Here is a 57,671-nt window from a genome sequence, read left to right on the forward strand (position 1 = left end):
CACAATATGTCACAGATCTCCAAGATGTCTACCAGTTCAATGATGAAATGGAAAATTACCTTGTACTCTCACTTACATCTAAATATAGTGATATGAAGCGGATTGTAGATCAATTCAAAAACATTCCGATTAAAAAATATATTTTCACAAAGAGAGATGAAACCGAAACCTTCGGAGACGTTCTTAATCTTATTTACGAGACAGCACATGGCGTGGCATATTTGACGATTGGTCAAAATGTCCCGGACGATATCATTGAAACCACACCTGAACGGATTGTAGATCTTGTATTAGGAGATGATCAAGGTGCATGATCAGGCAGAACTCCTTCGTCAAAGGCTGGAATCCGTGACAAAACCCGCAAAGGTTTGTGCCGTGGTCAGTGGGAAGGGAGGAGTTGGAAAATCGAACCTCACGATCAATCTTGCACTATCCTTGATCAAAAACGGTTCTAAAGTGTTGATCATGGATTTGGATATCGGTATGGCAAACTTAGACATTTTATTGGGTGTACACTCTCGATATAACATCGTAGATTTAGTTGAACAACGGCTTCCAATCTTGGAACTGATCGAATCAGGCCCTGGACATGTCGATTATCTTGCCGGTGGTAATGGATTGAATAAACTGTTCGAACTGTCCAGTCCTCAATTTGGTCATTTCTGTAAGCAGATGGAAGTGGTCCAGGATCGGTATGATCATATCTTTCTTGATATGGGTGCAGGTGCTTCAAAAGACAGCTTGCAATTCATTGCCGCAGCTGATGAAGTGATGCTTGTAACGACTCCAGAACCTACCGCTATAACCGATGCTTATGCCATGCTGAAGTACATTCAGCAACAAGGACCCTCCACAGACGTATCCCTCATCGTCAATAGGGTGGAGAGTAAACGTGAAGGGGATGATATAGGAAATCGGATTGTACAGGCGGCCCGTCACTTTTTACAAAAAGAGGTCAGGTTTCTCGGGATGCTGCCAGAAGACCGAACGGTTTTCAAAGCAGTGAAAGAACAAAAACCCTACCGTTTATATGCACCATCTTCCAATGTGGCCAAATCGGTTCAAAAGCTGGCGGACACTTACCGAGGCGGATCAATTGAAAATCATAAGACCGAAGGATTCGTACAACGATTGACCCGTTATTTTACAAGAAAGCAGGGGGCTACATGAACCAGATAAAAGTATTGGTTGTCGACGACTCTGCTTTCATGCGGAAAGTCATCTCAGATCTGTTGTCGGGCGATCCATCAATTTTGGTTGTTGGTTCTGCTCGTAATGGAGAAGACGCTTTAAGGAAAATTCCTCAACTTACTCCTGACGTCGTGACCCTTGATGTGGATATGCCTGTTATGGATGGTTTGACCACACTGAAGAAAATCATGGAGCACTTCGCCATTCCAGTCATCATGCTGAGCAGTGTGACAAAGGCCGGGGCTGCTCAGACAATCGAGTCCATCCAAGCAGGAGCAGTTGACTTCATACCAAAACCTTCTGGCGCCATATCATTGGACATCCATAAAGTCCAAGAAGAACTTTTAAGAAAAGTGAAAGTCGCCAGTGAGGTGAAAATCAAGGATCATTTGGCAGAAAAAAAACCGATTGCTCGTTATACGAAAGAGCCCATGGAAAAAGGGTTGACGAAAAAGCACAAAATTATTGCAATCGGTACATCTACCGGTGGACCAAAAGCATTAGTGGAAGTCATCTCAAACCTTCCAGACTCGATCAATGTACCGGTTCTGATAGTCCAACATATGCCTGTTGGATTCACGAAATCTCTGGCCGAACGTTTGAATAAACTATCTTCATTATCTGTAATGGAAGCAGTATCTGGTGAGCCATTGATGAACAATACGGTCTACATAGCACCAGGGGGATATCATCTAAAAGCGGTACATGGGAAGAATGGAGTAGTCATTGAATTGGATGACGACACTCCTCCAAACAGAGGACATCGTCCATCTGTAGATGAAATGTTCTATAGTCTATCCCGCCTTAAGGACTATCAGAAAATAGCTGTCATCATGACAGGGATGGGTTCGGACGGAACGGAAGGTCTTTTAGCTCTGAAAAAGGAAGCGGATACAATTGCGATTGCCGAATCGGAGGAATCGTGTGTCGTTTATGGTATGCCTCGATCGGCAATTGCCACGCAAAAAGTTGATGAAATCGTTCACGTCACCGAAATATCGGAACGAATTGTGCGCTATTTATAGTAGGGAGTTGTACAAAATGGATATGAATCAATATTTAGATGTGTTTGTCGAAGAAAGCCGGGAACATCTGCAGGCGATCAATGAACATATGCTCAAACTTGAGAACGATCCCGCGGAAATCTCGATCGTAAATGATATTTTCCGGTCTGCACATACCTTAAAGGGGATGTCTGCCACCATGGGGTTTGAAGATTTAGCGAGCCTTACCCACCAGATGGAAAATGTCTTAGATGCGATCCGTCAAAGAAAAGTCCAGGTTACCGATGAGGTAATAGATGCACTCTTTGAATCGGTGGATCATCTGGAAGCCATGGTGGAATCCATCATTGCTGGAGGAGATGGGAAACGGGATGTAAAGGATATTGTTGACAAACTGAATGCCATTGAAAAAGGAAAAAAGCAAACACCCAGAACCATAGATTCTAAGAATGGCATTTCTGGGGATGGGCTTGATGAGTTCCAACGATCGATCTTGGACCAATCGGTAGAACAAGGCCTCAATCCTTTTACTGTCAAAGTGACATTGGAAAAATCGTGTATTCTAAAAGCCGCACGGGTATATATGATTTTCAATGTGATCGAACAACTCGCTGAAGTCATCCATTCCGCCCCTGAAGTCAGTGACTTGGAGGAAGAAAAGTTTGATCATGAATTTACAGTGACTTTGATTTCAGAAAAAGAGGCAATTGAGATCAAAGAAAAAATCAGCAAGGTGTCAGAGGTAGAAGATGTTCAAGTTGAATCTTATCATACAAAATCTTCTCCTAAAGAATCGGTAGAGGTAGCAGCAACAATGGAATTGGAAAAATCCCAAGAGAAGAAAGCGGAAAACAAAGGACAGAATGAACCCTCTGTAAAAAGTGCGCAGAATAATAAGACGATCAGGGTCAATATCAATCGTCTAGATCATCTGATGAACTTATTTGAAGAACTTGTCGTAGACCGTGGACGGCTAGAAGCACTGGCAAGGCAATTGAACAATGGTGATCTGACGGATACGGTTGAACATATGACGAGACTGTCAAGTGACTTGCAGGACGCTCTACTTACGATGAGGATGGTTCCGATTGATCAAGTTTTCAACCGCTTTCCAAGGATGATACGCAGCCTGGCAAAGGATCTTGGGAAGAAGATCAACCTCGAAATCAGTGGAGGAGAGACTGAGCTTGACCGGACGGTAATCGATGAAATTGGCGATCCACTCGTCCACTTATTGCGTAATTCTGTCGACCATGGGATCGAACTTCCAGAAAGGCGAAGCCAAGCTGGTAAGACGGAAGAAGGGACGATATCACTCGTTTCTTTTCATAGTGGAAATCATATTTTCATCGAAATTGAGGATGATGGTGGAGGGATCAACCGGGAGAAAGTGATCCAAAAAGCGATTGAGAACAATATCATTGACGAAGTGTATGCGAAGACGATGGAAGATCATGAGGTCTTTCAACTTTTATTCGCTTCGGGATTCAGTACTGCAGACACTGTTTCGGATATATCAGGCAGAGGTGTAGGACTGGATGTTGTTAAAAACAAGATTGAGTCACTCGGCGGTCAGATAACGGTAACCTCAGTACGAGGCAGGGGAACTAAATTTGCCATTGAGTTACCACTGACCTTATCGATTTTATCAGCGATGCTGATTACAACTGGTCCGGAAACATATGCCATTCCGTTATCCAATATCGTGGAAAGTATCGTCATTCCAAAAAGCGAGGTCATGAAAGCACACAACCAATTGGTGATCGACTTCAGAGGAAAAGTCGTTCCGCTTTTATCTTTGAGAGAAGTACTGGAGGTAGAGGGAGAACCGGAAGAAAAAGATACGTATTCAATCGTCGTAGTCCGTAAAGGCGATCAATATGCAGCTCTGATCGTTGACCGTTTTATCGGCCAGCAGGAAATCGTCCTGAAGCCTTTAGGAGAATATTTATCGAATATCTTTGCAATATCCGGTGCAACAATTCTCGGTGATGGGAAAGTTTCCTTAATACTCGATTGTAATGACTTGATCAAATAAGGGAGGAAGATTTGAATGTCTGAAATGAAAACCGTAGAAACAGAAATGAAAGCGATTGTATTTCAACTTTTGGATGAAGAATATGGGGTTGATGTCCATCAAGTCCGTTCAATTGAGCGGATCCAGGAGATTACGAGGGTTCCTAGGACCCCATCCTTTGTTAAGGGTGTCATCAATCTACGTGGGATTGTTACACCTATCATCGATCTTAGAAGCAGATTTGATTTAGTAGAGACCACTTACACGGACGAGACCAGGATTGTCATAGTTAATGTGAACGACTTGGAGGTAGGCATGATTGTCGATTCAGCGAATGACGTGATCGATGTACCGGCTGATTCTGTTGAGCCGCCACCGAAAGTGGTTGGAGGTATTGAGGCGGAATATCTTGATGGAGTTGCCAAGCTTGAGAAAAGGCTGCTTATCCTGCTCAATCTAGAAAGGGTGTTGAATCCAGAAGAGATCATTACCCTCCGGCAATTCAAGGAGAAGAGTGAATGATCGCACCGGAAAATCTGACCGAGTATCACAAGGATATTCTTAAAGAAATAGGCAATATTGGCGCTGGAAATGCTGCCACTGCATTATCAGAGCTTGTAAACAAATCAGTGGATATGACGCTTCCAACTGTTAAGCTCGTCCCCTTCCATGAAGTCGTACAAATTGTCGGAGGGGAAGAGACGGTCGTTGCGGCAACATTTTTCCGGGTGGCAGGTGATGCACCTGGAAACATGTTTCTGATTTTCACCTTAAGAGAAGCTATTACATTATTAAGACAACTTACCGGTGATCCCAATATAGATGAAGAGAGCATCTTTCATTCAGAGATTGCTAGATCGGCTCTTCAAGAAACAGGGAATATACTTGCTGGATCTTATCTCTCATCATTTTCTGATTTCACCGGATTGAATTTATCGCCTTCTGTCCCCTTCTTGACTGTTGATATGGCTGCTGCCGTTTTGTCCTATGGATTGATGGAAATGTCCCAAGTCAGTGATTATGCAATCATAATAGATACCCAACTTAGAGAAACTGAACATTCCAGTATAGATAGCCACTTTCTTCTACTTCCGGACCCAGATTCTTTTCAAAGGATTTTCAAATCACTTGGGGTTCAGGTAAATGAATAAAATAATGCACACCATAAATGTGAAAATTTCAGATTATCAGGTTACGAAAGCACCGATCAAGTTGAAAACGACTGGTCTTGGCTCGTGTGTCGGGGTTGTCGTTTTTGAACCGAGTAGACATGTTGCAGCAATGGCACATGTGATGCTGCCAAGTTCAGAGCTTTCGAGGGATCTGACTTTCAATTTAGCGAAGTATGCTGATACTGCACTTCCTGTAATGGTTACAGAGCTTATTCAAAGCTTTGGTGTCCAACGACAACATTTGAAAGCTAAAATTGCTGGAGGCGCCCAGATGTTCCAATTTACCGGAAAAAGTGAAGCGTTAAGAATAGGCCCACGTAATATCGAAGCAGTCAAAGACACATTGAAATCATTGGAAATTCCCGTTATTGCTGAAGATGTAGGTGGACAGAACGGCAGGACGATTGAATTCGATATTGAAAAGTGTCAATTGATGATACGGACGATACATAAAGGGATAACGGCCATTTAATGACTTGGATTAATAGTTTGTGAGGAGGGATTGGATGCGAAGAGGGGCAACTTCAGAATCGAGTGTACATTGGGACAATTGGTCGAAATTTCGGGATAAAGACTCTTGCGAAGCCTTATTGGAAATGCATTTACCCTTAGTCCAATATCATGTTCAACGTATTGCAGTTGGTTTGCCTAAAAACATCAATAAAGATGAATTGAGAAGCAATGGACTTCTAGGATTATATGACGCCTTGAAGAAGTTCGATCCGACGAGGGATCTTAAATTCGATACCTATGCTTCTTTCAGGATCAGAGGTGCAATCCTAGATGGTTTGCGCCGTGAAGATTGGCTGCCTCGGTCTATGCGTGAAAAGACGAAAAAGATCGAGCTGACGATCGAACGTATGGAACAGGAACAGATGCGTTCAGTATCCGCGGCAGAAGTGGCTGTGGAAGTAGGGATGTCAGAAGAAGAAGTATTGACGATCATGTCCGAAAGTTTTTTGGCTAATGTTTTATCTATTGATGAAGAGAATAAAGACAGTGATTCGAATGAGAAAGTCGGCTATACAATTGAAGATAAAAAGGTCGACACACCAGAAACCCTGATGTTGACCAATGAACTTCATAAACACTTAGCCAGTATTATTGAGGAGTTGAATGAAAAGGAGCAGTTGGTTGTCAGTTTATTTTATTATGAAGAGCTTACATTGACTGAAATCGGCCAAGTATTGAACTTGTCTACTTCCCGTATCTCTCAAATTCATTCTAAAGCATTATACAAGCTTAAAAATGTCTTGACGAAATATACTAATTGATTCAGGGGGGAGCATGGGTGGACATTGAGCGATTGTCAAAATGTGTAAAACTGAAGCTGGAACAAAGTTACATGAAAGCCACTCTTGTTCCTTTGCATGCATTCGAAGAATCCGTATCGGTTGAGGATTTCCTGGACTTTCTCGAGAATAATGGAATTGTTCACGGGATCCTTGAAGAAACGATCGGAAAAATCGTAGAGGACATAGGGCATTGGATAGAGCCGGTCATAATTGCAATGGGGTCAGAGCCAATTTCCGGGGATGACGGGTATATCAAACCCATCTCTACAAATGATGGCACCCCGATCGATAAAGACTCAGATTTCGTTGATCTTCGTTCCTTCACTCAGATTCCCTCCGTCAAGAAGGGAGACCGTATCGCTGACATCATCCATCATACAGAGGGGGTACCTGGGATGAATGTCAAAGGGGAACCAGTTCCTACTAAGCCAGGAAAGCCGATAAAACTCAAAAAATGTAAAAATGCGATCATCGATCATCCTTCTGACGGGCTCTATGCGACAGCAGATGGACAAATCAGTTACCAGAAACGTGCTGTACACGTCCTCCCTATTTATGAAGTAAAAGGCGATTTGGATTTAAAGACAGGAAATCTTTCATTTATAGGGAACATACATATACATGGAGATGTACCATCAGGTTATACGATCTCAGCAGAAGGTGACATCCGGATCAATGGGATTGTTGAAGCATCGACATTGAAAGCTGGAGGTTCTGTTTTTATCCGTAATGGGATTGCTGGGCAAGGGAAAGCGGTCATTGAAGCTGGATCCGATCTCCATACTGGTTACATCAATCAAGGTACTGTGAAAGTTGGTGGTGACTTGCATGTCAGGCTTATCAACTACAGTGACATAGTGGTCGATGGGTCGATTTTTTGCCAAAAAGGGAAAGGAATCATCTTTGGCGGACATATAAGCGCTGGAAAAGATATTTTTGTCAACCAAACAGGAACAAACCTTATGACGAAAACCTATCTTTACCTGGGAACCCCGGGTCACATTCTTGATCAATGCAACCATCTATCGAGACAGATTTCAATAGAAGAGGATAATTTGAAAAAGCTCAAAACCCTTCAAGAAACACTCGAATCAAAATATGAACCTAACCGTGATGAAAAAGAAATGCTCCTCTTACTTAAAGTGAAAAATACATATGGACAAACTGAATGTTTATTGGATGGTTTGAAAAAGGAATTAGACGAATTGACGGAAGATCTGGTACCGGATAATGACCAGGTACTTGTCGTCAATGGTGTAATTTATCCAGGTGTAGAAGTGACATTCGGTAAATACAAAAGGGTAATGCCACACGAATATAAAGCAATTGAGCTCAAATTGGCATCAAGTGAGGTTGTCATCCAATCTTTAAGATAGGGGGATGAGTGATGAGTTTAAAATTGATTGAACTTCAGGTTGCGATACCGAGAACCCTGGATACAGGGAAAATGCAAGAGAAATTTCAACAACAGTCCCAGATCAATCAGTCTCAGGCTGCATCAACTGAAAAAGAAAAAGCCGAACGGAACCGCACTTCTGTGGAAAAGCAGGAACATATAGAAAAACAACATTTCAATGGCCGACAAGACTCTCACCCTCACCACCAACAACAAAAGCGAGATAAGAATAATCAGGAATAAGAAAAGGTAAAGCATCCCTATAAAGGACGGCGTGTCGACTTTTCCGGGTAGGAGGAACGAATGACAGGATTGTTACTTGGTATAAGTTTTATCATCCACATCATCACTCTTTTATCTATTATCATTGTATGGAAACGATCAGGAGCTGCAGAGCAGGAGGATTTCAGAGCTATGAAATCGGAAATGGAAGATATCCTGATAGCATATACGGCTGAAATGAAAGAAGAGAACGAGGTCTTTTTGAAGGAACTTGCTTCTCTGCAAAAGGAAAAGCCGGTTGGAGATCGTGACAATAAGGAAAATGCTGCAACTGAAAAACCTGAGAAAAAGGGAATAACCGAACCAACTGCGGCTGAACAGAGGGAAATCTCCTATTCACCTCCTGTGAGTGAAGAAAAAGAAACATTCGGAGCTTCTGTTTCATCACAAATCCTATCGATGCAAAAACAAGGGTATTCTTTAGATGAAATTGCCAAGAAAGTAAATAAAGGCAAAGGCGAAGTAGAACTTATGTTAAAATTTTATCGAGATGGACAATAGGTACTTGCTAGTTCCATCAGGTTTATGTTATATTTAATCTCGGTGTTTATGTAGTATATATAACACATCACACACGTTCGTGGATTCACCCACTGGTGCTGTAAGGCAGCTGAATTGTTCCGGATAACATTACTGGCGAATTTCTGTTGATCCTCAATTCAACTGATATCCTGCAGTTGTGGTTGGTCAGAAGCGGGCGGAGGAAAAAACCATAGGAGGTGCCATTCATGGCAGTAATTTCAATGAAACAATTGTTAGAAGCTGGTGTTCACTTCGGTCACCAAACACGCCGTTGGAACCCAAAGATGGCACGTTACATCTTCACGGAGCGTAACGGCATCTACATCATCGACCTTCAAAAGACGGTCAAGAAAGTAGAAGAAGCGTATAACTACGTACGCGACATTGCTGCTGACGGAGGAAAAATCCTTTTTGTCGGTACAAAGAAACAAGCACAGGAGTCTGTTAAAGTTGAAGCTCAACGTGCTGGACAATACTACATCAACCAACGTTGGTTGGGTGGTACATTAACAAACTTTGACACGATCCGCAAGCGTATCAGACGTTTGAAAGACCTTGAAAAGATGCAAGAAGACGGAACGTTCGATGTACTTCCTAAGAAAGAAGTCATCCTTCTTAAAAAGGAAATGGATCGTCTTGAGAAATTCCTAGGTGGAATCAAGGACATGAACAGTCTTCCAGACGTTCTTTTCGTCATCGATCCTCGCAAAGAGCGCATTGCGATTGCAGAAGCTCGTAAGCTTAACATTCCGATCGTTGCTATCGTCGACACAAACTGTGATCCTGACGAAGTGGATGTTATCATCCCTGGTAACGACGATGCAATCCGTGCGGTGAAACTTCTTACTTCTAAAATGGCTGATGCGGTTGTAGAAGCTAACCAAGGAAGTGCTGAAGAAGCTGCATCTAATGAAGAAGAGGCAGAAATTAACGCGTAAATGAATGCTCATTTAAGGGTGATAGAGGGGAACTGACCCTTTATCACCTTTTTTAAAGAGAGAAGTTCAAAAAGTCATCGACTAGTGAAACCGTATACTGGCGTCTAATATGTTATCTTTTTGAACGTATTAAAGAAAGCTGACTTATACGAAATTTACGACACTCCTGCGGGAAAAGCGATCCGAGCGAGACCCCGGAGCGACCTGCAATTTAAGGATCTTCGACTAAGAACCACCACGTCCTGAAGTGAATGTCGAAGCCAGCACATCCTGTGCAAGTGGGAAGGCTTGTGGATCGCCCGCGGAAAGGGTTGGATTTCGTAAATGAAATCAGTTTTTAAAGGCTACATATTCAAAAGGAGGAATTCACTCATGGCAGTAACTGCACAAATGGTAAAAGAGTTGCGCGAAAAGACTGGCGCAGGAATGATGGATTGTAAGAAAGCTCTTACAGAAAATGATGGAGATATGGACAAAGCGATCGACTGGCTTCGTGAAAAAGGAATCTCAAAAGCAGCTAAGAAAGCTGACCGTATCGCTGCTGAAGGATTGACTCATATCGCTACAAAGGGTAATGAAGCTGTAATGGTCGAAGTCAACTCTGAAACAGACTTCGTTGCTAAAAACGATTCTTTTAAAAACTTGATCCAGGAAATTTCCACACACCTGCTTGAGGAAAAGCCTGCTTCTGTTGAAGATGCTCTTAAGCAGACGTTGACTGGACAAAGCGTTTCTCTTGAAGAATATATCAACAACGCTATTGCAAAAATCGGTGAGAAAATTTCGCTACGTCGTTTTACGATCCTTCAAAAAGAAGACAACGACGCATTTGGTGCATACCTTCATATGGGTGGACGTATCGGAGTTCTGACTGTAATTGGCGGAACTACTGACGAAGACCTTGCTAAGGATATCTCAATGCACATAGCGGCTGTAAATCCTCGCTATGTAAACCGTGAGCAAGTATCTGAAGAAGAAGTAGCACGTGAGAAAGAAGTTCTTACTCAGCAAGCACTTAACGAAGGGAAGCCGGAAAAAATCGTTGAAAAGATGGTCGCTGGCCGTATCAACAAGTTCTTCGAAGAAATTTGCCTTGTAGATCAAGGTTTTGTTAAAGATCCGGATCAAAAAGTCGGAAAATATGTAGAGAGTAAAGGCGGTACCATTAAAGGATTTGTACGTTACGAAGTTGGCGAAGGTATGGAAAAGCGTGAAGAAAACTTCGCTGACGAAGTAATGTCACAAGTGAAGAAATAATTTCAATCGAAGGTATTCTTGGACCTTGGACAAGAATGCAAATGGAAAGGAATTATTTCGGAAACATCCACAGGAAAAGGGGACACTGGTGTGTTCCCTCTTTTTCAAGCAACCCAATATTATAATGTAGGAAATGCTGATGGAGGGAAAAAATGAGTACGCCTAAATACAACAGAGTAGTCTTAAAATTAAGCGGAGAAGCGTTATCTGGCCAGGAAGGGTATGGAATCGACCCGCATATCATCAATTCGATTGCAAAACAGGTGAAAGAACTTGTTGAAATGAATGTTGAAGTTGCTGTTGTGGTAGGCGGCGGTAACATCTGGAGAGGTAAGGCCGGCAGTGAAATGGGCATGGATCGTGCAACAGCTGATTACATGGGCATGTTAGCGACAGTCATGAATTCCCTTGCACTGCAAGACAGCCTTGAAAATATCGACGTTGAAACAAGGGTCCAAACATCAATCGAAATGCGCCAGGTAGCCGAGCCTTATATCCGAAGAAAAGCAATCCGGCACCTTGAGAAAAAGCGTGTAGTCATTTTTGCAGCCGGGACTGGTAATCCATACTTTTCAACTGATACAACTGCAGCCCTTCGTGCGGCTGAAATCGAGGCAGAAGTCATCCTGATGGCGAAAAACAATGTTGATGGAGTATACACAGCCGATCCGAAAACTGATGAAACAGCAACCAAGTATAAGAGCCTGTCTTATTTAGAAGTTCTAAAAGAAGGTTTAGCTGTAATGGATTCAACCGCATCTTCTTTATGTATGGACAATGATATCCCGCTTATCGTTTTCTCCATCATGGAAGAAGGAAATATTAAGCGTGTTATCGAAGGAGAAAATATAGGAACCGTTGTAAGGGGGAAATAACATGTCGGGTACAATCATCAAACAAGCAGATGAAAAAATGCAAAAAGCAGTAGCTGCCTTTCGTAGAGAACTTGCCACACTACGGGCGGGCAGAGCTAATCCATCACTTTTAGACCGTGTCTCTGTTGAATACTATGGTGCACTCACGCCTTTGAACCAAATGGCGAACATTTCAGTCCCGGAAGCACGACTTCTCGTTATCCAGCCTTATGATAAATCGATTATCGGCGAAATTGAGAAAGCAATCCAGAAGGCTGAGCTGGGTCTATCACCATCAAATGATGGGGATGTGATCCGCATTGCTATACCTGCTTTGACTGAAGAACGTCGTAAGGAACTAGTCAAATTGGTCAAAAAGTATACAGAAGAAGGTAAAGTCGCAGTTCGTAATATCCGCCGTGATGCTAATGATGAGCTTAAGAAATTAGAAAAGGGCGGAGACATGACCGAAGACGACCTTCGTCACTACAGTGATGAAGTACAAAAGGTGACGGACCGTTTCGTTGTCGAAATCGACTCCATCGCGGCAGAAAAAGAAAAAGAAATCATGGAAGTATGACATAATTCAAGTCAAAATAAGATAGAAAAAAGGGGCTGTCCCATAAGTGTCTTCTCTTACCGTTCCGAACAACATTTTGAGAAAAAGCGTGGTATTGATACAAAATGTTGTGTTGGTGGTGTCTGGCACTATTGCTTTGGGACAGCCTTTTTTGATACATAATGGCCTATTTTTCGTCTATAATGGAACATGACCATAAGAGGGCAATCCCTTTTGGTTGTTTGATTTATTCTCTCTGGGGGAGACTATATGTTAAATAAGCTTACGAACTTAACGAAAACTAAAAAAGTAACGACTGAAAACTTCGAACTCGATTTATCTCGTGTACCAAGCCACATTGCGGTCATCATGGATGGTAATGGACGTTGGGCCAGAAAACGAGGTTTGCCTAGAATCGCTGGTCATCGTGAAGGTATGAAAGTAGTCCGAAAGGTTGTTAAACGTGCAAACGAACTGGGCGTCAAAGCTTTGACCATGTATGCTTTTTCAACAGAAAATTGGAAGCGGCCGAAACCAGAAGTGGAATTCATCATGAAACTTCCTGAACAGTTTCTTATGGCCTACCTTCCAGAGCTGATTGAAGAAAACGTACGTGTCCGGATCATGGGAGAAAAAGAAGGCATTCCTTCCTATACACTTAAAGCTGTAAATGAAGCGATGGACAGGACGAAGGATAATGATGGACTTATCCTCAATTTCGCATTGAATTATGGGAGCCGCTATGAAATCACTTCGGGGGTTCGACAGCTTGCAAAGGAGATTGAGCAAGGAAAGATCAAATCTGATGATGTAACTGAGGAAGTGATCGGTTCTTACATGATGTCGAAAGAAGTTGGAGATCCAGAATTGTTGATCCGGACAAGCGGTGAAATGCGGTTGAGCAATTTCATGCTTTGGCAACTAGCATATACTGAGCTCTGGTTCACCGACGTGTATTGGCCAGACTTTTCGGCATCGGATTTAGACAAAGCCATTTATGATTTCCAAAATCGAGGCAGAAGGTTTGGTGGGGTATAACCCTAGGAGGCTTTTATGAAGGAACGTATTATCACAGGAGTTATTGCAGCGCTCGTTTTCTTACCTATCGTCTTTATTGGAGGGGTATTGTTCTATAGTGTAATGGCTTTGTTAGCTATTATCGGATTGAGAGAATTATTAAGGATGAGAGGGTTCAAGCTTCAACAGGTGCCAGGAATTATTTCTTTGTTCATGGTATTGATTCTTGTCATTCCTGATGGATTGTTGGATGTATCTTATGATCTTAACACATTAAAAATATTCGGGATCATAATCGTCCTTTATTCGTTGTTGACGTGGACAGTCATTACGAAGAATCAATTCACATTTCAAGATGTCAGCTTTGTCTTGACGGCTACCTTATATATAGGGGTTGGATTCCTTTATTTTAATGAAACGAGAGCGCTTGAAAATGGAATCAGGACGATTTTCTTTGTATTGTTTATCGTATGGGCGACAGACTCTGGTGCATACTTTTTCGGTAAATCAATCGGAAAACGCAAGCTCTGGCCGGTAATCAGTCCTAATAAGACGATCGAAGGTTCATTAGGGGGATTGTTATGCGCAGTCATTGTTGCAGTCGTATTCCAAATGGTCCTCCCAATCTATTCAACGATTATCTTAGCTGTAGTAGCAGCTGTTGTCATTGGTACCTTCGGACAAATCGGTGACCTGGTGGAGTCAGCATTCAAAAGACATTACGAAGTGAAGGATTCAGGTACATTACTACCTGGCCACGGTGGCATATTGGATCGATTCGACAGTATCTTGTTCGTTCTGCCGATTTTACATATCGTCCAGTTATTGTCGTAGTTGGTTTGGAATGGGGGAAAGTATGAAATATATAAGCATTTTAGGTGCTACTGGATCGATTGGTACACAGACATTCGAGGTCGTCAGGGCGCACCCGGAACAATTTAAGATAACATCATTTTCATTTGGAATGAACATTAAACTCGGGGTAGAATTGATTAAAGAATTCCAGCCTGACCATGTTTCTGTGGCGACAAAAGAATTAGCCGAAGAATTAAAAAGGACTATCAACCCTACTTGTCTCGTATATTATGGGGAAGAAGGTTTATTGGAAATTGCAACCGATCCCGCTTCAGATATTCTTGTGAATGCAGTGATGGGGAGCGTCGGGCTCGAACCGACGTTAGCAGCGATTGAAGAAGGAAAGACGATCGCGATTGCGAATAAAGAAACGCTTGTTACTGCCGGTCATATCGTGATGGATCGTGCGAGAAAGAAAAATGTAGATATCCTTCCGGTTGATAGTGAACATTCTGCTATCTATCAATGCTTGAAAGGTGAAGAGAAAAGAGAGATGTCGAGGTTGATTCTTACGGCTTCAGGGGGCAGCTTCAGGGATAGGTCCCGAGCTGACCTTCAGGGGGTGACGGTTGAAGAAGCACTCAATCATCCGAATTGGGCAATGGGGTCGAAAATCACCATCGATTCCGCGACGATGATGAATAAAGGTCTAGAAGTGATCGAAGCTCACTGGCTGTTTGATACGAAATATGAGGATATCGAAGTCGTCCTCCATCGTGAAAGTGTCATCCATTCTATGGTAGAATTTATAGACGGCAGTGTAATCGCCCATCTAGGAACACCTGATATGAAGGTTCCGATCCAATATGCGCTTTCTCATCCTTCAAGACTTGAATTACCTAGCGGAAAAAGGTTAAACTTAGTTGATATTGGAACCTTGCATTTTGAAAAAATGGATTTCGAACGGTTTCCATGTCTGAAATTCGCTTTTGCAGCAGGTAAGGCGGGTGGGACCACGCCGACTGTTTTAAATGCGTCCAATGAAACTGCAGTCGAAGCATTTTTGAAAGGTCGTATTGAGTTTCTAGAGATCGAAACCCTGATAGATAAGGCGCTGAACCAACACGAATCCATAAAAGAACCCTCTTTGGAAGAGATTCGTGAGGTGGACAATTCTTCGCGACGATTTGTACAATCCCTTATAGTGTAAAGGTGGTCACGTAAATGAGTACATTTATTTCGATTGTCATTATCTTTGGTGCTCTCGTATTTTTTCATGAACTAGGGCATCTGTTATTAGCAAAAAGGGCTGGAATATTATGCCGGGAATTTGCAATCGGTTTTGGTCCTAAGATTTTTTCGTCTAAAAAAGGTGAGACCTTGTATACGATCCGCCTTCTTCCACTTGGCGGGTTTGTACGCATGGCAGGGGAAGATCCGGAAGGAATCGAAATCAAACCAGGCAAACAGGTCGGATTGATTTTCGATCAAGAGGGAAAAGTCAAACAGATTATTGCCAATCAGCTTTCTCGCTATCCTGATGCCAAGGTGGTGACTGTCGAAAAGGCGGATATTGAGCATGACCTGGTTTTAAGAGGACATGTTAACGATGAACTTACCGAATCCTATCCGGTTCACCCTGAGGCAGAATTCATACAGGATGGTTTGCCAGTGCAAATCGCACCTTACAATCGCCAATTCGGTTCTAAATCTCTGATTGATCGTTTTCTAGCAATTTTCGCAGGGCCGTTGATGAATTTCTTGCTCGCATTCGTTTTATTAGCCGTCTATGCAATGACACAAGGGATCCCGGTGGATGAAGCACAATTAGGAAAACTTGATAAAGACGGAGCAGCCTATGAAGCAGGACTCCATGAGGGGGACCGTGTTCTCTCTGTTGATGGGGAGGCTGTCAATACTTGGGAAGAACTGGTCAAAGTCATCCAACAAAACCCGAATGAAGAAATGCAATTCACTATCCAGAGAGATGGGCAAACAGAAAAAGTGACAGTCACTCCTGATGAGAGGGAAACACAAGATGGAGAATCGAGTGAAGGCTACATCGGTGTCTATATGCCGACAGAAACTTCATTCCTCGGGTCATTACAATATGGAGTCCAGAAAACAGGCGAACTCACGGTATTGATCATACAGGCTTTAGGACAGCTTGTTACAGGTCAAATTTCTTTTGACAACCTGTCAGGTCCTGTAGGGATTTATAACTACACTGATCAAGCTGCAGAGGGAGGAGTCTTTGTTTTATTACAATGGGCTGCTTTCTTGAGTGTCAACCTTGGTATCTTCAACCTTTTGCCACTACCGGCACTTGACGGTGGAAGATTGACTTTTCTGGCAATCGAAGCTGTCCGAGGAAAGCCTTTGGACCCACAAAAAGAAGGTTTAGTCCACTTCATAGGATTTGCATTGTTGATGTTATTGATGATCGTAGTGACATGGAACGACATCCATAAGTTCTTCATCAATTAGAATGAACCGTAAAATACAAAACCTGGCTCATCCACATCACAGATGAGCCAGGTTTTTTCTTTCATTCTACCTTGAACTCTCTTGATTTTCAGCTCATTCGTGTGAAAAATCCTTTCACACGAATGAGCTGAAAATCAGTTACATTAATCCTTGTTTACTTATTTAACTTAAAACGGTTGATTTTTTAAGCATGTACCTTTTAAATGATAGTAGGTATGTATATGAAATCAACAAATAATCAGACGTAATTTATGAATGAAGAAGGTGCAGTGATGAGACAAAGCAATCTATATATCCCTACATTAAGGGAAGTCCCTTCAGATGCTGAAGCAATAAGTCACCAGTTGTTGGTTCGGGCTGGCTTTATCCGCCAAAGTGTTTCTGGAGTCTATTCCTTTTTGCCATTAGGCCGTAAAGTCCTTAGGAAGGTGGAAACCATCATCCGTGAAGAAATGGATCGTATCGGTTCACAAGAAGTATTGATGCCGGCTTTACAACCATCTGAGCTCTGGGAGGAATCCGGGAGATGGGAGACATATGGACCAGAATTGATGAGATTGAACGATCGCCATGACCGCAAGTTCGCATTAGGTGCTACACATGAAGAATTGATCACAAGCTTACTCCGAGATGAAGTGAAATCCTACAAACGCTTACCGATGGTCCTTTATCAAATTCAAGCGAAGTTCCGTGATGAAAAAAGGCCACGGTTCGGTCTTTTACGAGGCAGGGAGTTCATCATGAAGGATGCCTATTCCTTCGATGTCGGCCCAGATGGCCTGGACCGTAATTATGAAGCGATCTACAATGCCTATATGAATGTTTTCAACAGATGCGGTTTGAATTTCAGAGCAGTCATCGCTGATTCGGGTGCCATGGGAGGGAAGGATACCCATGAGTTCATGGTCCTTGCAGATATCGGGGAGGATACGATCGCTTATTCAGATCAATCCGAATTTGCAGCGAACATTGAAATGGCGCCTGTTAAAGAAACTTATACGAAAGACACTTCTCCTGTAAAGGAACGTATCAAAGTGGATACGGGAAACAAACGTACGATTTCTGAAGTTGCCGAATATCTCGATGTGGAACCACAAAAATGCATCAAATCACTGTTGTGGATGGTAGATGAAAAACCTGTTCTCGTCCTCTCCCGTGGTGATCATGAGATTAATGACATCAAGATCAAAAATGTCCTTGAAGCTGAAGTGGTCGAGTTGGCAACTGAAGTACGGACGAAAGAAATCATCGGCTGTGAAGTCGGATATATCGGACCAGTTGGTGTTCCGGAAGAAGTAAAAGTAATTGCCGATCATGCAGTAGCCTCTATCACCAATGGAGTATGCGGGGCTAATGAACCGGGTAAACATTATCAACACGTCAATCCTGATGCTGATTTTAATGTAGACCTATATGAAGACTTACGATTCATAAAGGAAGGTGATCCTTCTCCGGATGGAAAAGGAAAGATCGTCTTCGCAAAAGGAATCGAAGTTGGACATGTGTTCAAGTTGGGGACAAGATACAGTGAATCGATGAATGCCAGCATCCTTGATGAAAATGGTAAAGCGAAACCAATAACGATGGGGTCATATGGAATCGGAGTTTCCCGTATATTAGCAGCTGTTGTTGAACAAATGCACGACGAGGACGGGATGATTTGGCCTAAGTCACTATCTCCGTTCGACGTCCACCTCATTTGTGTCAATCCGAAAAATGAATCGCAATTTCAGCTTGGAGAAGACCTTTATGCTAAACTGAAGAATGATCGATTGGATATCCTTTATGATGACCGTAAAGAACGTGCTGGTGTCAAATTCACTGATGCTGATTTGATCGGGATATCAGTACAGGTCATTGTCGGGAAGCGTGCAGAAGAGGGGGTTGTCGAAGTGAAGAACCGACAGACTGGTGAAAAAGTAGAAAAGCATATTTCTGAACTTGAAAGGTATATTTCAAAGCTATAGAGATGTTCGACGGCCGGAAGGGACTGACGAGTATTCACAGTCAGTCCCTCCCTTTTTAACCTTACATATTCCGAAGGGTACATTACGAGCGTTGTGCCCTATCAATCGTTGAAAGGAGTCAAGATGAAATGGAGGACCTGGAAATTCGGAAACAACGATTATCCTTGTTACTTGAACAAATCGGCTTTCCTAAGGAGAAGCTCCCCTTTTTTGAAGAAGGGTATTTGAAAAAGCTCTCTATCCAAAAGGAACAGAAAAAATGGACCTTCCATATTTTCATTCCATCACTCTTACCCTATGATGCTTACCAATTATTTGAGACACTTTTGCAAAAAGCGTTCCATGCAATCGCAAACATAAATTGTGTCATCCATTGTGAACAAAAAGAAATCACCAATGAGCTTTTTGAAGGCTATTGGAGCCCATGTATTGAACAATTACAAGCCCAAAACCTTCCTGTGCTCGATATGCTTTCTGGGGAGCAGCCTGCTCTTGAAGGGAATAAAGTGATCGTAAGGGTCTCGAATGATGCCCAAGCTATGCTGTTTCAAAGAAAACTCGGTCCATCCCTGGGAACTGCATTCAAAAGATACGGTTTCCCCTCGCTAACATTTGAAACGAAAGTGGAACAGAATCAGGAAGATTATCAAAGATTCGTAGAGCAAAGGGAACAGGAAGATAAGACAAAAGTGATGGCTGCCTTGATGGAGAAAGAAAAAGCCGAGAAGAAACTTGAGAATGGCATCCGCGAAGAAAGATTGAAGATCGGATATGGGATAAAGGATGAACCAGTCCAGATCCAGTCCATTGTAGATGAGGAAAGGAAAATCACCGTTCAAGGGTATGTGTTTGACGCAGAGACACGAGAGTTGAGAAGCGGTCGTATGTTACTGACATTCAAAATAACGGATTATACTGATTCTCTCCTTATCAAAATGTTCTCCCGCGACAAGGAAGATATCCCCAAACTACAATCCCTGAAGAAGGGGATGTGGGTGAAAGCTCGTGGAGGTATACAAAATGATACGTTTGTAAGAGACCTTGTGATGATCGCAAATGATATCGAAGAGCTCCCACCGGTGGTCAAGAAGGATGAAGCACCAGATAATGAAAAACGGGTTGAGCTCCACCTTCATACACCGATGAGCCAGATGGATGCGATAAGCTCTACGTCTTCACTCGTCGAACAAGCAGCAAAATGGGGGCATCCTGCAGTAGCTATTACGGACCATGCAGTCGTCCAATCATACCCAGAAGCTTATTCGGCAGGAAAGAAGCATGGAATCAAAATTTTATATGGTCTCGAAGCGAATCTAGTAGACGATGGTGTTCCAATCGCTTATAATGACCAGCACCGACTCTTGCAAGATGAAACGTATACCGTTTTTGATGTGGAGACGACAGGTCTATCAGCCGTCTATAATAAAATCATTGAACTTGCAGCAGTGAAAATAAGAAACGGAGAAATCGTCGACCGTTTTGAATCGTTTGCCAATCCACACCACCCACTATCAGCAACAACGATTGAACTGACTGGGATTACTGATGATATGGTCAACAATGCTCCTGAGATCGAGGATGTGCTGAAGGATTTCCATACTTTCATTGAAGACTCGATTTTAGTTGCCCATAATGCCAGCTTTGATATGGGATTCCTGAATGTCGGCTTCCGGAATGTCGGTATCGGTAATGCAAACAATCCAGTCATCGATACACTCGAACTTGGCAGATTCCTATATCCAGAATTTAAAAACCATAGATTGAACACACTTTGTAAAAAGTTTGACATTGAATTGACTCAGCACCACCGGGCGATATATGATGCTGAAGCTACTGGATATCTGTTACTGAAAATGATCAAGGATAGCATCGAAAAGGGGATCACCTATCACGATGAATTCAATGATCATATGGGGGAGACCGGATTCGAACGGACTCGTCCCTCACATTGTATACTCCTGGCCAAAAACCAGGATGGCCTGAAAAATATCTACAGACTTGTGACCGAGTCCCATATCAACTATTTCTTTCGTACACCGCGGATTCCAAGGTCGAAGTTGAAGAAATACCGTGAAGGAATCCTTATCGGGTCGGGGTGTGACAAAGGTGAAGTCTTTGAAGGCATGATGCAGAAGTCGCCTGAAGAAGTGGAAGAAATCGCTAAATTTTATGATTATCTTGAAGTTCAGCCGATAGGAAACTATGAATATCTCATTGAAAAAGAACTTGTACAGAATGAACTAGCCCTAAAAGAAATCATAAAGAATATCGTCAAACTTGGAGACAAGCTAGACAAGCCGGTTGTAGCGACTGGAAATGTCCATTACCTCAATGAATCAGATAAAATATACCGTAAAATCCTCATCGGCAGCCAGGGGAATGCCAATCCGCTCAACCGCCAGAAGCTTCCTGATGTGCATTTCCGAACGACGGATGAAATGCTCGAAGAATTCGACTTCCTAGGGGAAGACGTTGCAAAGAAAATTGTCGTGGAAGCAACACGTGCAGTAGCCAGCAAAATCGAGGAAGTGAAGCCGATCCCAGATGATCTTTATACACCTAAAATCGAAGGAGCAGATGATGAAATCCGTAATATGAGTTATGGACGTGCTCGAGGCATCTATGGAGAAGAGCTTCCGAAATTGGTTGAAGACCGCCTGGAAAAAGAGCTTAAAAGTATTATCGGGCACGGATTTGCCGTCATATATCTGATATCTCAAAAACTTGTAAAGAAATCATTGAATGATGGCTATCTTGTCGGGTCACGTGGGTCGGTAGGTTCCTCATTCGTCGCGACGATGACGGAAATTACTGAGGTGAACCCCCTACCGCCGCATTATGTTTGTCCATCTTGTAAGCATTCTGTGTTTTTTGATGACGGGTCAATAGGATCTGGATTCGACCTGCCGGACAAACAATGTGAAAAATGCGGGGCTGACTATAGGAAAGATGGTCATGATATACCATTTGAAACATTCTTAGGATTTAAAGGCGATAAGGTTCCTGATATCGACCTCAATTTCTCAGGGGAGTATCAGCCACGGGCACACAATTACACGAAAGAGCTGTTCGGTGAGGGTTATGTATATCGTGCAGGGACGATCGGTACAGTTGCAGAGAAAACAGCATACGGTTATGTCAAAGGGTATGCATCGGATAATAATATCCATTATCGTTCAGCGGAGATCGATCGGCTTGTCGGTGGATGTACAGGTGTTAAAAGGACGACTGGACAGCATCCCGGTGGAATCATCGTCGTGCCGGATTACATGGATATTTTCGATTTTTGTCCGATCCAATTCCCTGCTGACGATAAAAACTCAGATTGGAAAACGACACACTTCGATTTCCACTCGATACATGACAACTTGCTGAAGCTCGATATTCTGGGGCACGATGATCCGACTGTCATCCGGATGCTCCAGGATTTGAGCGGGATCGATCCGAAGACGATTCCGACAGATGACGCAGATGTCATGAAACTGTTCAGCGGTACAGAGTCATTAGGGGTAACAGAGGACCAAATCATGTGTAAGACTGGAACATACGGAATCCCTGAGTTCGGTACACGTTTCGTAAGGCAAATGCTCGAAGAGACGAAACCGAGCACCTTCTCGGAACTGGTTCAAATTTCAGGGCTTTCCCACGGGACGGATGTATGGTTGAACAATGCGAATGAGTTGATTGCAAATGGAACATGTGAACTTAAAGATGTAATTGGCTGCCGTGACGATATCATGGTTTATCTCATTTATAAAGGGCTAGAACCTTCGCTTGCCTTCAAAATCATGGAATTCGTCCGTAAGGGTAAAGGCTTGCAGGATGAATGGATTGAAGAAATGAAGAAGAACGGTGTACCGGATTGGTATATTGAGTCTTGTAAAAAAATCAAGTACATGTTCCCGAAAGCCCATGCAGCCGCTTACGTCTTGATGGCTGTCCGGATCGCCTACTTCAAAGTGCATCATCCAATCCTCTTCTATGCTGCATATTTCACTGTACGTGCAGACGACTTTGATTTGGAAGTGATGGTGAGAGGGTCTGCCGCAATCCGTCATCGAATCGATGAAATCAACCAAAAGGGTCTGGATGCATCCCCTAAAGAAAAGAACTTGTTGACTGTCTTGGAGTTAGCCCTTGAAATGTGTGAACGAGGGCACAGCTTCCAAAAGGTTGACCTGTATCGGTCATCAGCCTCTGAATTCATCGTTGATGGCGATACATTGATACCACCGTTCAATGCAATTCCAGGACTTGGGACCAATGCTGCGATAAACATCGTAAAGGCTAGAGAGAACGGAGAATTCCTTTCAAAGGAAGATTTACAGCAACGAAGCAAGATTTCGAAAACCGTACTTCAATACTTGGAGGATCAAGGGTGCCTGGAAGGGCTCCCTGATGCAAACCAACTTTCATTGTTCTAGATTTTCGCATTGAGTGATCTTAAGCTTCCAGCGGGACAATCGTAAAGTCTTGTACTAAGTTGCAATGCTGATCACGTTTATGGTATATTGGAATTGGAAATACTAGTGAATAGGTCGTCGGAAGGAGTGGGTGCCAACCCACTCTTTCCTTTATGTATGATATCTTTTTTTCTAGATTATTCGGAAGTTATAAAGTTGAAGCCGAAAATGTCCCATGATAAAGGAGGGCCACTTATGAGTAAAAAGGTGAGTGAGATAACGGAAGACCTCGTCACACCTATCTTAGAATCCATGGACCTTGAACTGGTAGACGTGGAGTTTGTTAAAGAGGGGAAGAATTGGTTTTTAAGAGTATACATCGATAGTGAAGATGGTGTAGACATCGAAGAATGCGGCAAAGTAAGTGAACAATTGAGCGAGAAATTAGACGAAGTCGACCCGATCTCCCAGGCTTATTTCCTAGAGGTATCATCACCAGGTGTAGAAAGACCTTTGAAAAAGGATGCAGACCTTCATAAAGCAGTTGGGAAGCATGTGCATGTCAAGACTTACGAGCAGATTGACGGCCAAAAAGAATTCGAAGGTACGCTCACCGCATTTGATGGGGAAGAGCTGACTGTCGAAATTCGAATCAAGACAAGATTGAAGGAAATCAAGATTCCGTATGACAAAGTGGCAAACGCCCGGTTAGCGGTATCATTCTAATCCTAAGGGGGAGAGTCCAATGAGCGATTTAATGGATGCGTTGACAGTACTTGAGAAAGAAAAGGGAATCAGTAAAGACGTCATTGTAGAAGCGATTGAAGCCGCTCTGATTTCGGCATATAAACGGAATTTCCATCAAGCACAGAATGTCCGTGTTGATTTTAATCAGGACACGGGCAGTGTTAAAGTATTCGCAAGAAAAAATGTCGTGGAAACAGTCGAAGACAGCCGCTTGGAAATGTCAATCGACCAAGCAAAAGAAATCAGCCCACAATATGAAGAAGGGGACGTCGTCGAAATTGAAGTGACACCGAAAGATTTCGGGCGTATAGCAGCCCAGACAGCAAAGCAAGTCGTCACCCAAAGAGTTCGTGAAGCAGAACGCGGAATCATTTATTCTGAATTCATCGATCGTGAAGAAGATATTATCACAGGAGTCGTACAACGCCAGGATCACCGTTTCATGTATGTGGATCTAGGAAGGGTTGAAGCATTGTTGCCGACTACGGAACAAATTCAATCCGAGGCCTATAAGACGAATGACCGGATTAAAGTGTTCATAACGAAAGTCGAGAAAACGACTAAGGGACCTCAGATCATGGTTTCCAGAACACATCCAGGGCTATTGAAAAGACTATTTGAGCTAGAGGTACCTGAGATTTATGATGGAACAGTCGAAATAAAATCAATATCCCGTGAAGCCGGTGATCGTTCCAAAATTTCTGTACATGCAGAGGATCCTGAAGTAGATCCGGTGGGTTCTTGTGTAGGACCAAGAGGGCAGCGTGTCCAAACAATTGTGAATGAGCTTCATGGTGAAAAGATCGATATTGTAAGATGGTCAAAGGATCCGGTTGAATATGTGGCCAATGCACTCAGCCCTTCAAAGGTCCTTGAAGTCCAAGTGAAAGAAGAAGAGAAAATGACTCGTGTCATCGTTCCTGACTATCAACTTTCACTTGCAATCGGGAAGCGTGGTCAAAATGCTAGATTAGCTGCCAAGCTGACGGGTTGGAAAATCGATATCAAAAGTGAGACTGAAGCAATTGAAAAGGGCTTATACGATCCGAATAAACAACCTGAAGAGCCGGATTATGATGAATATGACGAAGAGCTGGAAGATTAAAAGGAGAGAGAAACGATGAAAAAGCGGAAAATACCGATGCGAAAATGTATAGCTTGCCAAGAAAACAAGCCGAAGAAAGAATTGATTCGCATTGTCCGTACTCCTGAAGGAGAAGTTTCGATAGATCTTACCGGTAAGAAGTCAGGCAGAGGAGCTTATATTTGCAACAAGATCTCCTGTTTTGAATTGGCACAAAAAAAGAAAGCATTCCAGAACCAACTATCTGTCCAAGTTTCTGATTCTGTATACGAAGAATTGAAAAATCAGGTCAGTCAACCGGGGAACTAGATGAAATCATCATGGAAATCATTGTTGGGCTTAGCGAATAGAGCCGGGAAATGTGTATCTGGTGAAGAGTTGGTAGTTAAAGAAATACGTCAACAACGTGCCAAAATGATCTTGCTTGCTGAAGATGCATCCGCCAATACAAGGAAAAAGCTGATAGATAAGTGTACTTACTATCAAGTTCCTTATTATATAGTTCCTGACAGAATCGAGTTAGGTAACGCAATTGGGAAAGAACAACGGGTAACCGTTGCCGTGATCGATAATGGCTTTGCGAAGAAATTGAAGAAATTGATCGATCAATAATTTCGGGGGTGACCAAATGAGTAAGATGCGCGTGTATGAATATGCGAAGAAACACAACATTCAAAGTAAAGATGTCATTCAAAAGTTGAAGACTATGAATATAGAAGTAACGAATCATATGTCGACAATCGAGGATGCTACGGTAAGTAAATTGGACGAAACGTTCAGTTCTAATCCGGGGCAAAAGAAAGGATCAAAACCGAATAACCCATCCAATAAACCTACGAAACAATCGGATAGTAAACCAAAAGGCAATAATTCGGACAACCGCAACCAGCAAAAGCCTGGAGATCGTCCAAACAACCGCGTTGGCAATAAAACAAACAATGATCCGAATAAACCAAATCGTAACAACAGCCCTAACAGCAATCGTAGCCAGAATCGTCCAGGAGGGCAAAACAGTCCAGGAGGGCAAAACAGTCCAGGAGGGCAGAACCGTCCAGGAGGGCAAAACAGTCCAGGAGGGCAGAACCGTCCAGGAGGGCAGAACCGTCCAGGAGGGCAGAACCGGCCAGGAGGGCAGAATCGCTCAGGAGGCCAAAACCGCCCAGGTGGCCAGAACCGCCCAGGAGGCCAGAACCGTCCAAAAGGAAAGAACAACCGTCCGGCTGGAAATCAACCACAGCAGCCGAAAAGGGAGCAACAGAAACCGAAGATGCCTGAAAAAATTACTTTTGAAGGTTCTTTGACGGTCGGTGAATTGGCGAAGAAACTGCACCTTGAATCCTCTGAAATCATCAAAAAGTTGATGGGGTTAGGTGTAATGGCAACAATCAACCAGGAACTTGACAAAGAAACGATCGAGCTGGTTGCAGCAGATTTCGAGGTTGAAGTTGAAGAGGAAATCATTATCGACGAAACGAACTTCGAACAAATTGAAATCGAAGAAGATGAAAATCTGCTCACGATCAGGCCGCCTGTCGTTACAATCATGGGGCACGTCGACCACGGAAAGACAACGTTGCTTGATTCCATCCGTAAAACGAAAGTGGCTGCAGGAGAAGCAGGTGGGATTACACAGCATATTGGTGCTTACCAAATTGAAGAGAACGGGAAGCCGATCACATTCCTTGATACACCAGGACACGCTGCATTCACGACGATGCGTGCTAGAGGTGCACAAGTAACGGATATCACCATTCTTGTAGTAGCTGCGGATGATGGTGTCATGCCTCAGACAGTTGAAGCGATCAACCATGCGAAAGCAGCAGAGGTGCCGATCATTGTTGCTGTGAACAAGATGGATAAAGAAGGTGCTAACCCTGATCGTGTCATGCAGGAATTGACAGAACATGAATTGATTCCTGAGGATTGGGGCGGCGATACGATTTTTGTTAAGCTCTCGGCTATCAGTGGAGAAGGAATCGATGAGCTTCTGGAAATGGTTCTTCTCGTAGCAGAAGTTGAAGAGCATAAGTCTAACCCTGATCGCTTCGCTAATGGTACGGTCATTGAGGCACAGCTGGACAAAGGCCGCGGCCCGGTGGCGACTCTTCTCGTACAAGGCGGAACACTCGAAATCGGGGATCCGATCGTTGTCGGTAATACGTATGGCCGTGTACGTGCGATGGTCAATGATCTTGGCCGGCGTGTCAAGAAGGCTGGACCATCCACTCCTGTCGAAATTACTGGTTTAAATGATGTGCCGAACGCAGGTGATCAGTTCAGAGTGTATAAAGATGAGAAAAAAGCTCGAGCAATCGGTGAAGCCCGTTCCAAAAGGCAAATCGAGCAGCAGCGTAAAGAGAGCTCGAAGCTCAACCTTGATGATCTGTTTGAACAAATCAAAGAGGGCGAGATCAAAGAAATCAACGTCATCCTCAAAGCCGACGTCCAAGGCTCAGTAGAAGCCCTTGCAAGCTCATTGAGAAAAATTGATGTTGAAGGTGTCAAAGTGAAAATCATCCACACTGGTGTAGGTGCGATTGCTGAATCTGACATCATCTTGGCCTCAGCTTCTAATGCGATCATCATTGGATTCAATGTTCGTCCGGATAATAATGCGAAACGTACTGCAGAAGCAGAAAAAGTGGATATCCGACTCCACCGCATCATCTACAATGTCATCGATGAAATCGAGTCTGCTATGAAAGGTATGCTCGATCCAGTCTACCAGGAGAAAGTGATTGGCCAAGTAGAGGTACGTACGACATTCAAAGTTTCAAAAGTAGGAACCATTGCCGGTTGTTATGTGACAGAAGGAAAAATCACACGTGATTCCGGAGTACGTCTTGTACGTGATGGTGTAGTCGTATTTGAAGGTACTGTCGATACACTGAAACGTTTTAAAGACGATGCCAAGGAAGTGGCTGCTGGTTATGAGTGTGGTATAACATTAGAGAAATTCAACGATATTAAAGAAGGCGACGTAATTGAAGCCTATGTTATGGAAGAGGTACAACCGAAATGATCGGGAGTTTGAAGTGTGAGTGTCATATTCATGATGCTCACTCTTTGAAAGAAAAACGTTCGGTAGTCAAAAAAGTGATTCAGCGTTTGAAACAGCAATTCAATGTGGCTGTAGCAGAAATGGACTATCACGATCTTTGGCAGCGATTTGAGATCGGGATTGTGACTATCTCGAAAGATAAGCAAATGGTCGAAAAGGAATTGCAGCAGGTAGTGAAATATATGGATCGGTTTGATGAATTTGAAGTTACGAATTATGATACCGAACTATTATAAGAAACCTTCGTCTTTAAATTGACTTAATGAGGTGTTTTTTATGAGCAATGTACGTGCTAATCGCGTAGCAGAGCAGATGAAAAAAGAACTTGGTGAAATAATTGGCCAAAAGATCAAAGATCCGAGGGTAGGATTTGTCACCGTTACTGCTGTTGAAGTGACTGGAGATCTTCAACAGGCAACAATCTTCATTTCTGTGTTCGGGGATGAAGAAGAGAAAGCGAATACCCTTGCTGGTCTTGCAAAAGCCACAGGATTTATCCGCTCGGAAATAGGAAAAAGGATCCGTTTAAGAAAAACGCCAGAAATTCTCTTCCAGTTTGACCATTCAATCGAATATGGCAATCGGATCGAGACGCTTTTGGATAAAATCAATGATAACAGAGAGTAAAGGTTAGAGGGATTGCCCCAGCATATCGGGTTCAATGCTTCCGATTGGACGATCAGCACAAGGATACATGATCGTTCACCATTCGGACTACGAACCGCTGGGCCAATCCCATTTTCCCTTTTATATGTTATAGATACCGTTCCATCATTCTACATAACAGATGATAAACGTGGATTTCTGTTTATTGGCGGACAGAGGAGGCCTTTTTTCCATAAAATCGCGCCATGTTCAGTAAAAGTAACGATGCGAGAGTCCTTATTTCCAGAAAAACAGTGGAATTCATTTACTTTTTACCTAAATAAAAGAACAGATGTGACGGATCCAAAAATGAAATTAGACGTTTTTCGTTTGATAATTAATATCTTGCAGCACCTAACCATAGGTCGTTGTCTGATAAGGATGTGTAAGTATGAAATCAACTGAAGATGGGATCATCCCTATACATAAACAGGCAGGCATGACTTCCCATGATTGTGTCGTCAAGCTCCGCAAAATGCTCCGTACCAAACGTGTTGGTCATACAGGTACACTGGATCCCGCTGTTTCAGGAGTCCTCCCGATCTGCATCAATCGGGCGACCAAAGTGGCTGAATATATGAGTGCATATGACAAGACTTATGAAGCTACGGTTTCTTTAGGGACTGCGACGACGACCGAAGATCAAACAGGGGATATCATCGAGTCTGCGGATGTCGGTCTTATAAGTACCGAGCAAGTCAGGTCCGTGTTGGAATCATTTGAGGGTGTAATCGAACAAGTTCCTCCAATGTATTCTGCTGTGAAGATCAAGGGTAAAAGGTTATATGAATATGCCCGGGAAGGAATTGAAGTTGAACGACCGTCGAGAAAGGTCAGGATCATTGTTCTGGAGCTTTTGGATGGTCCGCAACGTAATCATAATGACGGCAATACCGAGTTCAAAATTCGAGTAACTTGCAGTAAGGGAACTTACATCCGCACGTTGGCCGTTGATATTGGTAAAGCTCTTGGTTACCCAGCTCATATGGCATCCTTGATAAGGACACAGTCAGGACCATTTACACTAACCGAGGCTGTCACCTTGGAACATTTGGAGCAGATGATCATGGCAGATAAGTTGTCTGATGCACTAATGCCCATTGAGAAAGCTTTGAAGATTTTTCCTTCTGTGACCGTTTCAGACGAAATCGAAAAAAAGATCCTTAACGGAACGTTGCTTGAAGAGACAAAAGAACTTTCCAATCCAAGGACTGCCGTTTATAATGGACAAGGAGAGTGTCTTGCTATATACACTCCCCATCCTGAACGCCCAGGATGGGTCAAACCTGAGAAAGTACTTAAAATTCAAAACAGAACTTAGGTGGTAATTTGAAAACATATAAGGTTGACCATACCCAATTGGAACAATTGAAGGGTGCCCCGCCAACTGCAATGGCCATCGGATATTTTGATGGAATCCATTTAGGACACCAAAAAGTGATCAATACTGCAAAGCACATTGCAGATGATTCAGGGTTGGATTCAGCGGTCATGACGTTCGATCCCCACCCTTCTGTAGTCCTTGGCAGGGAACGGACCGAAAAAACACACATTACACCAATTGAAGATAAACGGTCTCTTATTAACGCGATGGGGATCGATCGGCTATATATCGTCAATTTCAGCAGATCATTCGCTTCCCTAACTCCACAGCAATTTGTCGATGATTTCATCATTGGTTTCAATGTCAAACATGTCATTGCGGGGTTTGATTTTTCATTTGGCAAAAAAGGTGAAGGGACGATGGAAACACTTCCGTTCCATTCAAGGAATCAATTCAAACATACAGTTGTAGAGAAGGTAGCTATAGATGGAGAAAAGGTCAGTTCCACATTGATCCGTTCATTAATCGAATCAGGGAAAGTGGAGCAGATTCCCAAATTTCTTGGTCGCACTTATTCGATCAGAGGAACGGTTGTCCATGGTGATCATCGGGGGAAAACGATCGGCTTTCCGACAGCCAATATCCAGCCTTCTGACACATATCAATTACCACAGACAGGTGTTTATGCTGTCCGTATGCAAGTGAATGGCGAATGGTACGAGGGAGTCTGCAATGTTGGATATAAACCGACCTTCAATGAGGTAAATCCCGATCTCCCAACCGTGGAAATCCATTTGTTTTCATTTGATGCTTCCATTTATGGGGAGGATGTCAAGGTAGAATGGTGTCATCACATCCGGCACGAAAAGAGATTTTCCTCAATTGATGAATTAAAAGGACAAATTTCCAAGGATATCGAGGAAGCAACACAAATCTTTCACAAAACATGAATGGTCTTGGCTTGCAATTAGACTTGAAAAGCGTTATTCTTGTATTTGTACAAATTGTACAGAACCGCTTCTTGGCACAACGATTCACCGACGTTTGCTAGGGAGATCGGGGATTACTAGAAAAGGAGGTGAAAAGGATGGCTATTTCACAAGAACGTAAAAACGATTTGATCGCTGAGTACAAGACCCATGATAACGATACAGGGTCTCCAGAAGTACAGATTGCTATCCTGACTGAGCAAATTAACGAATTGAACGATCACTTACGTACACACAAGAAAGATCACCACTCTCGTCGTGGTCTGTTGAAGATGGTTGGTAAGCGACGTAATTTGTTGACGTACTTACGTAAGAAAGATGTTACACGTTACCGTACTCTTATTAACAAACTAGGTTTACGTCGATAGTTCATCAAAAAGCGGGGATTATACCCGCTTTTTTATTAGCTTTAAAAACCTGGTGATACATATTCATGTTCGAATACACATGGATGGATTTATAAGCTTTTTGAATATATATTTTTGGGTTATACTAGAACAAGACAACCAATAATTTTGTAAGTTTGAGAGGAGTTCTCTGAGAAATGGAGCAAAACAAGCATGTTTATTCTATCGATTGGGCAGGGCGTAAGCTGACCCTTGAGACTGGAAAATTAGCTAAACAGGCTAACGGCGCAGTTATGGTCCGCTATGGTGACACAGCGGTTCTTTCAACTGCTACAGCCTCAAAAGAACCTAAAAATCTTAGCTTCTTCCCACTGACAGTCAATTATGAAGAACGATTATACGCGGTCGGTAAAATTCCTGGTGGTTTCATCAAACGTGAAGGAAGACCAAGTGAGAAAGCGACCCTTGCTTCCCGTCTGATTGACCGTCCGATCCGCCCATTATTCGCTGATGGATTCAGAAATGAAGTTCAAGTCGTCAGTACGGTAATGAGTGTCGATCAGGACTGTTCATCAGAGATGGCTGCCATGTTCGGATCGTCACTTGCATTGACGATTTCAGACATTCCGTTCGAAGGACCGATTGCCGGAGTGACAGTTGGCCGAATCAATGGCGAATTCGTCATCAATCCGACTGTAGACCAAAAGGAACAAAGTGATATCAATCTTGTTGTAGCAGGTACGAAATATGCAATCAACATGGTTGAAGCAGGAGCACAAGAGGTTCCTGAAGAAGTGATGCTTGAAGGAATCATGTTCGGCCATGAGGAAATCAAACGTCTGATTGCCTTTCAGGAAAAGATTGCCGAAGAGATCGGTAAAGAAAAAATGGATGTACAGCTCCACAGGCATGATCCTGAACTTACTGAAGAAGTAAGTGCTCAATTTATCGATGAAGTGAAGGAAGCTGTAAAAGTAGTTGAAAAACATGCTCGACGAAACGTATTGGATTCGATCAACGAAAAAGTCCTCGCTCAATATGAAGAAGACGAAGAAAAAGCAGTTGAAGCGAAAGAGATCTTACAAACACTCATTAAACAAGAGGTCCGTAGACTCATTTTGAAAGACAAAATGCGTCCGGATGGCCGTAAGATTGACGAAATCCGTCCGCTCTCATCCGAGGTTGGCTTATTACCAAGGACTCACGGATCCGGTTTGTTCACCCGTGGTCAGACGCAAGCCCTCAGTATATGCACGTTAGGGGCACTTGGGGATGTACAAGTTCTGGATGGACTTGACATGGAAGAATCCAAACGATTCATGCATCATTACAACTTCCCGCCATTCAGTGTAGGGGAAACTGGATTCATGCGGGGACCTGGCCGCCGTGAAATCGGTCATGGTGCCTTAGGTGAACGTGCACTTGAAGTTGTTATTCCTACTGAAGAGGAGTTTCCTTATACGATCCGTTTAGTGAGTGAAGTTTTGGAATCCAACGGATCAACCTCACAAGCAAGCATTTGTGCGAGTACGCTTGCGATGATGGACGCAGGTATTCCAATCAAAGCACCTGTTGCGGGGATTGCGATGGGCCTTATCAGTGATGGAGAAGATGTCACAGTACTTACAGACATCCAAGGTATGGAAGATCATTTAGGTGATATGGACTTTAAAGTGGCAGGAACCAAGCAAGGCGTAACGGCGCTGCAAATGGATATCAAGATTTCCGGAATTAACCAGGAGATTTTGCAGGAAGCCTTATTCCAGGCAAAAGAAGGCCGTATGAAAATCTTGGATTCTATGCTGAGCACATTGGCTGAACCGAGAACAGAGCTTTCTTCCTATGCACCCAAGATTCTTACGATGAAAATCAAGGCAGATAAAATCCGTGATGTCATCGGACCAAGTGGTAAGATTATCAACAAGATCATCGAAGAGACAGGGGTCAAAATTGATATCGAGCAAGATGGAACCATTTTCATTGCTTCTACGGATGAATCTATGAACCGAAAAGCGAAAGAAACGATTGAAGATATTGTACGTGAAGTGGAAGTAGGAGAGATTTACCTCGGGAAAGTGAAACGAATTGAAAAGTTTGGAGCATTCGTTGAATTGTTCAGCGGAAAAGATGGCCTCGTCCATATTTCCGAGCTTGCATTGGAGCGTATTCCGAAAGTGGAAGATGTCGTCAAGCTTGGGGATGAAATATTGGTCAAAGTCACCGAAATCGATAACCAAGGCCGGGTAAACCTTTCCAGAAAAGCTGTATTGAAAGAGCAGAAGAAAGAACAAGAACAGAAGTGAGAGACGGATTAGATTGATCCGCCTCTTTTTTTAACTCTCCATTTTCCCATCTCCTTCAAATCACCGTCAATATTTACATCTTTCAAACGTTCTACCCTGTCCCAACCAAACATACGTTAACTATTGAAAGGGGTAGATCGTAAATGGAAGGATACAAGACCATCATCATTTCAGCATCAATCTTATTAATTGCCTATATAAGTGTCCAGAACCCGCTTTCACATCGTTATATCTCCACACTGAAAAACGACGGTTTCACAGCTGCGACGGTTACTGATTCGAAAGCAGGTCCATTACTCGACCAGATCAAAATTTATGCAAGCGAACATGATATCGAGCCAGTGGATGCCCGGATCGACCCTGTCTGGAAATCGATTCCCGGTTATAACGGCCTTTCAGTTGACATCGAGGCATCTTATGAGCGGATGAAAAAGAAAAAGGCATTCGACGAATCCTTGATTGTATATAAACAAACAAAACCTGAAATTTCATTGGAAGACCTTCCTCCCTCTCCGATCTATAAAGGAAACCCGGAAAAACCTATGGTCACTTTTCTTGTCAATGTCGCATGGGGAAATGAACACCTGCCTGAAATTCTTGCGACGATGAGAAAGCACAAAATTCATACGACGTTCTTCCTGGATGGTTCATGGGTCAAGAAAAACCAGGAACTAGCGAAAGTCATTTTTGATGAGGGGCATGAAATCGGAAATCATGCGTACTCACACCCGGACATGAAGACTCTGACGAACCAGAGGATCAAGGATGAAATCCATAAGACGAATGATATCATCCAAAGTACATTGGAGGTGACACCAACATGGTTCGCTCCACCAAGCGGGAGTTACCGGATGGACGTGGTCAAGATTGCATCCTCTATGAATATGTACACCATTCTTTGGTCTCTAGATACAATAGATTGGAGAAAACCGGATCCAACTAAAATGGCGAACCGTGTGGTGAATAAAATACATCCAGGTGCCATGGTACTGATGCATCCTACTTCATCAACGGCAAAAGGCCTAGAACAAATGATACAAGGGATTCGGGCGAAGGGTTACTCAATTGGCACAGTGTCACAGCTGATGAGTGAAAAGAGACTGGTGAAAGCTGATAAGCTGGGGGAGGCTGACAAATAATTGTCGAATAAAGGCTTAAATGGTATAGTGGTTTTAGATAAAGTAAGTACCAAAATACCTACATAATTTGCCTGTTTGACAATTTAGGAGGAAATAGTTTGATAACAAAACATACGTGTAAGAATGGCGTACGAATTGTAACAGAAAACATTCCTAGTGTGAGGTCAGTTGCAATCGGCATTTGGATCGGCACAGGATCCCGTTTTGAGGACAAAGACAATAATGGTATTTCGCACTTCTTGGAGCATATGTTCTTCAAAGGCACGAAAACCAGAAGTGCAAGAGAAATTGCAGAATCATTTGACAGCATCGGGGGGCAAGTGAACGCCTTCACTTCAAAAGAGTATACATGTTATTACGCAAAAGTATTAGATAATCATGCCTCGCATGCATTAGAAACACTTTCGGATATGTTTTTCAATTCCACTTTCGATGAAGACGAACTTTTAAAAGAAAAGAATGTGGTGCTTGAAGAAATAAAAATGTACGAAGACACGCCTGATGACATCGTTCATGACTTGTTGAGCCAGGCGACATATAGTCATCATCCTCTCGCATATCCGATTCTAGGAACTGAAGATACGCTGAGTAAATTCAACGGTGATACACTAAGAGCTTATATGGATGGGTTCTATATACCTGACAACGTCGTCATATCAGTTGCAGGGAATGTCGACGATTCATTCATACAGGAAATTGAAAGACATTTCGGAGGCTTCACCTCCTCCAACAAGAAACCTGTGGCTCAGAAACCTGCATTCTATACGGAAAAGAAAGTACGGAAGAAGGATACAGAACAGGCTCACCTTTGCATCGGATTTGAAGGTTTACCTGTTGGAGATCAAAGCATTTTCGATTTGATCATCATCAACAATATTTTCGGGGGAAGCATGAGCAGCCGTTTATTTCAAGAAGTAAGAGAGCAGCGGGGACTTGCCTATTCTGTATTTTCCTATCATTCCGCACATTTGGATACAGGAGTTTTCAATATTTACGCTGGAACGGCTCCGGGACAGTTAGATGAAGTATACGATACGATTTCAAATATCATCCGGACCTTAAAAGATGAGGGTGTTACTGAAAAAGAAGTTGCCAACAGCAAGGAGCAGATTAAAGGGAGTCTCATGCTTAGCTTGGAGAGCACGAACAGTCGTATGAGCAGAAATGGAAAACATGAATTGTTGTTGAGGAAGCATCGATCTTTAGATGAAATCTTACAAAGCATAGATGCCGTTACTAAAGTGAATGTCGATCAGCTTATCCGACGAATTTTCACAGACGATTTTTCCAGCTCACTTATCAGTCCAAAAGGGCAATTCCCAAAAAAATTTCCGAATTAATTTCAAAATGGGGCGACTCTGAACAGGGTCACCTCATTTTCTATTCGGTATTAAACGTTCATGTTGAGTTCATTAATAAGGCAACTTAGGATTTTTAGTGAAATTTGCATCACTCATACGGAAAAGCGAAACAGGCAAGGTCGTACAGCGAAGAACGGGGGAGGAGATTTCCGGATCGCCGTCGGAAAGGAAATGGATTTTGGATCTTGATCACAACTATTCCTGTATCAAGTTTCTCTCAATATTTGTGGATTGCTCCTTCTATCGGGACATATAAATAGAATGATAAGCAAATTAGGAGGGAAAGGGATATGAGATTAAGTGAAATCCTGGGGAAAGAGATCATCGATTATACAAAAGGCGAGAAGCTTGGGGTCTTATCTTATGCAGAGTTCATCATTGACGAGGAAGCAGGATATATACATATGCTGGAAATTCCGTTAACTGAATGGAATGGGTTGCGGAAAAGGAAATCAATCATACAATTTAAATGGAATAAAATTTATCGAGTGGGTGAAGAAACCATTCTAGTGGATCCTTCACAAGCGGATGTCCAAACCGAATTTAAATAATCACCATGAAAGTATATTCTTCATATGATGTTGGAGAATCAGCGCACTCAAGAATAATTATTCCTCCGTATTAATGACGAATGAGAAAGGGGAGGAAGGATGTTAACAGGAATTAAAGCGGCGATCATAGGCGGCGATGCACGGCAGCTTGAAGTGATCAGAAAGCTGACAGCATTGAACGCAAGTCTTTATTTAGTCGGATTCGATCAACTGGACCATGGATTCACCGGCGCAACGAAAATGGATCTGGAAGACCTACCATTAAGTGAGGTGGATGCTTTGATCCTCCCTGTCAACGGCAGTGGACCGGGAGGAGAGATCGATACGATATTTTCGAACAAAAAAATAAAATTCACAGAAGAACTTTTACAAAAGACGAAACAGTCATGTACCGTTTTTTCTGGTATCACGAATCCTTATTTGACAAAATGTACATCGAATGCAAACAAAAAGCATATCAAATTATTCGAGCGCGACGATGTCGCTATCTATAATGCCATCCCTACCGTCGAAGGTACTATTATGATGGTTATACAGCATACAGATTTTACAATCCACCAATCCAATCTTATGGTATTAGGCTTCGGTCGTGTAGGGTTCACTGTAGCAAGGACGTTTGCTAATTTAGGGGCTAACGTTTCCGTAGGGGCCCGCAGATCTGAACATATCGCTCGAATAACAGAGATGGGCTTCAAACCATTTTATCTCGATGATTTAGAAAATGAAGTAGAATCGATCGATGTATGTATCAATACAATTCCAGCATCCATCATCACTTCCAATGTCATCTCGAAAATGCCATCTCATACTTTGATCATCGATCTTGCTTCCAAGCCTGGAGGTACAGATTTCCGTTTTGCTGAAAAAAGAGGGATCAAAGCATTGCTAGCACCTGGACTGCCGGGTATCGTCGCTCCGAAGACAGCCGGTAACATCATAGCGAATGTTTTGACGCAATTACTTATGGATGAAAGCAACTAAGAGGAAGGGGCAAGCAGAATGAAACTGGAGGGTAAACAGATAGGATTCGGTTTGACTGGTTCACACTGTACCTATGAGGCAGTAGTCCCTCAAATCAAAAAGCTAGTGGATTCAGGTGCCAACGTCATTCCATTTGTTACTTTTACAGTTCAAAACACGACAACGAGGTTTGGAGAAGGTGAAGACTGGATCAAGAAGTTAGGAGAAATCACGGGTAATGAAGTAGTCGATTCTATTGTCAAAGCGGAACCATTTGGACCCAAAACGCCTTTAGATTGTATGGTCATCGCTCCATTGACAGGAAATTCGATCAGTAAATTCGCCAATGCAATGACCGATTCGCCCGTATTAATGGCAGCAAAGGCGACAATGAGAAATTTGAACCCTGTCGTCCTAGGTATTTCCACGAACGATGGACTCGGTTTGAATGGTGTAAATATCATGCGATTGATGGCCGCAAAAAACATCTATTTCATACCTTATGGGCAGGATTCACCTCAAATTAAACCGAATTCGTTGGTTGCTCAAATGGATCTATTGTCAGAAACTGTAGAGGCGGCGTTAGATGGTCGGCAATTACAGCCTGTTTTACGTATATATGGATAAGTGTTATGGTTTCCATACAAAAGAATCTTTCTTTTAAAAAGAATTCTTACCTCTTCAATCAATGATATGGTAAAATAAATGACAATATGACCAAGAGATACAGGAGAAACCATGTTGTTTCTCCTTCTATCGTTTTTTGATAAGCGATTTTACAATTCATATAGTGTGATAATTCAGCCCTGTATACAGCTTCATGTTATGTTTTTAGTTAACCAGGTTTCGGTGAACCGATCCTGATAACTGGAAATGGACGGGGCTTGGAAACTAATATATAGAAAGATGAATTTTGAGGAGGGACATAACAATGGAATCAAACAAAGGATATCACGTTGCAGTTGTTGGAGCTACAGGAGCTGTAGGCCAGCAAATGCTCAAAACATTAGAAAAAAGAAACTTCCCAATCGCTTCTCTAAAATTATTAGCAAGTAAGCGATCTGCAGGTAAAACCATCCGCTTCAAAGGTGAAGAATACACGATTGAAGAAGCTGCACCAGATGCATTCGAAGGTATACAGGTCGCATTGTTTTCTGCGGGAGGATCGATTTCGAAAGAACTCGCACCAGAAGCAGCAAAAAGAGGTGCTGTCGTTGTCGATAATACAAGTGCCTTCAGGATGGATCCGAACACCCCGCTTGTTGTTCCTGAAGTTAATGAAGATGCGCTTCATTCCCATAACGGAATCATCGCCAACCCGAACTGTTCAACAATCCAAATGGTCGTTGCCTTAGAGCCGATCCGCAAGAAGTATGGATTGAAAAAAGTAATTGTTTCCACATATCAGGCGGTATCCGGGGCAGGGGCTAAAGCAATCAATGAGCTTAATGACCAGACTCGGGCAATTTTGGATGAAGAAGAATTCACACCGCAAGTCCTGCCGGTTGCTGGAGATGAAAAGCACTATCAAATCGCTTTTAATGCTGTTCCACAAATTGATAAATTCCAGGACAACGGTTTTACATTCGAAGAAATGAAAATGATCAATGAAACGAAAAAAATCATGAGCATGCAAGATCTTGAAGTAGCTGCTACGTGTGTACGTCTGCCGGTTGAGACCGGACATTCTGAATCTGTCTATGTAGAAATTGGGAATGACGATGTGACTGCCGAAGAATTGAAAGCACTATTGTCCGATGCTCAAGGAATACAGCTTCAGGATGATCCTTTACAACAGCTTTATCCGATGCCTGCTGATTGCGTTGGAAAAGATGATGTATTCGTAGGTCGTATACGTAAGGATCTTGACCGTCCGAACGGTTTCCATATGTGGGTCGTTTCTGATAACTTGCTGAAAGGTGCCGCATTGAATTCTGTACAAATCGCTGAAAGTCTCGTCAAACTTGATCTATTGAAATAAACTAGCGAGGTGCATCAATGAATATAGTTGTACAAAAATTCGGCGGGACATCTTTAAAAACCGAAGATGGACGGAATCGCGCCGTGCAACATGTATATAATACAGTTAATGAAGGAAAAAAAGTCGTAGTAGTCGTGTCTGCAATGGGCCGGAAAGGGGATCCATATGCAACTGACACACTTTTGAGTCTGATAACAGGAAATCCAACATCGATCAGCCCTAAAGAAACAGATCTCCTCATGTCTTGTGGAGAAGTGATTTCATCAGTCGTCCTTTCTAACTTGCTGAAGCAGAAGAACATCCAGTCATTAGCGTTCACTGGTGCAAAGGCAGGGTTCAAAACGAATGCCGAGCATACAAATGCTAAAATCGTAGAGATGGACTGTAAAAAAATCGTTGAAGCACTGGGAGAATTGGATGTGGTTGTCGTTGCCGGATTCCAGGGGCAATCGACAGAAGGGGATGTCACTACCCTTGGAAGAGGCGGCAGTGATACTTCTGCAGCGGCTCTCGGTGCTGCATTGAAAGCTGAAGTGATCGATATTTTCACGGACGTAGAAGGTGTCATGACTGCTGATCCACGTATCGTCAAGGCTGCACGACCTCTTGGTGTGGTCACATACAATGAGATATGTAACATGGCTTATCAAGGCGCTAAAGTGATCCACCCTAGAGCAGTAGAAATCGCGATGCAATCAGAAGTACCGATCCGGATCCGTTCGACTTATTCTGATCATGAAGGAACGTTGGTTACATCCTCTGCTGGGGGTGGAGCAGGAAGAGACATAGAGGACCGTTTGATTACCGGGATCGCCCACGTACCGAATGTTACTCAGATCAAAGTGCATGCGCCTGATGGAGATTATGATTTCCAATCTAAGATTTTCAAAGCGATGGCAGAGAAGCAGATCAGTGTCGACTTCATCAACATCAGCCCGCGCGGAGTGATCTATACGATCCATTCTACTTTGACAGATGAGGCGGTTACAATTTTGAAAGAGTTGGGTTATGATGCTGATGTCCAGCGTAATTGTGCAAAAATATCGGCGGTTGGTGCGGGTATCGCAGGGGTTCCGGGGGTAACTGCGAAAATTGTCGGCGCCCTTTCAAAACAAGGCATCAACATCCTGCAATCAGCTGACTCCCATACGACGATTTGGGTGCTCGTACAAGAAGAGGATATGATCAACGCTGTAAACGCACTTCATCAAGTGTTCGAACTAGAACAAGGCGATCGTATCTGATGCAGTCATAAGGAGGAGTATAGTAAGATGGACTTTGGAAAAGTATTGACCGCAATGGTCACTCCATTCGACCATAAGGGAAACATCGATTTCCAACGGACGACCAAGTTGGTCGAATACTTGATTAAGAATGGATCGGATGGTCTCGTTGTAGCGGGGACTACTGGAGAATCCCCTACACTGACGAAAGAAGAGAAGGTAGCACTATTCAAGCATGTCGTCAAAGTTGTTCAGAAACGTATTCCGGTAATTGCTGGGACCGGCAGCAATGATACTCATGCTTCGATCGAGTTGACAAAACAAGCTGAAGAAGCCGGCGCAGATGGAATCATGCTGGTGGCTCCATACTACAATAAACCGACCCAGCAAGGCCTTTACCTGCACTTTAAAACGATTGCTGAAGCAACAAGGCTTCCGATCATGCTATACAATGTGCCTGGCCGGACCGTCGTTAATATGACAGCCGATACCATCGTCAGGTTATCCGAAATCGATAACATTGTTTGTGTAAAAGAAGCAAGCGGTAACCTCGATCAGATAACTGAAATCATCGCGAGGACAAACGATGATTTCACCCTATACAGCGGGGATGACGCGCTTACGTTGCCAGTAATGGCTGTCGGCGGAAGTGGAATCGTTTCTGTCGCATCCCATGTGATCGGAAATGATATGCAAAAAATGGTTGAATCTTTCCTTGCCGGGAACGTGAAAGAGGCAGCTGCCATTCACGGAAAGCTTTTACCGATCATGAAGGAAATGTTTGCCGCACCAAGCCCGACACCAGTGAAAACGGCACTTCAAATTTCTGGTGTTGATGTCGGTGGTGTCAGACTACCCCTTGTTCCTTTGACGGAGCAGGAACGTGTCCGGTTGACATCATTATTGAACAACTATCATACAGTATGAAATCAGAAAGAGATTGACCTACTGCCGGTCGATCTCTTTTTTGCTTTCCGTCAGAATGGCAGATCTGTTCCACTTGTGGATGAACTATTGGATCAGGAAAAAATCGATGGATGGAAGTTGTCCTTGATAATGGATAGAATGATTCTGAATAAGACAATACTAAAGGGAAAGGAATGAATGTTGTGAAAGGAGTCCTCTATGAACGAGCAGCTGAACAACGAAAATAAAGATATAACACCATCTCAGCCAACTCAACCACAGAACCCGAATAAACAAGGCCAGGACAAGGATAACAACTCATCAAGCCTGGTCAATAAAATCCAGCAGATGGGACAGACGAACGTACCACAGATGGAGCAGTCGAATATCCATTGTATGACAATCGTCGGACAAATCGAAGGGCATGTTCAACTTCCTCCGAATAATAAGACGACCAAGTATGAACATATGATTCCCCAGTTGGTGGCCATAGAACAGAATACGAAAATAGAAGGTCTATTAGTCATACTCAACACAGTTGGTGGTGATGTGGAGGCTGGTTTGGCGATAGCGGAACTGATCGGGTCCCTATCGAAACCGACAGTGTGCCTGGTACTCGGCGGAGGCCATTCGATCGGAGTACCGATCGCTGTTGCAGGGGATTATTCATTCATCGCGGAAACAGCTACAATGACGATCCATCCTGTCCGATTGACTGGATTGGTGATCGGAGTACCTCAAACATTCGAGTACCTTGATAAGATGCAAGAACGGGTGATCAGTTTTGTAATGAGACATTCCAATATTACTGAAGAGAAATTCAAAGAATTGATGTTCTCGAAAGGAAACCTAACAAGGGATATTGGGACAAACGTTGTCGGGGACGATGCGGTAGCTTACGGATTGATCGATGAGGTCGGAGGACTCGGAAAAGCGATGAAGAAATTGTACGAACTCATCGAAGTAGATAAACCATCTGATAAAGAACAGGATTTGATCCAATGATCCTTTATACTTCCATGCCTAACGAATTGGTGTTCAACAATGCCGCTGAAAATTATGACAAGCATTCTATGATCGAAATGAATGGTGTCTCGATGATGGTCGAACACCTTGACGAGAACCAATGCAGGATCGTGAACCTGCTAAGTACAGATCCGTATCATTACCTGAATCCGAGTCTGCAGCCAGGAACCGTTTTGAAAAAGAGCTTCCACTACGATGAAAGTCCATCTAGTTCATAATAGTCCAGTATGATATAATAACACTACTTATAGTGGGTTGACCCTTAGGAGTTCGACTCGTTTAACACGGTTTTCTACAGTTCCTGATGTGTTAACACAGTCCTGCTCTTAAGACGGGTCAGCCCTTTTACAATACATAACGATAGACACCCATCACCGTATACATCCAGAAAAGTAAATGTCATGAGAGGTGGAAAAATGGCAAAACGTAAAAAAAAGAATAAAAAGTCGTCAGGTTGGAAATCTCAGCTTTCATTTGAAGTTTTCGGACTGTTATTGTTTGCGATGACTTTGATCGCAGCGGCTGAGTTCGGGAAAGTGGGTAATTTGTTCGCTGGTCTATTCCGCCTGTTTGGAGGAGAATGGTACGGGATCCTTTTGTTAGGTGTCTTTGTCCTATCCATATATATCATTTGGAAGCGTGCCTGGCCCCGTTTTTTCACGCGCCGTTTGAGTGGGGTGTACCTGTTCGTTCTCGGCCTTATGCTTCAAAGTCACGTCAAACTGTTCGATCTTCTTTCACGTAATGGAGAATGGGAAAATCCATCTGTGATCCAAAATACGTGGGAATTGTTTTTGCGCCAACAAGGAGCGGATGCAGGAACTTATGATTTGGGTGGAGGTATGATCGGTGCCTTTGGTTTTGCGTTCACCTATGTATTATTCGCACCCGAGGGGACACAAGTCATCATTTTCTTCATGTGGGTTATCGCAGTTTTGCTGATCACAGGGCTTTCCATGAATGATATACTCGCTAAAGTTGTTGCACCATTAAAAAAATTCATCTTGAATACATACAGTGATTGGAAGGATCATATCCAGAGCAGGAAAGAACAGAAAGAAGAAGAGCGTAAAAAAGAGCGGAAAACACGAGGCAAACGGACAACGAAAGATAAAAATGAAACTAAACCAGTCGAAGAATTTGAGGAGCAACCGTATTCTGAACCGATCATTGAAGATTTTACGGAAAACACATACCAAGAAGCATTCGAATTTGAAGAGTTGAAACAAAAAGAACTTCAAAGGAAAAATACTGAAAAAGAAAACCAAAAAACATCCAAGGCAAAAGAAGAGAAGGTTTCAGAAACTGGTGAAGTCGCTACTGGATTTTCCATAGCAGAAGTGGAAAATGAATCTTATGAGCTGCCACCGTATGATTTGTTGAGCCGTCCTGTCAAGTCAGGCCAGCATCGTGAAAGACAACATGTTTCAGAGAATACAAGAAAGCTTGAGCGGACGTTTGAAAGCTTCGGTGTCAAAGCCAAAGTAGTCAAGGTCCACTTAGGGCCTGCTGTTACAAAATATGAAGTACAGCCGGCTATCGGTGTAAAGGTCAGTAAGATCGTCAACCTGACCGATGACCTTGCCCTGGCACTTGCTGCCAAGGATCTGCGTATCGAAGCACCGATTCCTGGCAGATCAGCCATAGGTATCGAAGTACCGAATCAGGAAGTGTCAATGGTTTCATTAAGGGAAGTCGTCGATACGAAGCGCAATGATCTCAATGCCAAACTGAGCATCGGATTAGGACGTGATATTTCTGGGGAACCGATACTAGCAGACTTGAGCAAAATGCCGCATTTACTGATTGCAGGTGCGACAGGCAGTGGGAAGAGCGTATGTGTGAATGGCATTATCACAAGTATATTGATGAAAGCTAAACCTCATGAAGTGAAAATGATGATGATCGATCCAAAAATGGTCGAATTGAATATGTACAATGGCATCCCTCACCTGCTCGCACCCGTAGTCACAGAACCGAAGAAAGCGGCCCAGGCACTGAAACGGGTCGTCAATGAGATGGAACGCCGGTATGAATTGTTTTCCCATAGCGGGACTAGGAATATTGAAGGTTATAACAACATGATCAAACGGCAAAATGAAGATTCGGATGCAAAGCAGGCATTGTTGCCATATATCGTGGTCATCGTCGATGAATTAGCTGACCTGATGATGGTCGCTTCAGGGGATGTGGAAGATGCGATTACAAGATTGGCTCAGATGGCGCGTGCTGCAGGAATCCATTTGATCATCGCGACACAAAGGCCGTCAGTGGATGTCATCACAGGTGTCATCAAGGCGAACATCCCATCCAGGATTGCATTCAGTGTCTCATCTTCAACAGACTCAAGGACCATCCTTGATATGGGAGGAGCTGAAAAGCTGCTCGGTAAAGGGGACATGTTGTTTTTCCCGATTGGTGCTAATAAACCGACACGGGTTCAAGGCGCTTTTCTATCTGATGAAGAAGTACAACAGGTCGTCGATTTCGTTATCGGCCAGCAAAAAGCCAAGTATCAGGAGGAAATGATCCCTACTGATGAACCTGATCAAAAAGTCGAGGAAGTGGAGGATGAACTGTTTGATGATGCTGTCAATTTGATCGTTGATATGCAAACGGCTTCTGTCTCGATGCTGCAAAGACGTTTCCGCATAGGATATACAAGAGCTGCAAGACTGATCGATGCTATGGAAGCAAGAGGAATTGTCGGACCATATGAAGGAAGCAAACCAAGGGAAGTACTCATCTCTACTATTGATCAAGATGCCTCTTCCAGTTGAATGACCAATTGATAAAGGGTGACTAGAACAACGCTGATATGCTGTTCGGTCGCCCTTTCTCGCACTATAAGAAAGTATAAATATTTCAACTAAGGCTCAGCCGTCGCCCTAGGGCTTGGCTTTACCAAGTTTTCTTTGTTCAGATATGATGGATCTCAACAACTCGGGGTACAATCCCTACAAATTCAAAATTATTTCGACAACTAAATTTTATAGTCCATCAGTTTTTTATAACAAGTAGCATGTCATATTGAAACATTGTCGTAACATTTTTATATATAATGTAAAAATAGTATTTATTTATTTATGTAAAAATGATATAGTAATTGTCGAATATTGTTAAATAAAATAGATTAGAATGCAACATAGTTGGGGTGAAGATATATGACCATCAAAACGGACCATCGTCTATTATATTTACAAGTAATAGATCGATTGAAGAAAGATATCGAATCAGGTGTCTATCAAGAAGGGGAAAGACTTCCTAGCGAATTTGAACTTTCAAAACTTCTAGGGATCAGTCGTGCGACCCTTAGGGAGGCACTGCGGATCCTTGAAGATGAAAATGTTGTTGTAAGAAGACATGGTGTCGGGACCTTTGTACGTACCCGTGCTGTTTTTTCTTCTGGTATTGAGGAGCTTTTCAGCCTCACTGATATGATTAAACGAGGCGATAAGACACCAGGGACTATCTTTTTATCATCTGAAACAAGAGAAGTGATGGATGAAGATATCCAGCGATTTGATTTAACACCATCGGAAAAACTTGTAGTCGTGGAACGTGTCCGTACTGCAGATGGACAACCCGTTATCTATTGTCATGATCAGATTCCGGCCAAATTGATGCCGGTGAACTACAAATCCAAGGAAGAAGAATCTCTTTTCAATATACTGGAAAACGAGTCTAATAGCCGGGTCCTGTATGCAGTTGCCCATATCGAACCATTAGGCTACCATGACCGGATTTCCGAAGTTTTGGAGTGTCCTCCAGAATCATCCCTTCTTGTGTTGAAACAGATGCACTATGATCAGAATGACGATCCTGTCCTATACTCAGTGAATTATTTCAGGGCGGATAAATTTGACTTTCATGTGGTCAGACGTCGGGTGTGATAAGAGGCTCAAAATGGCACCTAAGTATAAACGGCGAATTTCTGCGTTACTCGGTTTTGTCGGTCCTCACGTATTACTGATATACGATCCGGTCCTTAAAACCTTCGTGCCTTGAACTTCTTGTTTCTAATTCGTCGCCATTTTGAACTTTAATTAGATAAGAGGTTCAAAATGGTACCTAAGGAGACCGGTACTTAAAAAAGGAACGTTGTTATGGTGGCGGTATTTTAAAAAAGCTTGTTGAATTTCGTGAAATAACTATTAAGTGATTTTTTATAAAGAGATTTAAGGAGGTGGTCGAGGAGATTGTTGGAAGCGCTTAGCTTTTAGAATTCAGTAAAATTTGAAAATATAACAAGGGGGAACTGTACGGAATGAAAAAGCGTTATGGGTTATTGATGTCTATGGTATTGGCTGCTGGAACTTTGCTTTCAGCTTGTGGAAGCGATGAAAGTGATTCAGGTTCAGGGGATAAAAAAGAGGACGGATTTAAAGTAGCAATGGTAACAGATACTGGCGGTGTTGACGATAAGTCGTTCAACCAATCTGCTTGGGAGGGCCTTCAAGAATTCGGTAAAGAAAATGACCTTGAAGAGAAGAAAGGTTACAATTATTTGCAATCTGAAAATCAAAGTGACTATCGCCCGAATTTGAACAGTTTGGTGCGTCAAAACTTTGATCTTATCTATGGGATTGGTTTCTTGATGCAGGAAGACATCCAGAAAGTAGCTGAACAACAAAAAGAAGCACAATTTGCACTCGTTGACAGCGTAGCAGTGGATGCGGATGGCAAGCCTCTTGAAAATGTTGCAAGCATCACGTTTAAAGAACATCAAGGATCTTTTCTTGTCGGACTTGTTGCAGGGCTTCAATCCAAGTCTAATAAAATCGGATTCATCGGTGGGGTAGAAAGCGAATTGATTTCAAAGTTTGAAAATGGTTTCAAGGCAGGTGTCCTTACAGCGAATCCGGATGCTGAAGTGACTGTCCAATATGCTGGTGATTTCAATGACGCTTCAAAAGGTGCCACAATCGCTTCTGCCCTTTACGGACAGGGTGTTGACGTGATTTATCATGCTGCAGGCGGAACGGGATCAGGAGTATTCACAGAAGCGATCAACCGTAAGAAGAACGGAGAAGATGTATGGGTGATCGGTGTTGACCGTGACCAATTTGAAGAAGGAATCTACGATAAAGGAAACAACAAGAGTGTGACATTGACTTCAATGGTAAAACGTGTAGACACTGCGGTATTTGAAGTCTCTACTCAAACAAAGGAAGGAAACTTCCCTGGTGGACAAATCGTGGAATTCGGACTTGAAGAAAATGGTGTCGGTATCGCTCCGACAGAAGATAACGTTTCCGAAGAATCACTGGAGATGGTTAGAGAATATAAAGAGAAAATCGTTTCTGGTGAGGTAGAAGTGCCTAAGACGGCTGAAGAGTTTGAGACTTTCAAAAGCGAGAAGTAATCATTATATCTATACAGAGGGGTTGACCCATAAGTCTTTGTGTCAACCCCTTTATTTTATGCTCTTAAGTGTAACAAAGGCATGTCGAAGTTCGACTGGACTCCCTTGTTACACTTAAGAGCACTCATAGGATGCAGCTGGGCGGTTCAGCAGCCTATGCGGACGGAACAACACAGTAGGAGTGATGACAGTTGGAATACGTCATTGAAATGCGGGATATCCGCAAAGAATTTCCGGGCATTGTTGCCAATGACAACATTACATTACAGGTTCAAAAAGGGGAAATTCACGCATTGTTAGGGGAAAACGGTGCAGGAAAATCCACCTTGATGAACGTTCTTTTTGGCCTTTACCAGCCTGAAAAGGGTGAAATCCATGTTCGTGGGGAAAAAGTGGAGATCACGGATCCGAATATCGCCAACAAATTGGGAATCGGTATGGTCCATCAACATTTCATGCTTGTGGAGAATTTTACGGTAACTGAGAATATCGTCCTTGGTCAGGAGCCGAGGCGACGGGCCCAGGTCGATATCAAATCTGCTGCAAAGAAAGTTGAAGAGATTTCAAGGCAGTATGGTTTACGAGTCGATCCGCATGCAAGAATCGAGGATATTTCCGTCGGAATGCAGCAACGTGTTGAAATTTTAAAAACGTTGTATCGTGGTGCAGATATCCTGATTTTCGACGAACCGACCGCAGTATTGACGCCACAAGAAATCAAAGAACTGATACAAATCATGAAGCGTCTTATTGCAGAAGGAAAATCGATCATCTTAATCACTCATAAATTAAAAGAAATCATGGAGGTTTGCCATCGTTGTACAGTCATCCGTCGAGGTAAAGGGATCGGAACTGTGAATGTTGCGGATACGAATCGTGAGGAGTTGGCTTCCATGATGGTCGGCCGGGACGTTTCATTCACTACCAAGAAAGAAAAAGGAAATCCGCAACAGGAAGTCCTTGAAATCAAAAACCTTGTTGTACAGGATTCTCGAGGCATCTCAGCAGTCAAGGGTCTGGATTTAACCGTTCGGGCTGGAGAAATCATCGGGATTGCCGGAGTCGATGGGAATGGACAGACTGAATTGATCGAAGCGATTACGGGCTTACGTAATGCGGAAAGCGGAGAAATCCATTTGAATGGAAAAGAGATCACCAACCTTAAACCACGTAAAGTGACTGAATCGGGGTTAGGCCATATTCCCCAAGATCGTCATAAACATGGACTTGTCCTTGATTTTTCAATCGGTGAAAATATGGTCCTGCAAACGTATTATCAAGAACCTTACTCAAAATACAAACAAATCAAGGCGCCGCAAATTTTCAAAAAAGCAAACCAGTTGATCGACCAATTTGATGTCCGCACCCCTAGTGTGCATACCGAAGCCAGGGCTTTGTCTGGCGGGAATCAACAGAAGGCGATCATTGCTCGTGAAGTCGACCGGAGTCCGGATCTGTTAATAGCAGCACAGCCTACACGGGGTCTCGACGTTGGTGCAATCGAATTCATACATTCCAAACTTATTGAAGAACGTGATGCAAATAAAGCCATCCTGCTCCTTTCATTCGAATTGGATGAAATCATGAATGTCAGCGACCGTATTGCTGTCATTTATGAAGGGAAGATCATTGCGATCGTCGACCCGCAAGAAGTGACGGAGCAAGATTTAGGTTTATTGATGGCTGGATCCAAACGGACAGGGAAGGAGGAGAACTAAGTGAGGCTGCAACAAATTTTATTCAAGTTAAGCGTTCCTGTCATTGCAGTTGCGCTTGGTCTTCTCGTCGGTGGAATCATCATGGTATCAAGTGGTTATGATGCATTCTATGCCTATTCATCCTTGTTCAGTGTCATTTTTACAGATCCTTATTATATCGGTGAAACCGTAAGACAAATGTCTCCATTGATTATGTCCGGTTTAGCAGTTGCCTTTGCTTTCAGAACAGGACTATTCAATATTGGGGTAGAGGGGCAACTGTTAGTTGGTTGGTTGGCCTCTGTGTATATCGGCATAACGGTAGAAGGCGTCCCTGCTTTTATCCATGTTCCCCTTGCGATCCTTGCAGCGGCAGCAGCGGGAGCGTTATGGGGCGTTGTCCCTGGATATTTGAAAGCGAGATTCAGAGTGCATGAAGTCATCACGACAATCATGATGAACTATATTGCTTTACATGTGACGAATTCAATCATCCGGAATCATCTGTTGGCTCCAGGTGAACGTACGGAAGACATTCAATCTTCTGCATCATTATCTTCATTGTTTTTACAAGAGATTACCGACTTTTCCAGATTGCATTACGGAATCCTTTTTGCCATATTAGCAGCAGTATTGATGTGGTACCTGTTATGGAAGACAACGACAGGCTACGAACTTCGTGCAGTCGGATTCAACCAGCATGCCTCCAACTATGCAGGTATCAATGTACAGAAGAACATCATTCTCTCGATGTGCATTTCTGGCGGTTTTGCTGGTGTAGCAGGGGCGATGGAAGGCCTTGGTACGTATCAATATATGACCATCAACGCAGCATTTTCTGGCGTCGGGTTCGACGGAATCGCTGTAGCACTATTAGGAGCGAACAGTGCCATCGGCATCATCCTAGCCGCAGGTCTATTTGGAGGACTTAAAATCGGAGCTCTGAATATGCAAGCGATGGCCCAGGTGCCGCCTGAGTTGATTACGATTGTCATTGCTCTCATCATCTTCTTCGTAGCTTCAAGTTATCTTGTTCACTGGCTGCGGAACCGCATTAACAAAAGGGGGAAAATCTAGATGGGTCTATTGCAAATATTAGAAATCATCATACCGACAGCCATCTTTGCTGCCGCCCCTTTGATTCTGACTGCACTCGGTGGCGTATTCAGTGAACGGTCTGGTGTCGTGAACATCGGATTGGAAGGCCTCATGATGATGGGTGCCTTCATCGGAGCAGTGTTCACTTTTTATGGAGAGACCTGGGGATTGGGTGGTGCATCACCATGGTTTTCGTTCTTGGTTGCAATCCTGATCGGTGCCGTTTTCTCTTTGCTGCATGCGGTGGCGAGTATTTCGTTCCGCGCTGACCAGGTTGTCAGTGGTGTCGCCTTGAACTTTTTGGCTGCTGGTTTGACGATTTTCCTCGTCAAGAAAATATTTGACGCAGGTCAGACACCTTATCTGAATGAACGGATTTTCAAATCAGACATACCCTTTCTTTTCGATATTCCAATCATCGGACCATTATTATTCGGTGATGCCTATATCACTTCATACCTGGCGGTTGCTCTAGCTTTCGTAGTCTGGTTCATCGTCTTTAAAACACCATTCGGACTTCGTTTGAGAGCTGTTGGTGAACATCCGATGGCCGCCGATACGATGGGGATCAATGTAGCGAAGATGCGTTATGTCGCAGTCATGCTCAGCGGGGCGTTCGCAGGACTGGGAGGTGCAGTGTATGCGACTTCAATCAGCGGAAACTTCACTCATTCGACAATTGCAGGCCAAGGCTTCATGGCCCTTGCTGCGATGATTTTCGGTAAGTGGCATCCACTTGGTGCATTAGGTGCGGCATTGTTCTTCGGTTTTGCACAATCATTGAGTATTACAGGACAACAGATTCCATTGCTGAAAGAAATTCCACATGTCATCTTGCTCATATCTCCATATGTGTTGACAATCCTTGCATTGGCTGGATTTGTCGGCAGAGCGGATGCACCGAAAGCAATCGGTAAACCATACGAAAAAGGAAAACGATGATCTTTAGAGAACTTCTCATAGTATGAGGAGTTCTTTTTTAAAAAGGGAGGAAAGTATAAAAGTTTTTTTCGAAGATGGAATGTCTAGCTCCAACGCCCAACCACTTGGATCACTTCAGTCTTCCTGCGGCGGCGAAAGCCTCCTCGTCGGACTTCCAGTGACCTTCATGGCTGACCAGGGCGTTTGCGCTTTTCTTGATGTCTGGCTCCAACGCCCAACCACTTGGATCACTTCAGTCTTCCTGCGACGGCGAAAGCCTCCTCGTCGGACTTCCAGTGACCTACGTGGCTGACCAGGGCGTTTGCGCTTTTCTTGATGTCTAGCTCCAACGCCCAACCACTTGGATCACTTCAGTCTTCCTGCGGCGGCGAAAGCCTCCTCGTCGGACTTCCAGTGACCTACGTGGCTGACCAGGGCGTTTGCGCTTTTCTTGATGTCTGGCTCCAACGCCCAACCACTTGGATCACTTCAGTCTTCCTGCGGGGCGAAAGCCTCCTCGTCGGACTTCCAGTGACCTTCGTGACGATATACAGGTTGCTTCCGCTTTTCTTTCGCCTGCTGAAAGGGAGTGAATTCCGCAGTAATGAAAAAATACCGAAGCCTTAATTATATGATGGATATTTTGCTTGCAATCTGTTATAAAATGCCGTTGAAGAGTATTATAATGTAGAGTGTTTCATGTTTCGATACGGATTAGGGTAAACTAGTGAGTGAAAACTTGGCAAAGGAGAGGTTGAAGATATGACAAAGACGAAAGAACCTCGAATCATACCTACTGAAGGGTATACACTGCATCTGGTAGAAACGGAAAAATATAAAACGACGACGATCTCCATCCAAATAAAAAGGAAGATTGAAGAAGAAAACGTAACAAAACGATCATTATTGGCTCAAGTCCTGAAGTCTGGAACGAAATCCTATCCTTCTTCACTACATATCCATCGTCTTTTAGAAGATATGTATGGTGCTGGATTCGTTACATCAATCGCCAAAAAAGGTGATTATCAGATCATCACGATCCGTATGGATGTTTCAAATGAAAAATTTCTTCTGGACAACACACAACTGCTTGAACAGTCCCTGGATTTCTTAGCTGAAGTATTGCTATATCCATTGAATGATGGAACAAAATTCGATGAAAGCAATGTGAAAAAGGAAAAGAGGGTACTTAAACAGAAAATCCAATCGATATATGATGATAAAATGCGTTTTGCGAACAAACGGCTTGTCGAAGAAATGTTCAAAGGCCAGTCATATGCACAGCATGCATTCGGAAAAGAAGAAGAGGTCGAGTCGATTACGGCTGAAGAATTGTTCGATTATTATAAAGACGTGATTGAAAAAGATGAAATTGATATTTATATAATCGGGGATATCAATGGTGAAGAAGTAGGACGAAAAGTCCAATCCAGCCTCCGGCTTAATGAACGTATCAATACAGATGAAGCACCAGTCCAGGAAGTTACTGCTAGACACCAGGAAAATGTCGTTTTTGATGAACAGGATGTCAAACAAGGAAAGCTTCATATCGGTTACCGGACCTCAATAACGTTTGCAGATCCTGAATACTACGCCATTCAAGTATTCAATGGAATCTTCGGTGGATTTTCTCATTCGAAATTGTTCCTCAATGTACGTGAGAAAGCAAGCCTTGCGTATTATGCCGTTTCGAGAATCGAAAGTCATGTCGGTGCCCTATTCGTCATGTCAGGCATTGAATTCAAAAATTACGAAAAAGCCGTATCCATCATCAAAGAGCAAATGGATCACATGAAGAGTGGCGATATAACAGATTCAGAACTTTCTCAGACCAAAGAAATGATACGTAATCAGCTTCTCGAGTCTGTTGATAACCCGAACAGCTGGGTCGATCTGCTTTATCATTCCAGAGTCGCTGGTATACGTCGATCCATTGATGAGTGGATCGAGGGCATCCAGGCTGTCACGATGGAAGATATCCGGAATGTAGCGGATACAGTAACATTAGATACGATCTATTTCCTTAAAGGGGAGGGTCAAAAGTAATGAATGAATCCTACTACGATCAACTGAAAGAAACCTTATACTCGGAGACGCTGGATAATGGCTTGCACGTTTATATTTTACCGAAGGAAGGTTTTAACAAAACGTATGCAACCTTTACAACGAAATACGGTTCTGTCGATAACCATTTCACTCCGCTAGGCTCGGATAAGCCGGTGAAGGTACCAGACGGAATTGCTCATTTTCTAGAGCATAAATTGTTTGAAAAAGAGGACGGGGATGTATTCCAGGACTTCAGCAAGCAAGGGGCTTCTGCGAACGCTTTCACATCGTTTACTCGGACCGCCTACCTTTTTTCAAGTACTTCAAATGTAAAAGAAAATCTGAAGACACTGATCGATTTTGTCCAAGCGCCTTATTTTACCGAAAAGACTGTGGAAAAAGAAAAAGGGATCATCGGGCAAGAAATCGAGATGTATGATGATAATCCAGATTGGCGTGTTTATTTCGGTGTGATCGAGAATATGTTCCATCGACACCCAGTCAAAATCGATATTGCCGGAACAATATCTTCCATTGCCAAAATCTCAAAAGATTCTCTCTATACATGCTATGAGACGTTTTACCATCCCAGCAACATGCTGCTGTTCGTCGTCGGTAATGTCGTTCCAGAAGAAATCATAAGTCTTGTGAAGGAAAATCAGAGCGGAAAAGAATTTACGCCACCAGAAAAAATCGAGCGTTTTTTTGAAGAAGAACCACCTGAAGTTGCAAAAAAGAAATCGGTCATCAAAATGACTGTGCAAACTCCGAAGTGTATGGTCGGATTTAAACAGGCCACACCTAAGCGGTTTGGGGATGAACGGCTCAAGTACGAATTAGGGATGAATCTTCTCCTTGATTATCTCTTCGGTCAAAGCTCAGAAAATTATGAAGAGTTGTATACGGAAGGCTTGATCGATCAATCGTTCTCATTCGATTATACCGAAGAAACAGAATTCGGCTTCTCGCTTATCGGCGGGGAAACGAGTGATCCAGATCGACTGACTGATCGGATATTCGAGATGATCGAAGCGACCAAATCAAAAGGGATCGATACAGAAGCTATTGACCGCCTGAAGAAAAAGAAGATGGGAAGTTTCCTAAGATCGATGAATTCACCCGAATATATTGCAAACCAGTTCACTCGTTTCCAATTTGGTGATATGAATTTGTTTAAGGTCGTTGAAATGTACGACAAAATAACAACTGAAGATCTTCAGAACATACTGAATGATCATTTTAAAGAAAAGGCCTTCACGAGCTGCCAGATACGACCGAAAAACAGTTAAGAACACAATGATAGGGAGACTGGCTAAAAAGTCAGTCTCTACTTTATGTTTCGGTACGAATTTATCGGTGCAGATTAAAAATATATCGGAGCAAACTTCAATTTAATCGGTGCAAATTAGCAATTTATCGGTGCTATTCTTGATTTTATCGGTGATTTGCTCATTCAACACAATTTCATATGGGGGGATGCAATATGAAAAACTATGCACTAGTGACTGGCGCCAGTGGGGAAATCGGACAAGCGATTGCAAGGGAAATGGCGGCCCAGGGATATAACCTTTACCTGCACTATTTCCGGAACAAGCATGCAGTCGAAAAGCTGCAAATCGAATTTTCCTCAATTATCGAATGTAAGTTGATCAAGGCAAATCTGGCAGTCCAAGAAGGACCTCGAATGTTAGCTGAACAGATTAAGACGCCGATCGATGTATTTATTTATAATTGCGGGAGTTCACATACTGGACTGATTACAGATGTATCCGAAAAGGAACTCGATGGTATGGTACAGCTCCAGTTGAAAAGCCCATTCCAGCTCATCCAACAACTTTTGCCGTCAATGATTGAAAGGAAGAAAGGGTCGATTGTCATGATCACCTCCATTTGGGGACAGACGGGGGCATCCTGTGAAGTACTCTATTCGATGGTCAAGGGTGGCATGAACACAATGGTCAAGGCCTTGTCGAAAGAATTGGCTCCTAGTGGAATCCGAGTCAATGCAGTAGCACCTGGTATCATTTCGACAAAAATGAATGAACATCTGTCTGAAAAGGAGCTTGAAGAGATCTCAGAAGAAATTCCGCTCGGGAGATTTGGACTCCCTGAAGAAGTCTCTGATGCAGTCGGTTATTTGGTATCCAAAAAATCTTCTTATGTCACTGGGCATATCCTTCCTGTCAATGGCGCCTGGTATTGTTAAAAATGGATGCATAATTTTCATCTTCATGAGAAAAGATAATGTCTGAACGATTTTATTTTCTAGGAGGGACTAGACATGTCTGTTCTTGATAACTGGAATGAGTGGAAAGGTTTCCTCAGTGAACGTTTACGTCAAGCAGAGGAAAAAGGAATGAAGGACGGCGCGATTACTGAAATTGCGACTGAAATCGGAGGATACCTTGCTGATCAGGTTGAACCGAAGAACGCTGAAGAAAAAGTACTTGCAGACCTTTGGAATGTTGCTAGTGAAGAAGAGCGGCACTCAATCGCCAGCATGATGGTCAAGCTTGTACAAGAAAGACAGTAGGAGAAATAAGACTGATCCGATATGAATGTTAATATTCTCTGACCATTCGTAAGCTGATTCTTTGAAGGATCAGTCTTTTTCATTTAAAAATAAGTACTAGGCAATCCTTTTCACTTCGTTTAAGACTTGCCAAGTTTTCTTTAATTTTACTTTTCTTAATGTTGAAAATCATTTATCATTAGGATGTCGGATATTGGTGAATATGCAAAGGAGATGAGCAATGGATAAGCAGGAATGGTATTTAGAATATGAAATACATAAAAACCGTCCCGGGCTGCTGGGGGATATTTCTTCATTGCTCGGCATGCTTGGAATAAATATTATTACAATCAATGGTGTTGACAATATAAGACGCGGTATGTTGTTGTTGGCTCACAATCCTGAACAAGTCGAACGTCTGAAGACTATCCTTGAAACGATGGACAACATCACGATCACCAAGATGAGGAAACCGAAACTCCGGGATATTCTAGCTGTCAGACATGGGCGCTACATCCAAAGGGATGCAGATGATAAAAAGACTTTCCGCTTTGTCCGTGACGAGCTTGGATTGCTTGTTGACTTCATGGCAGAATTGTTCAAGATCGAAGGACACAAACTCATCGGGATCCGTGGAATGCCCCGTGTCGGTAAGACTGAATCGATTGTTGCAGCCAGCGTATGTGCAAACAAACGATGGGTTTTCGTTTCATCAACTCTTCTGAAACAAACGATACGTAACCAATTAGCGGATGATGAATACAGCAATGACCATGTTTTTTTAGTGGATGGAATTGTCTCCTTAAAGCGATCATCAGAAAAACATTGGCAATTGATCCGAGAGGTGATGAGACTTCCTGCAACTAAAATTGTTGAACATCCTGATATTTTTGTGAGGGATTCAGAGTATACGCTTGATGATTTTGATTATATCATTGAACTCCGAAATGATCCTGACGAAGAAATAACCTATGATGTCGTTGATAGGAATACGACAACCTTTGATTTTGATTTTGAATAGTGGCAGGTGGTAGCAAGTATGACAGAGCTTGGTCAGCGCTTGAAAGAAACACGATTGGAAAAACAGTTATCATACGAACAGTTACAGGATAAGACGAAAATCCAAAAGAGATATCTCCAAGCAATCGAAGAAGGAAAATACTCCGTATTACCAGGAGCTTTTTACGCACGTGCATTCATTAAAAATTATGCAGAAGCGGTCGGACTGG

At 43.0% G+C, this 57,671-nt stretch carries 54 protein-coding genes (2 of these 54 only partly in view); all 54 read left to right on the forward strand.

Going from position 1 to position 57,671, the window contains the following annotated elements; all coding sequences use genetic code 11:
- Window positions 1-314, forward strand: the 3' end of a protein-coding gene (gene flhF, locus L1611_RS12710; protein WP_236313740.1) for a flagellar biosynthesis GTPase FlhF. It extends 823 nt beyond the left edge of the window; 314 of the gene's 1,137 nt are visible here — the last part of the coding sequence; the start codon falls outside the window, past its left edge; it ends in the stop codon at window positions 312-314.
- Window positions 307-1,170, forward strand: a complete 864-nt coding sequence (locus L1611_RS12715; protein ID WP_236313742.1) for a MinD/ParA family protein — start codon at window positions 307-309, stop codon at window positions 1,168-1,170. The genes flhF and L1611_RS12715 overlap by 8 nt, the downstream gene beginning before the upstream one ends.
- Window positions 1,167-2,216, forward strand: a complete 1,050-nt coding sequence (locus tag L1611_RS12720) for a protein-glutamate methylesterase/protein-glutamine glutaminase (RefSeq protein WP_236313744.1) — start codon at window positions 1,167-1,169, stop codon at window positions 2,214-2,216. The genes L1611_RS12715 and L1611_RS12720 overlap by 4 nt, the downstream gene beginning before the upstream one ends.
- A 16-nt stretch (window positions 2,217-2,232) precedes the next feature.
- Window positions 2,233-4,233 carry a chemotaxis protein CheA gene (locus tag L1611_RS12725; protein ID WP_236313747.1) on the forward strand — a complete coding sequence of 667 codons (2,001 nt, stop codon included), beginning with the start codon at window positions 2,233-2,235 and terminating at the stop codon, window positions 4,231-4,233.
- Between the two features lie 15 nt (window positions 4,234-4,248).
- Window positions 4,249-4,734 (forward strand): chemotaxis protein CheW, encoded by a 486-nt coding sequence (locus L1611_RS12730; RefSeq protein ID WP_236313748.1) that lies wholly within the window; start codon window positions 4,249-4,251, stop codon window positions 4,732-4,734.
- Window positions 4,731-5,363, forward strand: coding sequence for a chemotaxis protein CheC (locus tag L1611_RS12735; protein ID WP_236313750.1), 633 nt, complete (start codon window positions 4,731-4,733; stop codon window positions 5,361-5,363). The genes L1611_RS12730 and L1611_RS12735 overlap by 4 nt, the downstream gene beginning before the upstream one ends.
- Window positions 5,356-5,856 carry a chemotaxis protein CheD gene (locus tag L1611_RS12740; RefSeq protein WP_236313751.1) on the forward strand — a complete coding sequence of 167 codons (501 nt, stop codon included), beginning with the start codon at window positions 5,356-5,358 and terminating at the stop codon, window positions 5,854-5,856. Before L1611_RS12735 ends, L1611_RS12740 begins: the two co-directional genes overlap by 8 nt.
- Window positions 5,857-5,890: 34 nt before the next feature.
- A complete protein-coding gene (locus tag L1611_RS12745; RefSeq protein WP_236313753.1) occupies window positions 5,891-6,658 on the forward strand; it encodes a FliA/WhiG family RNA polymerase sigma factor in 768 nt (255 codons plus the stop codon).
- A 17-nt stretch (window positions 6,659-6,675) separates the two neighbouring features.
- On the forward strand, window positions 6,676-8,055 hold the full coding sequence (locus L1611_RS12750; RefSeq protein ID WP_236313755.1) for a flagellar assembly protein A: 1,380 nt from the start codon (window positions 6,676-6,678) through the stop codon (window positions 8,053-8,055).
- A gap of 11 nt (window positions 8,056-8,066) precedes the next feature.
- Window positions 8,067-8,318 carry a hypothetical protein gene (locus L1611_RS12755; RefSeq protein ID WP_236313759.1) on the forward strand — a complete coding sequence of 84 codons (252 nt, stop codon included), beginning with the start codon at window positions 8,067-8,069 and terminating at the stop codon, window positions 8,316-8,318.
- Between the two features lie 60 nt (window positions 8,319-8,378).
- Entirely contained in the window at window positions 8,379-8,858 is a 480-nt protein-coding gene (locus L1611_RS12760) for a DUF6115 domain-containing protein (RefSeq protein WP_236313760.1), read from the forward strand.
- Between the two features lie 227 nt (window positions 8,859-9,085).
- On the forward strand, window positions 9,086-9,817 hold the full coding sequence (rpsB, locus tag L1611_RS12765) for a 30S ribosomal protein S2 (RefSeq protein ID WP_236313761.1): 732 nt from the start codon (window positions 9,086-9,088) through the stop codon (window positions 9,815-9,817).
- Window positions 9,818-10,189: 372 nt separating this feature from the next.
- Window positions 10,190-11,074, forward strand: coding sequence for a translation elongation factor Ts (gene tsf, locus L1611_RS12770; RefSeq protein WP_236313763.1), 885 nt, complete (start codon window positions 10,190-10,192; stop codon window positions 11,072-11,074).
- 152 nt (window positions 11,075-11,226) lie between these two features.
- Entirely contained in the window at window positions 11,227-11,949 is a 723-nt protein-coding gene (pyrH, locus tag L1611_RS12775) for a UMP kinase (protein WP_236313767.1), read from the forward strand.
- A 1-nt stretch (window position 11,950) separates the two neighbouring features.
- A complete protein-coding gene (gene frr, locus L1611_RS12780) occupies window positions 11,951-12,508 on the forward strand; it encodes a ribosome recycling factor (RefSeq protein WP_236313770.1) in 558 nt (185 codons plus the stop codon).
- Between the two features lie 249 nt (window positions 12,509-12,757).
- Window positions 12,758-13,525 carry an undecaprenyl pyrophosphate synthase gene (gene uppS, locus L1611_RS12785; protein ID WP_236313771.1) on the forward strand — a complete coding sequence of 256 codons (768 nt, stop codon included), beginning with the start codon at window positions 12,758-12,760 and terminating at the stop codon, window positions 13,523-13,525.
- Between the two features lie 15 nt (window positions 13,526-13,540).
- Complete coding sequence (locus L1611_RS12790; protein ID WP_236313773.1) at window positions 13,541-14,338, forward strand: phosphatidate cytidylyltransferase; 798 nt, start codon at window positions 13,541-13,543, stop codon at window positions 14,336-14,338.
- A gap of 22 nt (window positions 14,339-14,360) precedes the next feature.
- The gene (locus tag L1611_RS12795; protein ID WP_236313774.1) at window positions 14,361-15,509 is read left to right on the forward strand and encodes a 1-deoxy-D-xylulose-5-phosphate reductoisomerase; all 1,149 of its coding nucleotides are present in this window, start codon (window positions 14,361-14,363) and stop codon (window positions 15,507-15,509) included.
- 14 nt (window positions 15,510-15,523) lie between these two features.
- The gene (rseP, locus tag L1611_RS12800; RefSeq protein WP_236313781.1) at window positions 15,524-16,786 is read left to right on the forward strand and encodes an RIP metalloprotease RseP; all 1,263 of its coding nucleotides are present in this window, start codon (window positions 15,524-15,526) and stop codon (window positions 16,784-16,786) included.
- A gap of 272 nt (window positions 16,787-17,058) precedes the next feature.
- Window positions 17,059-18,753, forward strand: coding sequence for a proline--tRNA ligase (locus L1611_RS12805; RefSeq protein WP_236313783.1), 1,695 nt, complete (start codon window positions 17,059-17,061; stop codon window positions 18,751-18,753).
- A 128-nt stretch (window positions 18,754-18,881) separates the two neighbouring features.
- Window positions 18,882-23,177: a PolC-type DNA polymerase III gene (locus tag L1611_RS12810; protein ID WP_236313784.1), complete on the forward strand. Its 4,296-nt coding sequence runs from the start codon at window positions 18,882-18,884 to the stop codon at window positions 23,175-23,177.
- Between the two features lie 234 nt (window positions 23,178-23,411).
- On the forward strand, window positions 23,412-23,882 hold the full coding sequence (gene rimP, locus L1611_RS12815; protein ID WP_225065579.1) for a ribosome maturation factor RimP: 471 nt from the start codon (window positions 23,412-23,414) through the stop codon (window positions 23,880-23,882).
- A gap of 19 nt (window positions 23,883-23,901) precedes the next feature.
- Entirely contained in the window at window positions 23,902-25,008 is a 1,107-nt protein-coding gene (gene nusA, locus L1611_RS12820) for a transcription termination factor NusA (protein ID WP_236313785.1), read from the forward strand.
- Between the two features lie 15 nt (window positions 25,009-25,023).
- Window positions 25,024-25,296 (forward strand): RNase P modulator RnpM, encoded by a 273-nt coding sequence (rnpM, locus tag L1611_RS12825; protein ID WP_236313786.1) that lies wholly within the window; start codon window positions 25,024-25,026, stop codon window positions 25,294-25,296.
- Window positions 25,297-25,599, forward strand: coding sequence for a YlxQ family RNA-binding protein (locus L1611_RS12830; protein WP_225065577.1), 303 nt, complete (start codon window positions 25,297-25,299; stop codon window positions 25,597-25,599). It begins immediately after the preceding gene.
- A gap of 16 nt (window positions 25,600-25,615) precedes the next feature.
- A complete protein-coding gene (infB, locus tag L1611_RS12835) occupies window positions 25,616-28,009 on the forward strand; it encodes a translation initiation factor IF-2 (RefSeq protein WP_236313787.1) in 2,394 nt (797 codons plus the stop codon).
- A complete protein-coding gene (locus L1611_RS12840; protein WP_236313790.1) occupies window positions 28,006-28,284 on the forward strand; it encodes a DUF503 domain-containing protein in 279 nt (92 codons plus the stop codon). The genes infB and L1611_RS12840 overlap by 4 nt, the downstream gene beginning before the upstream one ends.
- Before the next feature lie 40 nt (window positions 28,285-28,324).
- Window positions 28,325-28,675: a 30S ribosome-binding factor RbfA gene (gene rbfA, locus L1611_RS12845; RefSeq protein ID WP_236313792.1), complete on the forward strand. Its 351-nt coding sequence runs from the start codon at window positions 28,325-28,327 to the stop codon at window positions 28,673-28,675.
- A 409-nt stretch (window positions 28,676-29,084) separates the two neighbouring features.
- Window positions 29,085-30,014 carry a tRNA pseudouridine(55) synthase TruB gene (truB, locus tag L1611_RS12850; RefSeq protein WP_236313793.1) on the forward strand — a complete coding sequence of 310 codons (930 nt, stop codon included), beginning with the start codon at window positions 29,085-29,087 and terminating at the stop codon, window positions 30,012-30,014.
- An 8-nt stretch (window positions 30,015-30,022) separates the two neighbouring features.
- Window positions 30,023-30,967 (forward strand): bifunctional riboflavin kinase/FAD synthetase, encoded by a 945-nt coding sequence (gene ribF, locus L1611_RS12855; protein ID WP_236313795.1) that lies wholly within the window; start codon window positions 30,023-30,025, stop codon window positions 30,965-30,967.
- A gap of 137 nt (window positions 30,968-31,104) precedes the next feature.
- Window positions 31,105-31,374 carry a 30S ribosomal protein S15 gene (gene rpsO, locus L1611_RS12860; protein WP_221564435.1) on the forward strand — a complete coding sequence of 90 codons (270 nt, stop codon included), beginning with the start codon at window positions 31,105-31,107 and terminating at the stop codon, window positions 31,372-31,374.
- A 176-nt stretch (window positions 31,375-31,550) separates the two neighbouring features.
- Window positions 31,551-33,656, forward strand: coding sequence for a polyribonucleotide nucleotidyltransferase (pnp, locus tag L1611_RS12865; RefSeq protein ID WP_236313797.1), 2,106 nt, complete (start codon window positions 31,551-31,553; stop codon window positions 33,654-33,656).
- Between the two features lie 143 nt (window positions 33,657-33,799).
- On the forward strand, window positions 33,800-34,795 hold the full coding sequence (locus L1611_RS12870) for a polysaccharide deacetylase family protein (protein ID WP_236313799.1): 996 nt from the start codon (window positions 33,800-33,802) through the stop codon (window positions 34,793-34,795).
- 98 nt (window positions 34,796-34,893) lie between these two features.
- Entirely contained in the window at window positions 34,894-36,135 is a 1,242-nt protein-coding gene (locus L1611_RS12875; protein WP_236313800.1) for a M16 family metallopeptidase, read from the forward strand.
- 311 nt (window positions 36,136-36,446) lie between these two features.
- Complete coding sequence (locus L1611_RS12880; protein WP_225065567.1) at window positions 36,447-36,707, forward strand: YlmC/YmxH family sporulation protein; 261 nt, start codon at window positions 36,447-36,449, stop codon at window positions 36,705-36,707.
- Between the two features lie 99 nt (window positions 36,708-36,806).
- Window positions 36,807-37,688 carry a dipicolinic acid synthetase subunit A gene (gene dpaA / locus L1611_RS12885; protein WP_236313801.1) on the forward strand — a complete coding sequence of 294 codons (882 nt, stop codon included), beginning with the start codon at window positions 36,807-36,809 and terminating at the stop codon, window positions 37,686-37,688.
- Window positions 37,689-37,706: 18 nt separating this feature from the next.
- Window positions 37,707-38,294: a dipicolinate synthase subunit B gene (gene dpaB / locus L1611_RS12890; RefSeq protein WP_236313802.1), complete on the forward strand. Its 588-nt coding sequence runs from the start codon at window positions 37,707-37,709 to the stop codon at window positions 38,292-38,294.
- 304 nt (window positions 38,295-38,598) lie between these two features.
- Window positions 38,599-39,648 (forward strand): aspartate-semialdehyde dehydrogenase, encoded by a 1,050-nt coding sequence (gene asd, locus L1611_RS12895; protein WP_236313803.1) that lies wholly within the window; start codon window positions 38,599-38,601, stop codon window positions 39,646-39,648.
- A 17-nt stretch (window positions 39,649-39,665) separates the two neighbouring features.
- A complete protein-coding gene (gene dapG / locus L1611_RS12900) occupies window positions 39,666-40,892 on the forward strand; it encodes an aspartate kinase (protein ID WP_236313804.1) in 1,227 nt (408 codons plus the stop codon).
- 27 nt (window positions 40,893-40,919) lie between these two features.
- Window positions 40,920-41,798 carry a 4-hydroxy-tetrahydrodipicolinate synthase gene (gene dapA / locus L1611_RS12905; protein WP_236313805.1) on the forward strand — a complete coding sequence of 293 codons (879 nt, stop codon included), beginning with the start codon at window positions 40,920-40,922 and terminating at the stop codon, window positions 41,796-41,798.
- Between the two features lie 198 nt (window positions 41,799-41,996).
- Window positions 41,997-42,782, forward strand: coding sequence for a ClpP family protease (locus L1611_RS12910; RefSeq protein ID WP_236313806.1), 786 nt, complete (start codon window positions 41,997-41,999; stop codon window positions 42,780-42,782).
- Entirely contained in the window at window positions 42,779-43,021 is a 243-nt protein-coding gene (locus tag L1611_RS12915; RefSeq protein ID WP_236313807.1) for a YlzJ-like family protein, read from the forward strand. The genes L1611_RS12910 and L1611_RS12915 overlap by 4 nt, the downstream gene beginning before the upstream one ends.
- 198 nt (window positions 43,022-43,219) lie before the next feature.
- The gene (locus L1611_RS12920; RefSeq protein ID WP_236313808.1) at window positions 43,220-45,583 is read left to right on the forward strand and encodes an FtsK/SpoIIIE family DNA translocase; all 2,364 of its coding nucleotides are present in this window, start codon (window positions 43,220-43,222) and stop codon (window positions 45,581-45,583) included.
- A gap of 384 nt (window positions 45,584-45,967) precedes the next feature.
- Window positions 45,968-46,696 carry a GntR family transcriptional regulator gene (locus L1611_RS12925; protein ID WP_236313810.1) on the forward strand — a complete coding sequence of 243 codons (729 nt, stop codon included), beginning with the start codon at window positions 45,968-45,970 and terminating at the stop codon, window positions 46,694-46,696.
- A gap of 374 nt (window positions 46,697-47,070) precedes the next feature.
- Window positions 47,071-48,168: a BMP family lipoprotein gene (locus tag L1611_RS12930; RefSeq protein WP_236313812.1), complete on the forward strand. Its 1,098-nt coding sequence runs from the start codon at window positions 47,071-47,073 to the stop codon at window positions 48,166-48,168.
- A 191-nt stretch (window positions 48,169-48,359) separates the two neighbouring features.
- Window positions 48,360-49,886, forward strand: a complete 1,527-nt coding sequence (locus L1611_RS12935) for an ABC transporter ATP-binding protein (protein ID WP_236313814.1) — start codon at window positions 48,360-48,362, stop codon at window positions 49,884-49,886.
- A 6-nt stretch (window positions 49,887-49,892) separates the two neighbouring features.
- Window positions 49,893-50,942: an ABC transporter permease gene (locus tag L1611_RS12940; RefSeq protein WP_322972555.1), complete on the forward strand. Its 1,050-nt coding sequence runs from the start codon at window positions 49,893-49,895 to the stop codon at window positions 50,940-50,942.
- Entirely contained in the window at window positions 50,943-51,905 is a 963-nt protein-coding gene (locus tag L1611_RS12945; protein ID WP_236313816.1) for an ABC transporter permease, read from the forward strand.
- Between the two features lie 741 nt (window positions 51,906-52,646).
- A complete protein-coding gene (yfmF, locus tag L1611_RS12950) occupies window positions 52,647-53,930 on the forward strand; it encodes an EF-P 5-aminopentanol modification-associated protein YfmF (protein ID WP_236313818.1) in 1,284 nt (427 codons plus the stop codon).
- Complete coding sequence (yfmH, locus tag L1611_RS12955) at window positions 53,930-55,219, forward strand: EF-P 5-aminopentanol modification-associated protein YfmH (protein ID WP_236313820.1); 1,290 nt, start codon at window positions 53,930-53,932, stop codon at window positions 55,217-55,219. The genes yfmF and yfmH overlap by 1 nt, the downstream gene beginning before the upstream one ends.
- A 194-nt stretch (window positions 55,220-55,413) precedes the next feature.
- On the forward strand, window positions 55,414-56,136 hold the full coding sequence (gene ymfI / locus L1611_RS12960; RefSeq protein WP_236313821.1) for an elongation factor P 5-aminopentanone reductase: 723 nt from the start codon (window positions 55,414-55,416) through the stop codon (window positions 56,134-56,136).
- Between the two features lie 75 nt (window positions 56,137-56,211).
- Entirely contained in the window at window positions 56,212-56,463 is a 252-nt protein-coding gene (locus tag L1611_RS12965) for a DUF3243 domain-containing protein (RefSeq protein ID WP_236313822.1), read from the forward strand.
- Between the two features lie 220 nt (window positions 56,464-56,683).
- Entirely contained in the window at window positions 56,684-57,463 is a 780-nt protein-coding gene (locus L1611_RS12970) for a DUF3388 domain-containing protein (RefSeq protein ID WP_236313823.1), read from the forward strand.
- Window positions 57,464-57,481: 18 nt separating this feature from the next.
- A protein-coding gene (locus tag L1611_RS12975) for a helix-turn-helix domain-containing protein (RefSeq protein WP_236313824.1) crosses the window boundary here: on the forward strand, window positions 57,482-57,671 show its beginning. Its footprint extends 728 nt past the window's final position; only the first 190 of its 918 coding nucleotides appear in the window; it begins with the start codon at window positions 57,482-57,484; its stop codon lies beyond the right edge, outside the window.

It is taken from the genome of Pseudalkalibacillus salsuginis, from assembly GCF_021646685.1.
GTDB classification, from domain to species: Bacteria; Bacillota; Bacilli; order Bacillales; family Fictibacillaceae; genus Pseudalkalibacillus; species Pseudalkalibacillus salsuginis.

What these genes read in the sequence shown, in the direction of transcription:
- L1611_RS12720 (WP_236313744.1), top strand. Translation starts at nt 1,167, where the DNA reads ATGAACCAGATAAAAGTATTGGTTGTCGACGACTCTGCTTTCATGCGG.
- L1611_RS12725 (WP_236313747.1), top strand. Translation starts at nt 2,233, where the DNA reads ATGGATATGAATCAATATTTAGATGTGTTTGTCGAAGAAAGCCGGGAA.
- L1611_RS12730 (WP_236313748.1), top strand. Translation starts at nt 4,249, where the DNA reads ATGTCTGAAATGAAAACCGTAGAAACAGAAATGAAAGCGATTGTATTT.
- L1611_RS12735 (WP_236313750.1), top strand. Translation starts at nt 4,731, where the DNA reads ATGATCGCACCGGAAAATCTGACCGAGTATCACAAGGATATTCTTAAA.
- L1611_RS12740 (WP_236313751.1), top strand. Translation starts at nt 5,356, where the DNA reads ATGAATAAAATAATGCACACCATAAATGTGAAAATTTCAGATTATCAG.
- L1611_RS12745 (WP_236313753.1), top strand. Translation starts at nt 5,891, where the DNA reads ATGCGAAGAGGGGCAACTTCAGAATCGAGTGTACATTGGGACAATTGG.
- L1611_RS12755 (WP_236313759.1), top strand. Translation starts at nt 8,067, where the DNA reads ATGAGTTTAAAATTGATTGAACTTCAGGTTGCGATACCGAGAACCCTG.
- L1611_RS12760 (WP_236313760.1), top strand. Translation starts at nt 8,379, where the DNA reads ATGACAGGATTGTTACTTGGTATAAGTTTTATCATCCACATCATCACT.
- rpsB (WP_236313761.1), top strand. Translation starts at nt 9,086, where the DNA reads ATGGCAGTAATTTCAATGAAACAATTGTTAGAAGCTGGTGTTCACTTC.
- tsf (WP_236313763.1), top strand. Translation starts at nt 10,190, where the DNA reads ATGGCAGTAACTGCACAAATGGTAAAAGAGTTGCGCGAAAAGACTGGC.
- pyrH (WP_236313767.1), top strand. Translation starts at nt 11,227, where the DNA reads ATGAGTACGCCTAAATACAACAGAGTAGTCTTAAAATTAAGCGGAGAA.
- frr (WP_236313770.1), top strand. Translation starts at nt 11,951, where the DNA reads ATGTCGGGTACAATCATCAAACAAGCAGATGAAAAAATGCAAAAAGCA.
- uppS (WP_236313771.1), top strand. Translation starts at nt 12,758, where the DNA reads ATGTTAAATAAGCTTACGAACTTAACGAAAACTAAAAAAGTAACGACT.
- L1611_RS12790 (WP_236313773.1), top strand. Translation starts at nt 13,541, where the DNA reads ATGAAGGAACGTATTATCACAGGAGTTATTGCAGCGCTCGTTTTCTTA.
- L1611_RS12795 (WP_236313774.1), top strand. Translation starts at nt 14,361, where the DNA reads ATGAAATATATAAGCATTTTAGGTGCTACTGGATCGATTGGTACACAG.
- rseP (WP_236313781.1), top strand. Translation starts at nt 15,524, where the DNA reads ATGAGTACATTTATTTCGATTGTCATTATCTTTGGTGCTCTCGTATTT.
- L1611_RS12805 (WP_236313783.1), top strand. Translation starts at nt 17,059, where the DNA reads ATGAGACAAAGCAATCTATATATCCCTACATTAAGGGAAGTCCCTTCA.
- L1611_RS12810 (WP_236313784.1), top strand. Translation starts at nt 18,882, where the DNA reads ATGGAGGACCTGGAAATTCGGAAACAACGATTATCCTTGTTACTTGAA.
- rimP (WP_225065579.1), top strand. Translation starts at nt 23,412, where the DNA reads ATGAGTAAAAAGGTGAGTGAGATAACGGAAGACCTCGTCACACCTATC.
- nusA (WP_236313785.1), top strand. Translation starts at nt 23,902, where the DNA reads ATGAGCGATTTAATGGATGCGTTGACAGTACTTGAGAAAGAAAAGGGA.
- rnpM (WP_236313786.1), top strand. Translation starts at nt 25,024, where the DNA reads ATGAAAAAGCGGAAAATACCGATGCGAAAATGTATAGCTTGCCAAGAA.
- L1611_RS12830 (WP_225065577.1), top strand. Translation starts at nt 25,297, where the DNA reads ATGAAATCATCATGGAAATCATTGTTGGGCTTAGCGAATAGAGCCGGG.
- infB (WP_236313787.1), top strand. Translation starts at nt 25,616, where the DNA reads ATGAGTAAGATGCGCGTGTATGAATATGCGAAGAAACACAACATTCAA.
- L1611_RS12840 (WP_236313790.1), top strand. Translation starts at nt 28,006, where the DNA reads ATGATCGGGAGTTTGAAGTGTGAGTGTCATATTCATGATGCTCACTCT.
- rbfA (WP_236313792.1), top strand. Translation starts at nt 28,325, where the DNA reads ATGAGCAATGTACGTGCTAATCGCGTAGCAGAGCAGATGAAAAAAGAA.
- truB (WP_236313793.1), top strand. Translation starts at nt 29,085, where the DNA reads ATGAAATCAACTGAAGATGGGATCATCCCTATACATAAACAGGCAGGC.
- rpsO (WP_221564435.1), top strand. Translation starts at nt 31,105, where the DNA reads ATGGCTATTTCACAAGAACGTAAAAACGATTTGATCGCTGAGTACAAG.
- pnp (WP_236313797.1), top strand. Translation starts at nt 31,551, where the DNA reads ATGGAGCAAAACAAGCATGTTTATTCTATCGATTGGGCAGGGCGTAAG.
- L1611_RS12870 (WP_236313799.1), top strand. Translation starts at nt 33,800, where the DNA reads ATGGAAGGATACAAGACCATCATCATTTCAGCATCAATCTTATTAATT.
- L1611_RS12880 (WP_225065567.1), top strand. Translation starts at nt 36,447, where the DNA reads ATGAGATTAAGTGAAATCCTGGGGAAAGAGATCATCGATTATACAAAA.
- dpaA (WP_236313801.1), top strand. Translation starts at nt 36,807, where the DNA reads ATGTTAACAGGAATTAAAGCGGCGATCATAGGCGGCGATGCACGGCAG.
- dpaB (WP_236313802.1), top strand. Translation starts at nt 37,707, where the DNA reads ATGAAACTGGAGGGTAAACAGATAGGATTCGGTTTGACTGGTTCACAC.
- asd (WP_236313803.1), top strand. Translation starts at nt 38,599, where the DNA reads ATGGAATCAAACAAAGGATATCACGTTGCAGTTGTTGGAGCTACAGGA.
- dapG (WP_236313804.1), top strand. Translation starts at nt 39,666, where the DNA reads ATGAATATAGTTGTACAAAAATTCGGCGGGACATCTTTAAAAACCGAA.
- dapA (WP_236313805.1), top strand. Translation starts at nt 40,920, where the DNA reads ATGGACTTTGGAAAAGTATTGACCGCAATGGTCACTCCATTCGACCAT.
- L1611_RS12910 (WP_236313806.1), top strand. Translation starts at nt 41,997, where the DNA reads ATGAACGAGCAGCTGAACAACGAAAATAAAGATATAACACCATCTCAG.
- L1611_RS12915 (WP_236313807.1), top strand. Translation starts at nt 42,779, where the DNA reads ATGATCCTTTATACTTCCATGCCTAACGAATTGGTGTTCAACAATGCC.
- L1611_RS12920 (WP_236313808.1), top strand. Translation starts at nt 43,220, where the DNA reads ATGGCAAAACGTAAAAAAAAGAATAAAAAGTCGTCAGGTTGGAAATCT.
- L1611_RS12925 (WP_236313810.1), top strand. Translation starts at nt 45,968, where the DNA reads ATGACCATCAAAACGGACCATCGTCTATTATATTTACAAGTAATAGAT.
- L1611_RS12930 (WP_236313812.1), top strand. Translation starts at nt 47,071, where the DNA reads ATGAAAAAGCGTTATGGGTTATTGATGTCTATGGTATTGGCTGCTGGA.
- L1611_RS12945 (WP_236313816.1), top strand. Translation starts at nt 50,943, where the DNA reads ATGGGTCTATTGCAAATATTAGAAATCATCATACCGACAGCCATCTTT.
- yfmF (WP_236313818.1), top strand. Translation starts at nt 52,647, where the DNA reads ATGACAAAGACGAAAGAACCTCGAATCATACCTACTGAAGGGTATACA.
- yfmH (WP_236313820.1), top strand. Translation starts at nt 53,930, where the DNA reads ATGAATGAATCCTACTACGATCAACTGAAAGAAACCTTATACTCGGAG.
- ymfI (WP_236313821.1), top strand. Translation starts at nt 55,414, where the DNA reads ATGAAAAACTATGCACTAGTGACTGGCGCCAGTGGGGAAATCGGACAA.
- L1611_RS12965 (WP_236313822.1), top strand. Translation starts at nt 56,212, where the DNA reads ATGTCTGTTCTTGATAACTGGAATGAGTGGAAAGGTTTCCTCAGTGAA.
- L1611_RS12970 (WP_236313823.1), top strand. Translation starts at nt 56,684, where the DNA reads ATGGATAAGCAGGAATGGTATTTAGAATATGAAATACATAAAAACCGT.